Genomic DNA, 57,367 nt, shown 5'->3' on the forward strand with positions numbered 1-57,367 from the left:
CGGAGAGTGGTGGTCTTGCCGCAGCCGGACGAACCGACCAGGACGGTGATGCCGCCCTCCGGCATGGTGAGGCTGAGCTCATGAACTGCTGTCGTGCCGTTCGGGAAACGCTTGTTCACTGCGTCGAATTTGATCATCGGTCGTCCCTTGCCCCGGCTGCATATAGTCATGCAGAGTTCTCGTTGACTGAATAGGTTGTCAATGCCTCGGGGTAAAACACTGGTTACAGAAGCCCGATCGGCGAGATGCAGTGTCTGAATGAGGAGGGTTCGCGCATGATGTCGTCCCACATGATGGACTCCTCGCCCTTCGGCGGGTGGGCCGCGGACCAAGCCGTCTCCGTCGTCGAGCTCGACGGCCAGACCCTTCCCGTCGCCGACGTCGTCCGGATCGCCCGTGGTACCGCCCGGCCCGTGCCCGGCGTCGAGGCGATGAAGCGCGTCGACCGGTCCTGGTCCGCAGCCCGGGAGCTCGCCGCGACCGGGCGAGTTTACGGGCGCTCCACCGGGGTCGGCGCCAATCGCAACGAGGGTGTCCCCACCGAGGCCGCCGCCGATCACGGGCTGCGCCTGCTGCGCAGCCACGCCGGGGCCATCGGTGACCCGCTGCCCGCCCGCGAGGTCCGTGCCATGCTCGCCGTGCGCGCCAATCAGCTGCTTGCGGGCGGCGCCGGACTGCGGCCCGGCGTCGTCGTCGGTCTCTGTGAGGCGCTGGAGGCCGGCGCGCACCCGGTGGTCAACGAGTTCGGTTCGGTCGGTACCGGGGACATCGCCGCCCTCGCCCAGGTCGGCCTCGCGCTCGCCGGGGAGCACCCCTGGCAGGGGCCCGGCGCCGCGCCCGAGCCCCAGTCACTCGACAACAACGACGCCCTTGCCCTGATCAGCAGCAATGCCCTCACCCTCGGCCAGGCCGCTCTCGGGCTCGACGAGCTGCGCCGGCTCGTCACCGCCACCGAAGCGGTCGCCGCGCTCTCGCTGCTCGCGGTCGACGGTTCGTACGAGGCGTACGCCGAACCGGTCCACGCCGCCCGTCCGCACCCCGGCTCGTACCAGGTCGCGGCGCGGATGCGGCAGTTGCTCGGCGCCCCCGACCGTCCGGGGCCGCCGCTCGGCCGGATCCAGGACCCGTACGGCTTCCGCTGTCTGCCGCAGATCCACGGCCCGGCGCAGGACGCCGCCGACGCACTCGAGCGTGTCCTCGCCGTCGAGATCAACGCCGCCGCCGAGAACCCGCTGATCTGCCCGGACGCCGGTCTCAACGACAGCCCCGCCGCCTACCACCACGGCGGCTTCTACATGGCCCAACTCGCCCTGGCTCTTGACCACTTCAGGCTTGCGGTCACCCAGGTCGCCCGGCTCTCCACCTCCCGGCTCTCGGCTCTCAACGAGCCGTCCTTCACCCGGCTGCGGCCGTTCCTCGCGGACGGCGAGCCCGCCGCCTCGGGCGTGATGATCCTGGAGTACGCGGCCGGGGCCGCCCTCGGAGACCTGCGGGCGTTCTCCGCGCCCGCCTCGCTCGGGCATGCCGTGCTCTCCCGCGGCGTCGAGGAGCAGGCCAGCTTCGCCTCGCTGGCCGCCCGTCAGACACTGCGCGCCTGCAACGCCTACCGGCAGGTCGTCGCCTGCGAACTCGTTTCCGCCGTACGGGCGTTGCGCCTGCGTGACCTGCGGCCCGATCCTGATCTGCCGGTCGGGCGGGCGTTCGCGCTGGCCGATTCGTTGCTCGACGCCGAGCTCGCGGACCGGCCGCTCACCGATGATGTGAAGGCGGCGGCAGGGGAACTGCTCGACCGCTGCACGGATCTGTGGAACACCGGACTCACCGGAACGAGCCGGGACACCGGACTCGCCAGTACAAGGGGGACAGCATGAGCAGCCCGGCCGCGCGGTTGCAGCAGCTCTTCGAGGGGCACCGGCTCACGCCCACCCAGCGGCGCATCGCGCACTCCATGGTCCGGCGTGCCGCCGATGTGCCGTTCCTGTCCAGCGTGGAACTGGCCGAGCTGGCCGGGGTCAGCCAGCCGTCCGTCACCCGCTTCGCCGTCGCGCTCGGCTTCGACGGGTATCCGGCGTTGCGCAAGCACCTGCGGGAGGTCGCGCCCGGATCCGGTGAGGCGGCGGGCGCCGTCGACGACACGTACAACGAATACCAGCAGGCCGTCCACGCCGAGATCGAGAACCTGCAGCACCTCGCCGAGCTGCTCGCCGACCCCACTCCCGTCGAGCGGGCGGGACGACTGCTCGCCGCGTCACGGCCGCTGCCCGTGCTCGGGCTGCGCGCCGCCTCCTCGCAGGCGCGTGGCTTCGGCTACTTCGCAGCCAAGGTCCACCCGGATGTGCGGGTGCTCGACGAGGGCGGCAGCATGCTGCGCGACCGCATCGACGCCGCGCGGCGGGCGGGAGCGAGCGCGCTGGTCTGCTTCGCGCTGCCGCGCCACCCGAAGGAGGTCGTGGACGCGCTCGCGTACGCCCAGGAACAGGGGCTGACCGTGGTGTCGGTGGCCGACTCGGCGTTCGCCCCGGTGGCCAAGCACAGCGATCTGCTGATTCCGGCGGCCGTCGGCACCGGGCTCGCCTTCGACACGGCGTGTGCGCCGATGCTGCTGGGGCGGGTGTTGCTGGAGGCGATGTGCGACGACCTGCCCGACGCGCAGGCGCGGCTTGAGGAGTTCGACGCACAGGCGGCGGCGCGCGGTCTGTTCGCCGAGTGAGCGCGGGGCCGGGGCCACTGCCGGGGAGGAGAGTGGTCCTGCCGGGCGGGGACGGCATGGCGGACGCCCGGTACTGACGGACGCTCGGCCGGGAACCCAGGAATCACTGCGGATTTTCAGAAAATGCTCAGACACGACCACTAATCTGCGCCCACGGAAACAGCACCGATGGCTGTCGAGAGGGGTACGGACGTGGGGCGCGGAGCGCAGTCGCTGGCAAGGGTGGCCGTGATCGTACGGGCCGGAGCCGTACCGCTGTGGTGGCCGGGGCTGCTCGCCGCCGCTGTCGGCGCGCTCGTTCCGGGGCTCACCGGCCGGCGGATCGGACTGCTCGCCGGAGCCGCGCTCTTCCTGGTCACCGCAGTGGTGGTGGCGCTCGCCCGCGGAGGCAGGTACGCGGAACTGGCCCGGGCCGCCACCCGTGCCGGGCGGACCGACTTCCTCCAGGACCGGGCCGTGACCGTACGCAACTGGCGTCGCGGGCACCGGTGGTGGCTGCTGGGCGGGTTCCTCGTGGCGATCGCCAGTGGGTTCCTGCTGCCCGGCGCCGGTGGACTGGTGCTCGCGGGTGCCGGGGCCGGGCTCTGGCTCAAGGCGGTGCGGATCGGACAGCGGGAGCGCAGGGACGACGTCCTGTACTGGGTGCGGACCGACTGGGTGGAGAAGGGGCGGCCGACGGGCAAGCAGGTCGCGGCGTACCGGACGACCGGGCCGGTGGCGGGCGACGCCGCGCCCGGTGGGGCGCGGCGTCGCTGAGGGTGTGCTGCGGAGGTCAGACCTCCAGTTCGGCCTCGATCCGCTTCAGCTGGTGGCGGGCCATCGCCAGGTTGGCGCGGGAGGAGTCCAGCACCAGGTAGAGGAAGAGACCGTTGGTGCCGCGCGCCTTGAGCAGCCGGATCAGGTGGTACTGGACGCCGAGGGTGATCAGGATGTCCTCGATCTCGTCCTTGATGCCGAGGTGTTCCATCGTGCGGAGTTTGGCACGTACGACATCGGTGTTGCCCGCGGCCGCGACATCCAGGTTGAAGTCCTTGCCGCCGCCGAGGGTGCCCAGCGCCATGCCGCTGGTGTAGTCGACGAGTGCGACACCGAGGGTGCCCTCGATGGAGGTCATTGCTTCCTTGAGTGACGCTTCGGTGTTGGCCATGAGTGCTCGTTTCCTTTCCTTGCCGGCCGAGGTGACCGGCTCCGTCATCTGGCGTTGCTGGTGCGGATGTGACTGGTTACGTGCGGTGCGGGAGGGGACCGCCGGGGGGCGGGGTGCGTGGGCGCGGGGCGTGCGACGCGGGCGCGGGCTGTGCGGTGCGTTGCAGTGTGGCGTCGACCAGTTCGCCGATCCGGGTGCTCGCCCGGCGGCCTTCCAGGTGGAGCCGGCCGACGTTGATCCGGTCCTCGGCCAGGAGCGTGAGGACGGCGGAGGAGCCCGCCGCGTACGTGGCGATGTAGCCGGTCTCGCCTCGTACGAGCAGTTCGCGGAAGCCGCCCCGGCCGGTCGCCTCCGTCATCCGGAGCGCGACGCCGAGCGAGGCCGCGGTGAGTGCGGCGACGCCCTCCGCCTCCACTCCCGGGGTGTCCTGGGCCAGGACCAGTCCGTCGGTGCTGGCCGCCAGCGCGCCCGCGAGGAGCGGAACCCGGGCGCGCAGCCGCTGGAGTTCGGCCAGGACGTCCTGGACTTCGGCCTCGGGAACCATCAGTTGTCTCCTCCCGGCACGCTGTCTGAGCGCGCGTATCACAGGGCCTCCAATGCGTCTCTGAGCCGGCGCAGCAGGGCGACGTCGGGGTCGGCCGTGACCTCGGGAAGCGTGATCCGGCCGGGCGCGGAAGCGGACGGGGCCGCCGTCTGCCTGACCGCTTCGACCAGTCCGGCGGCCGTGAGCCGCCGCAGGTCGACGAGGATGTGGAACGCCGAGCGGCCCAGGTGCTGTGCGATGTCGGATGCCGTACGCACTCCGTCCACCAGGTCGAGTACGCGTCGCCGACGCGACGGGACGGGGGCGTCGACGGGATGGGCCGCACGGACGAGCGGGGCGGTGTCGGTCATCGCGTCGGGCCAGATCCGGTCGAGCAGCTCCCGGCGCCGGAGCGTCTCGCGCTGCACGGCATCGACGGGGACGGGGTGCACGGGACCGATCCAGTGCGAGACCCCGTAACGGAACCGGGCCGGGGTCCGGGTGGGGGCGAGGGCGAAGAAGGCGGCGTCGTACAACGCCCCTAAGTGGCAGAGCTCCAGTGCGCCGCCGGGTATCCGTCCGCTGTCCACCAGGTAGCGGCCGACGCGCTGCCCGGCGCCCGCCTGGGCGACCGCGTCCCACCAGCCGTCGCGGTGCAGGGTGCCGCTCGCGGTGAGCAGGATGTCGATGCCGGGTGTCGCGGGACTCTCGGCGTGCACCACCTGGCCGTCGGCGAGGTAGAGCGTGCCGCGGTCGCGCATCAGCGCGCCGGTGGCGCGTTCGGAGGCGAGGCGCTGGAGCATGGGGGAGAGGGCGGAGGCTGCTCTCACGGGGGAGGTTCTCTCGGGTGAGGTTCGCTCGGAGGCGGTGCTGTCCGAGGAGGTTCTGTCGGGGGGTGTTCTCTCGGGCGCGGTGGTTCTCATGCCAGGACCAGCCGCTCCGCCATCTCTCCCAGCCGTATCCGGGCGAGCGCCAGGTTGCCGTCGGAACGGTCGAGCCACAGATGCAGGAAGACGCTGCTGTCGAAGGCCGTCTCGACGAATCGGAGGATGTGGTAGCCGGCGCGGGTGGTGACGATGACGTCCTCCACCGGAGGCGCCGCGCCCGTCCCCGTGACGGTGTTCTCGTCCGGGCCCGGTGAGGGGTCCGGGACGGAGAGGGCGAACGCGGGCTGCTCCGCCGCCATGCGTGCCACCTCGGCCGTCTCGGCGGCGGTCGCCTCGTGATCGCCGTTGGGCGATTCGCCGATGGTGCCCAGGGCGAGACCGCTCGTCCAGTCGACCACCGCGGCGCCGCGGGCACCGGGCAGCCTCATGACTTCGAGCAGGCACTCGTCGATTCCGGGCACGCGGACTCCCTCCCCCGACCGGACACGCGTCTGTGACCCTGAGGCTACGCAACGTGCTCGCCCGGGGTGGGAGTTCTGGCATTTTCCATTGGTACATGCGAAAGACGGTCGGAAACGGTCGGACCCGTTGACGCCCCTGTCACGTTCTGTCCGTCTTCGGTGCCGCTCCCGGGCTTCCGGACAGGTCTTTCGGGCGCGGCCTGTTGACTACAAGTATTCAGAGCGACAGGATGTGAATAGAAGCATCACAGACGCGAGGAGGCATTGCCATGTCAGGACCCCGCCCCGTACGGGCACCGCGCGGTACGGAACTGAGCGCCCTGGGATGGCAGCAGGAAGCCGCCCTCCGCATGCTGCAGAACAACCTCGACCCCGAGGTCGCCGAGCACCCCGACAAGCTCGTCGTCTACGGCGGCACGGGCAAGGCGGCCCGCGACTGGCGCTCGTTCGACGCGATGGTGCGCACGCTGCAGACGCTCAAGCAGGACGAGACGATGCTCGTCCAGTCCGGGCGGCCGGTCGGCGTCATGCAGACCCACGAGTGGGCGCCGCGTGTCCTGATCGCCAACTCCAACCTGGTCGGCGACTGGGCGAACTGGGAGGAGTTCCGCCGCCTGGAGGCGCTCGGGCTCACCATGTACGGCCAGATGACCGCCGGGTCGTGGATCTACATCGGCACGCAGGGCATCCTGCAGGGCACGTACGAGACGTTCGCCGCCGTCGCCGCGAAGAAGTTCAACGGGACGCTTGCCGGGACGATCACCCTGACCGCCGGACTCGGCGGCATGGGCGGCGCCCAGCCGCTCGCGGTCACCATGAACGACGGCGTCGCGATCTGTATCGACTGCGACCCGCGCGCCATCGAGCGCCGCATCGAGCACCGCTACCTGGATGTGCGCGCCGACTCCCTCGAGCACGCGCTCCAGCTCGCCGTCGAGGCGCGCGACGCGCGCAAGCCGCTCTCCATCGGGCTGCTCGGCAACGCGGCGGAGCTGCTGCCCCGGATGCTCGCCGAGGGCGCCCCGATCGACATCGTCACCGACCAGACCAGCGCGCACGACCCGCTCGCGTACCTCCCGATCGGCGTCGACTTCGACGACATGGCCTCGTACGCCGCAGAGAAGCCCGCCGACTTCACGCAGCGGGCCCGCGAGGCGATGGCCAAGCACGTCGAGGCGATGGTCGGCTTCATGGACGCCGGGGCCGAGGTCTTCGACTACGGCAACTCGATCCGCGGCGAGGCCCAGCTGGCGGGCTACGACCGGGCATTCGACTTCCCCGGGTTCGTCCCCGCGTACATCCGGCCGCTGTTCTGCGAGGGCAAGGGCCCGTTCCGCTGGGCCGCGCTGTCCGGCGAGGCGTCGGACATCCACAAGACCGACAAGGCGATGCTCGAACTCTTCCCCGAGAACGAGTCGCTGCACCGGTGGATCAAGATGGCCGGCGAACGCGTCCACTTCCAGGGGCTGCCCGCCCGGATCTGCTGGCTCGGCTACGGCGAGCGCGACCGTGCCGGCGAGCGGTTCAACGACATGGTGGCCAGCGGTGAGCTGGCCGCGCCGCTGGCGATCGGCCGCGACCACCTGGACTGCGGGTCGGTGGCGTCCCCGTACCGCGAGACCGAGGCGATGCTCGACGGGTCCGACGCGATTGCGGACTGGCCGCTGCTGAACGCCATGGTCAACGTGGCGTCCGGCGCCTCCTGGGTCTCCATCCACCACGGTGGCGGCGTCGGGATGGGGCGCTCCATCCACGCGGGGCAGGTGACCGTGGCCGACGGCACGAAGCTGGCGGGCGAGAAGATCCGCCGGGTGCTGACGAACGACCCGGGCATGGGCGTCATCCGGCACGTCGATGCCGGGTACGACATCGCGGAGTCCGTCGCCGCGGACAAGGGCGTGCGGGTGCCGATGACCGAGGGCGGGCAGTGACGGTGCCCGGCGCGGCCGGCTCGGTGGGGGGTTCGCTGTCGGGCGCGGGTTCACCTGCGCCCACCCTCCGCCGCGGCTCTGAAGGCGGGGGAGACGCTTCCCTCGCCCCGCGGAACGAAGGCCCGCAAGTCTCCTTCCAGAGCATGTGGAAGGAGCTCGCTCCCATCGGGCGGCATCCCGGGAGCGGCGGCTACCGCCGCTACGCCTGGACCGCCGCCGACGGTGACTGCCGTGCCTGGTTCCGGGCGCAGGCCGAAGCCCGTGGGCTCGTGCACGAGGTCGACCGGAACGGGAACCAGTGGGCCTGGCTCGGGGATCCGCTCGGTGACGACGCCGTCGTCACCGGGTCGCACCTCGACTCCGTGCCCGACGGCGGCGCCTTCGACGGGCCGCTCGGTGTGGTCTCCTCCTTCGCCGCGTTCGATGAACTCCGCCGCAGGGGAGCGGAGTTCACCCGTCCGTTCGCCATCACCAACTTCGGTGACGAGGAAGGGGCCCGGTTCGGGCTCGCGTGTGTCGGGTCCCGGCTCGCCGCCGGGCAGCTGACCGTCGAGAAGGCGCACCAGCTCCGCGACGGCGACGGCATCACACTGCCGCAGGCCATGGAGGCCGCCGGTTACGACCCCGAGGCCATCGGCCCGGACCCCGAACGGCTGGCCCGTATCGGTGCGTTCGTCGAGCTCCACGTCGAACAGGGGCGCTCCCTCGACCTCACCGGCGACCCGGTCGGTATCGCCTCCGCCATCTGGCCGCACGGCCGCTGGCGGTTCGACTTCCGGGGCGAGGCCAACCACGCGGGCACCACCCGGCTCGTGGACCGGCGCGACCCGATGCTCACCTACGCCGAGACCGTGCTGGCCGCCCGTCGCGAGGCGCAGCTCACCGGCGCCCTCGCCACTTTCGGCAAGATCGCCGTAGAGCCGAACGGGGTCAACGCCATCCCCTCCCTCGTCCGGGGCTGGCTCGACTCGCGAGCCGCCGACCAGGACACCCTCGACGCCGTCGTCACCGGCATCGAGCGGGCCGCCCGGGAACACGCCGAGCGCGCGGGCATCGATCTCGATGTCGTACGGGAGTCCTTCACGCCCGTCGTGGAGTTCCAGCACGCCCTGCGCGACGAACTCGGCAAGATCCTGACGGGCAGGGGCGCGGACGACGCGGGCCGCGCCGTACCCGTCCTCGGCACCGGCGCCGGGCACGATGCGGGTATTTTGTCCGCTTCGGTCCCTACCGCCATGCTGTTCGTACGGAACCCCACCGGGATCTCGCACTCGCCGGCCGAACACGCCGCCGAGGACGACTGCGCGGCCGGGGTGATCGCACTCGCCGATGTACTGGAAGGTCTCGCGTGCAGCTGACAACGACACCGACGGGAAAGCACGACACCGCGACGTTCTGGCTGTCCCACGCCTGGCTCGGCACCCATGTCGAGCCGGGCGTCACCCTGGACGTCGCCGACGGGCGGATCGCCGGGGTCCGTACCGGCGTCGACGCCCCGCCGCCGGGCGCCACCGTGCTGCGGGGGCTCACTCTTCCCGGTCTCGCCAACGCCCACTCGCACGCCTTCCACCGCGCCCTGCGCTCCACCGTCCAGGTCGGCTCCGGCACCTTCTGGACCTGGCGCGAGCTCATGTACCAGGTGTCGTCCCGGCTCACCCCCGAGACGTATTACGACCTCGCCCGCGCCGTGTACGCCGAGATGGCGCTGGCCGGCATCACCGCCGTCGGTGAGTTCCACTATCTGCACCACGCGCCGGGCGGAGTCCCGTACAACAACCCGAACGCGATGGGTGAGGCCCTGATCGCCGCCGCCGACGCGGCCGGTATCCGGATCACACTGCTGGACACCGCCTATCTCGCCGCCGGGTTCGGGCAGCGGGCCGGGCAGTACCAGCAGCCCAACCAGCACCAGCTGCGGTTCTCCGACACCACAGCCGAGGCCTGGGCCGAACGTGCTTCCCTCCTCAAGGACACCGACCACGCCCTGATCGGCGCGGCCGTCCACTCCGTGCGCGCCGTGCCCGCCGGGCAGCTCGCCACCGTGGCCGCATGGGCCGAGGGACGGCAGGCCCCCCTCCATGTCCACCTCTCCGAACAGGTTGCGGAGAACGAGGCCTGCCAGGCCGCCCACGGCTGTTCCCCCACCCGGCTCCTCGCCGACCACGGGGTCCTCGGGCCGCGCACCACCGGCATCCACAACACCCACCTCAGCGGCGAGGACATCACGCTGCTCGGCTCCTCGGCCACCGGCACCTGCATGTGCCCCACCACCGAACGCGACCTGGCCGACGGCATCGGCCCCGCCGTAGCGCTCCAGCGCGCGGGCTCGCCGCTCTCCCTGGGCAGCGACAGCCACGCCGTGATCGACCTCTTCGAAGAGGCACGCGCGATGGAGCTCAACGAGCGCCTGCGCACCCAGGCCCGCGGCCACTGGACCGCGGCCGCGCTGCTGCGCGCCGCCACCGCCGACGGACACGCCGCACTCGGCCGTCCCGACGCGGGCACCCTCGAACCGGGCTCCCTCGCCGACTTCACCACCGTGGCCCTGGACTCCGTCAGAACAGCGGGACCGGCGCCCCGACTGGCGGCCGAAGCAGCCGTATTCGCCGCCTCCGCCGCCGATGTGCGGCATACGGTCGTGGCAGGCCGGCACATCGTCCGCGACGGGCAGCACGCACTCGTCGAGGACGTACCCGCAGCACTCGCCTCGGCCATCGCCGTCCTGCACGGCTGACGCCGGACCCTCGCAAGGAGAGCAGCCCACCGATGACGACGACCGCCATCACCAACATCGCCAGTCTGGTCACCAACGACCCCTCCCTCGGTGACAATTCCCCCCTGGGCCTGATCCTGGACGCGGCCGTCGTCATCGAGGGCGACCGCGTCGTCTGGACCGGTGAGTCGAGCAAAGCACCCGCCACTGACAACGCCGTCGACGCGGGCGGCCGCGCGGTGATCCCGGGGTTCGTCGACTCCCACTCGCATCTCCTCTTCGCGGGCGACCGCACCCAGGAGTTCAACGCCCGGATGTCCGGCCGCCCTTACACCGCCGGCGGCATCAGGACCACCGTCGCCGCCACCCGTGCCGCCACCGACGACGAGCTCTCGGCCAACGTCGTCCGCTATCTGACAGAGGCACTCCGTCAGGGCACCACCACGTTCGAGACCAAGTCCGGCTACGGGCTCACCGTCGAGGACGAGGCCCGCGCCCTGCGTATCGCGGCCCGCCACACCGACGAGGTCACCTACCTCGGCGCCCACGTCGTGTCCCCCGACTACGCCGACGATCCTGCCGGGTACGTCGACCTGGTGACCGGACCGATGCTCGACGCCTGTGCCCCGTACGCCCGTTGGGTCGACGTCTTCTGCGAGAAGGGCGCGTTCGACGGCGACCAGGCCCGTGCGATCCTCACCGCCGGCATGGCCAAGGGCCTCCACCCCCGCGTCCACGCCAACCAGCTCAGCTACGGCCCCGGTGTCCAGCTCGCCGTCGAGCTCGACGCCGCGTCCGCCGACCACTGCACCCACCTGACCGACGCGGACGTCGACGCCCTCGCCCAGGGCAACACCGTTGCCACGCTCCTCCCCGGCGCCGAGTTCTCCACCCGCGCCGACTGGCCCGACGCCCGCCGCATCCTGGACGCGGGCGCCACCGTCGCGCTCTCCACGGACTGCAACCCGGGCTCGTCGTTCACTTCCTCCATGCCCTTCTGCGTCGCCCTCGCCGTGCGCGACATGGGCATGACTCCGGACGAGGCCCTCTGGTCCGCCACCGCGGGCGGCGCCGCGGCCCTGCGCCGCACGGACATCGGCCGCATCGCCCCCGGCGCCCGCGCCGACCTGGTCCTCCTCGACGCCCCCAGCCATGTCCACCTCGCCTACCGGCCGGGTGTCCCGCTGGTCCAGGCGGTCTGGCAGCGCGGCGAACGCACGCTCTGACCGCGTCGACGACGCGCCGACACCACGTCAGTCATGCGGAAGGACCTGCCCGTTGACGGGTCAGGTCCTTCCGCATGATGAGGTCGCGCAACGGCGCAGAACGTGCCGGGGAATCACTCCTCCAGCGTCAGGCCCTTCCTGAGCTTGACCAGCGTCCGGGAGAGCAGCCGCGAGACATGCATCTGGGAGATGCCGAGCTCCTCACCGATCTCCGACTGCGTCATATTGGCGACGAAGCGGAGCGAGAGGATCTTCCGGTCGCGGCCGGGCAGCGAGGCGATCAGCGGCTTCAGGGACTCGACGTACTCAACGCCTGCGAGTCCGTGGTCCTCGTAGCCGATCCGGTCGGCCAGCGCACCCTCGGTGTCGTCCTCCATGGGCTTGGCGTCGAGTGAGCTCGCGGTGTACGCGTTGCTCGCGGCCATGCCCTCGACGACCTCGTCGTCGCTGAGTCCGAGGCGGTCGGCGAGTTCGCCCACGGTGGGCGCCCGGTCCAGGCGCTGGGCGAGCTCGTCGCCCGCCTTGGCCAGGTCGATCCGCAACTCCTGCAGTCGTCGCGGGACGCGCACGGACCAACTGGTGTCGCGGAAGAAACGCTTGATCTCGCCGATGATGGTGGGCATCGCGAAGGTGGGGAACTCGACGCCCCGGCTGAGCTCGAACCGGTCGATCGCCTTGATCAGGCCGATGGTGCCGACCTGGACGATGTCCTCCATCGGTTCGCTGCGGGAGCGGAACCGGGAGGCGGCGAACTTGACCAGGGCCAGGTTGAGTTCGACGAGCGTGTTGCGTACGTACGCATGCTCGTGGGTGCCCTCTTCGAGGGATTCGAGCCGCGCGAAGAGCGTCTTCGAAAGCGCTCTGGCGTCCAGCGGACCCACTTCGGAGTACGGCGGGATCTCGGGAAGGTCTTCGAGACCGTCGCCGATGCTGCTGGTCGTGCTGGTGTTGCGGATACTGCTGGTGTTGCTGCTGCGCGGGCCGGGTACGGCAACCGTTGCAGGGGAGTCTGATTCGGTCAGTCCCTGAGGACATGCTGACGTTGCGTTGTGGGTACGCGTTCCGTCGAGCCGGGGCGACATGGTCTCCTCCATCGTTCTCGGCATATGGCTGCCGATGCCCTTACGTGTTCCTGCGGTGAAGCGGCGCCTCCAAAGCCGGTCGTGTTTTCGGTGTCCTCCTACCCTTACCCGGTCCGGACGGCGAGTTACAACTGCCAATTGATGCTAAATGTCCGGTTTGTTGGGTTCCTCGGCTACCGCGTGGCGCACGGAACGCGTACTGTTTTACGAAAGCCAGCGACAGCTGCACACGCAACCGCATGCACAGTGACAGTCGGTGACGCGTGAGCGGTGACGCAGGCAGTGACGTTGGCAATGACGAACGGCGAAGAGGGACGGGCATGGACGGCCAGACGGTCGGCAGTGCGAACCGGGGTCGACTTCAGGTCGAGGTCCGGACCGAGGGGCGCAGCGAGGTCGTGACGCCGGTGGGTGAGCTGGATCACCACACCGCCGACCTGCTCCGCGAACCCTTGGAGAGCGCGGTCGAGCAAGGGCGTGTGCGCCTGGTGGTCGACTGTTCGCGACTCGAATTCTGTGATTCCACCGGGCTCAACGTGCTGCTCGGTGCGCGCCTCAAGGCGGAGGCGGCCGGGGGAGGGGTCCATTTGGCCGGAATGCTGCCGGTGGTGGCGAGGGTCTTCGAGATCACTGGGGCCGAGGCGGTCTTCACCGTCCACGACTCCCTCGAAGAGGCTCTGGACACCTGATCGTGACGCGGTTCATGGCGTCGGGCGCCGGGAGTGTTGCCCGGGTCACGCGATCCGCGTGGGCGAAGTGGGTGTTGTCACGATTCGGCCGGGCAGGAGAGACCCCGCGAGCCCGGGGCGTCCTGCACACTCTGTAGCTGGTCGGTACCTGTACAGAACCTGTGCCGGTTTCCGAATCTGTATCTGTATCTGTTCGATGGCGACATGGTGAATCGGTGAGGTGAAGCGCTGATGAGCACCACCCGGCAGCATCAGCCGGGCGACCTCGGCCGCGAGCCGGAGGGCGCGGGCGACGGCGCCGGCACACCCTCCGCCGAGCCGGTCGAGCGACAGTGGCGCACGCTGCCGTTGCGGCAGGCCAGCGGCATCGTGCCGGCAGCCCGCGATTTCGCCCGCCAGGCCCTGCGTGACTGGGGCTGGCTCCCCGCGTCGAGCGCCGACCGCCGCGCGGCTGCCGAAGACGTCCTGCTGGTCGTCTCGGAGCTGGTCACCAACGCCTGTCTGCACGCGGAGGGGCCCGAGGAACTGCGCATCGGCTGCACCTCGAAGGTGCTGCGGGTGGAGGTTCTCGACGGCGGAGCGGGACAGCCCGCACCCCGCACCCCGCACCGTGCCGGCCGGCCCGGCGGGCACGGCATGTTCATCGTCCAGCGGCTCTGTCTGGACTGGGGGGTCCTGCGGGTGCCGGGTGAACCCGGCAAGACCGTCTGGGCGGAGCTGGCCGCCCCTGCGTAGTCACGGGCCCGCCCCCGACTCCGTACCCCTGACTTTGCATCCCCGAAGAGCGCGCCGGATCGGCGCGCTCTTTGTCTTCCCTCCATAAGGCCTCAGGCGTACCTTGAGCGCCCAATCTGATGTGTCGTCAGTAACTTGCGTCGATGTGATGCGGCGTGCGGCGACCACCGGCATGAGGGGAACTCGAGGTGTCGTACCCGAAGCGAACAGCTCTCGCCCTGGCGTCCGCGCTGGCCGGCTCGGTGGTGCTGCTGGCCGCGCCCGCCGCACACGCCACGGTCGTGGACGTCGACTACCAGTGCAAGACCCCGATCGGGGACAAGAGTGCCGTATCGCCCATCGACATCAAGGGCGTGAAGAGCGGCACCGGCTACACGCTCACGATGTCCTTCCAGAAGGGCGTCTCGTCCAGCCCCGTCGAACTGGGCAAGGGCGCCATGAAGCCCAGCGCGGTGATCCGGCTGGGCGGCGCCGAATCGGGCCAGGTGCAGGTCTCGGGACCGGCGAACGCCGCGGCGATCCCGGCCAACACCCCCATCAAGATCAGTGACTTGACGGGTACGTACACCCCGAAGAAGAGCGGCAAGGTCGGCTTCACCGCCGGGGTGCTCACCATCAAGGCTCTCGGTACGACCACGACCTGCACCCCGGGCAACAGCCCCAAGCCGTCGCTGGAGCTCGATGTGACGGCGGCGGGCGGCGCGCAGAACACGTCGGACAACGGCGGTCAGCTGCCGAAGACCGGTCCGCTGGACTCCGCGACGGCGCTCGGGACGCTCGGCGGCACGGTGCTGCTGACCGGTGCGGCCGGAGTGCTGTGGCTGACCCGGCGCGGGCAGCGGGCCATCGGCTGAGCCACGAACCGCGCCACCGCAACACCCCATGGCCGCTACAGCCACAGTCCCCGTCCGCGCACCGTACGCACACGCCAGCTCGGTACGCACCAGCTCTGTACGCACCAGGGAGCCCCGCCCATGCCGCCGTTGACCGGTCACGCCGCCCGAGCCGTTCTCGCCGTCCTGCTGTGCGCCTTCGCCATGACCCCGGCGGCGGCCGCCGACCGGGCGGACAGTGCCATGGACTGGACGGCTCGGCCCGCCACGAGCGGCCTCGGGACCCGGACCGGCGACGACGGCGGCAGACCGTACTTCTACCTGGAGGGCGTGCCCGGCACCGTGCTGCAGGACCGGCTCGCCGTCACCAACCCGGGCCGCACCCCGGTCACCGTGCGGCTGCGCGGAGCCGACGCGTACAACGCCGAGGACGGTGAATTCGCGGTACGCGGCTCGAAGGGCTCCACCGGGACCGGCGCCTGGCTGCGGTTCGCCGCGGACCGGGTGACCGTGCCCGCCCGTACCCGTGCCGAAGTGCCGTTCTCCGTCACCGTGCCGACGAGTGCGCCGCCGGGCGACCACCCGGGCGCGATCGTCGCCGAGAGCGGCGGCCGTTCGGTCGGGGTACGCGTCCATCTGCGGGTCGGCGGACCGACCCTGGCCGCGCTGACCGTCGAGGACGTCACCGTGTCCGGCCGGACCATTCACTACACCCTCGTCAACCGTGGCAATGCGGCCCTTGCCCCGCGCCTTGCCGTCGGTGCGGACGGGGTGTTCGGCACGCTGCTGCGGCGTGAGGCCCGGACCCTGCCGGTGGAACTGCTGCCCGGACAGCGGGTGAAGCTCACCGAACCGTGGCGGGACGCCCCCGCCCTCGACTCCGTCACCGTCCGGCTGCGGGTCACTGCCGCGGGCGGCGCGCACAGCGAGGCGACGGGCTCGGTGGTCCTCGTCCCCTGGGCGCCGGTGACCGTCGGCGTACTGCTGTTCCTGGCCGCGGCGGGCGCGGGCGCGTACCGGCTGCGGCGCGGACAGCGGCGGCCGCCGGACGGCGCCGGCCCGGTATCTCGACCCACGTCGGACGAAAGGCACTTGGTGAAGGCGGGAGCGGACAGGTGAGACGACAGACCGGACACAGGGGTCGACGGACCGGACCGGCATCCCCCCGGCGCGGCAGCCACCGATGGGCCACCGCGCTGCTCGTGGCCGTGGTGCCCGCCCTGCTCCTCCTGCCCGCACCAGGTGCCCGCGCGGCGGACGGACAGCCCGCGGTCACCCTCTCGAGACAGCAGGCCGGCAAGGGCGGTGAGATCACCGTCAAAGGCAGCGGCTGGCGGCCCGACACCTTGCTGATGATGCTGATCTGCGGGCAGTCCGCGCCCGGCAGGGGCGTCATCGGTGGCACCAACTCCTGCTCCAACGCCGACGGACGCGCCGTCACCACCGATGCCAAGGGCGCCTTCAGCAAGAAGATGCCCGTCGCCGAGCCGCCCGAGCCGTGCCCGTGCGTGGTGCATGTCGCGACGGTCACCGGGGAACAGGCCACCGCCGATGCCGTGTTCGTCGTCGCGGGCCACCCCGTCGCCCCATTGCCGAAGCAGACCGACGGCGGGAAGCTCGCCGTGCTCGCCACGACCCGGCTGGAGGGCGACAGCGGGATCCTCACCTGGTTCGGTGCCCCGCCCGCACGGAGGTTCGTCCTCACCGTCGGCAACCTCGGCACGGCACCCGTCAAGGACCCGGTCTTCCAGGTCGGTACGGCGCACGGCGTCTTCGCCCCGCAGTGGGAGGAACAGCAGTGGCGCGGCACCATCGCGCCCGGCCGCAAGGCGCAGATCAAACTCCCGGTCGAACTGACGGCGGGCGCGCACGGCGACTACCAGATCTCCCTGCGGTACGGGACGAAGGTGCTGGCCGAACAGCCGTGGGGGGTGGACCGACCGTGGGGTGTCACCCTCTTCTGGATCCTGCTCTGCGTCGTCGTACCGGCCGCCGTGTTCCGGATCGGCATGGCGATCGTCGACAAGGTCCGGCCCCGTACCCCGCATGCCTCGGTCCGAGCCGGACGTCACCGCCACCCACAGCTCACCGACGTGACCGCGAAGCTCCCGAAGCTGCGCCGGGCACCGGGCACCACCCCTGTGAACCCCGCGACAGAGGACCGGGCAGGGCGCACCGGGTCCGCTGCGGGCGCGGCCACCACGACCGCGCTGCCGTGGTTCACACCGGAATCCGCACCGTCAGAGAACAGACCCACGACGAAGGGACATTCGTGAGCACCCAACGGAGGATGAGCGCGGCCGGAGTCGCGCTGATGCTCGGCGGCGCGGGGATCCTGCTGGCCGCGAGCCCGGCCCAGGCCGCCGACGTCTCGTACAAGACGGAGTGCATTCCGCCGTCGATCTCCGGGCTGCCGCCCGTGCAGGGCACCACCAAGGTGCAGCTGACCGCGCCCGCCGAGGCGAAGGTCGGGGACACCGTCGAGGTGGTGTGGAAGACGGTCGCGGCCGCTTCCAGCAACCCCGACGTCCTCGACCTGGGGAAGGACACGGTCAAGCCGACCGGCACGATCAAGGTGGGCGGCGCGGCCGTCGGCGACCTGCCGATGGAGGGGCCCCGGCAGAACCCGCCGATCCCCAAGAACAGCCCCATGGTGCTGCCCGACATGAAGGGCACGCTGAAGCTGGAGAAGGCCGGTGAGATCACGCTGACGCCGGACGCGTACAACATCAACGTCTCCAAGCCGATCTCCACCGACACCAAGTGCTCCCCGAAGGAGACCGTGCAGCCGGGCGCGACGATCAAGGTCACAGCGGGCGGCGGTACGACAGCCGGCGGCACGACCACCGGCACGACGGCGGGTGGCACGACCACCGGTACGACGGCGGGTGGCACGATCTCCGGCACGACTACTGGCACGACCACTGGCACCACCACCGGTTCCACCACCGGTTCCACCACGGCGGGCGGCACGACGGCCGACGGCGGGACCACGGCGGGCACGACGGCCGGCGGTACGGACACCGGAGGCACGGACTCCGGCGGCACCACCGCCGGGTCGAGCGGTGGCGGCGGCGGCCGGACCGACTTCGAGGGCAAGGAGGTGTCCGTCGCGTACGCCTGCAAGACGCCGATCGGTGACAAGAACGCCACCTCCCCGGTGAAGATCAACGCGAAGAAGAACGGCGGCAGCTTCGACCTCACGGTGAAGTTCAGCAAGTCGGTCATGGACAGTCCCGCCGACATCCCGGCCGATTCGGTGAAGCCCTCCATGGAGGTCAAGCTCGGCGGGGCCGACAAGGGCACGGTCCATGTCGAGGGCCCCACCAACAAGGAGCCCATCAAGTCCGGCGATCCGATCGAGATCCCCGATCTCACGGGTACGTACAAGCCGGGCGCAAGCGGCAAGTCCACCCTCAGTCCGGGCGTACTGACCGTGATGGCGCTCGGCACGACGACGACCTGCACCCCGCCCGCCGACGTCGCGGTCTCCCTGGAGCTGGACACCTCGTCCCAGCCCGGCGGGGCTGCCGGCGGCTCGGACACGGGCGGCGCCACGAGCGGTGGCGGTACGGACTCCGGCGGCGGACTGGCCGCCACCGGCGCCGAGGACAACGGCACCCTGCGCGCGCTCGGCCTGGTCGCCGGTACGGCGATCCTGCTGGGCGGCGCCGTGTTCACGTTCACCCCCTGGCGCCGGCTGCGCGGCACCCGGTGAGCTGAGCTCCGTACCGGGGCAATGCGAAGGGCCGTCGCACCGGTCAACCGGTGCGACGGCCCTTCGTACGAGCGGTCAGCGCATCAACGCATCAGCGATCGGTGCGTCAGTGCACGTCGCCCATGAGCTTCTTGACCTTGCCGCGGTACATGAAGATCGCGGCACCCGCAGCCACCGCGAGGGCGGCCTGCAGAGCGACAATGCTGGTGCCGTTGAGGTCGACACCCGCGATGGAGAGCAGACCCGTGGTGCAGTCACCGGCGGTGACGGCCAGGAACCAGACACCCATCATCTGGCTGGCGTACTTGGCCGGAGCCATCTTCGTGGTGACGGACAGACCCACCGGGGACAGCGTCAGCTCGGCGACCGTCTGGACGAAGTAGATCGCGACCAGCCACATCGCGGCGGCCTTGTGTCCGTCCGTGGCGATCAGCAGCGGTGCCAGGAAGAGGAAGAACGACGCACCGACCAGCACCAGACCGGAGCTGAACTTCACGATGGTGCTCGGCTCCTTGCCACGGCGGTTCAGCGCCAGCCAGAAGGCGGCGAAGACCGGGGCCAGCGCCATGATCAGGACCGGGTTGACCGACTGGTACCAGGAGACCGGGAACTCCCAGCCGAAGACGGTGTTGTCGGCCGAGGAGTCGGCGAAGATCGCGAGCGTCGAACCACCCTGGTCGTAGATCATCCAGAAGATGGCGGCGGCGACGAAGAACCAGATGTAGCCGGACATCTTCGACTGCTCGGCGGCGCTGAGCTCCTTGTCGCGCTTGATGCGCGCCAGGACCACGATCGGAATGATCAGACCCGCGACGGTGATCGGGACGAGGATCCAGTTGAGCGTGTAGACGCCGGTGACGACCGTGATGATGTAGAAGACCGCGGCGACGGCCATCCAGATCATGCCCTTGCGCAGCGTGCTCGTGCGCTCGGCGGCGGACAGCGGCTTCGGGACGACGAGGCTGCGCTCGTTCAGGTGGCGGGTGCCCAGCAGGAACTGGACGAGACCCAGCGCCATGCCGGCCGCGGCGAGCGCGAAGCCCAGGTGCCAGTTCACGCTCTCACCGACGGTGCCGATGACCAGCGGCGCGGCGAAGGCACCGACGTTGATGCCCATGTAGAAGATCGTGAAGCCACCGTCACGGCGCGGGTCGTCCGGGCCGTCGTAGAGCTGGCCGACCATCGTCGAGATGTTGGACTTCAGCAGACCGGAGCCTATGGCCACCAGGCCGAGACCCACGAAGAACGTGCCCTGCGTCGGCAGCGCCAGCGCCAGGTGGCCGATCATGATGACCACGCCGGCGACGGCGACGGTCTTGCGGGGACCCCAGACGCGGTCACCGAACCAGCCACCGGGCATCGCGAGCAGGTACACCAGCGACACGTAGACCGAGTAGATCGCCGTGGCCGTGGCCGGGTTCATGTGAAGCCCGTTGGGGGCGATCAGGTAGAGGGGGAGCAGGGCCCTCATGCCGTAGTAGCTGAAGCGCTCCCACATCTCGGTCATGAAGAGAGTGGCCAGGCCGCGGGGGTGGCCGAAGAAGGTCTTCTCGGAGCCAGACGTGCTGGCTGAGTCCTTCGTCAGGCTGGACGCCATGGTCGATCCTTGCTTGCTCGGGACGCGACGCCTTGTGAGCGTTGAGCGCCCGGTGGGGGGAGGCCGGCACCGACGAGGCTGCGCCCACCCCTCACGCCTGAGAGGGGATTCGCTCCGGACCCCGTACCTGGGTACGGGGTCGATGTCGGAGTCGGGGACGGACCGCATCGGGATCCACGCCCGGAGTACTTCTGCGCTCCGGGCCCGGCCACAGGTCATTCACTGAACCAAAGGCTGGCGAATACCAGCCCGCATACAAAAGAGACCTTCGGCGCTTAAAGCTGCCCAAAGGTCCTTGAGTAGTGCAACAGGCGTCGAGCCACCATACGACACGACACTGCCGGATATGGAAGGACTTGAGAGATGGATCACAGGGATGAATGCAACCAGGCTCGCATATTCGAAGGTGTGCCTCGGTTCAGGCCGCGAACCCGCAGGCCTTGTCGATCACCTCACGACAGCCGCCCCATGCGGACTACCATCACCCCATGACCCGTGTACTGCTCGCCGAGGACGACGCATCCATCTCGGAGCCGCTGGCTCGCGCCCTGCGTCGGGAGGGTTACGAGGTCGAAGTCCGCGAAGACGGTCCGACCGCTCTCGACGCCGGCCTCCAGGGCGGCATCGACCTGGTCGTGCTCGACCTGGGCCTGCCCGGGATGGACGGCCTCGAAGTAGCCCGAAGGCTCCGCGCCGACGGCCACACCGTGCCGATTTTGGTGCTCACCGCCCGTGCCGACGAGGTGGACACCGTCGTCGGCCTGGACGCCGGAGCCGACGACTACGTCACCAAGCCGTTCCGCCTGGCCGAGCTCCTCGCCCGGGTCCGGGCGCTGCTCCGGCGCGGCGCCACGGAGCCCTCGCCGCAGCCCGCCACGCACGGCGTGCGGATCGACGTCGAGTCGCACCGGGCCTGGATGGGCGACGAGGAACTCCAGCTCACCGCGAAGGAGTTCGACCTGCTGCGGGTCCTGGTCCGGGACGCGGGCCGGGTCGTCACCCGCGACCAGTTGATGCGCGAGGTCTGGGACACCACCTGGTGGTCGTCGACGAAGACCCTCGACATGCACATCTCCTGGCTCCGCAAGAAGCTCGGCGACGATGCCGCCAACCCCCGTTACATCGCGACCGTCCGGGGCGTCGGCTTCCGCTTCGAGAAGAGCTGACGTACAGAAACAGTCATGCGCCGCCGACTGATCAACTCCACCCTCGCCGTTGTGCTCGTGGTGATCGCCGTCTTCGGCGTCTCCCTCGTCATCGTCGAGACCCGCACCATCAGCAACAGCGCCCAGGAGAGCGTCGACTCCGAGGCGCTGCGGCTGATCAGCGTCGTCGAGAGCCGACTTCTCGGGGCCGAGCGGATCAACCCCTCGGTGCTGGCCGAACAGGTCGACGAGAACCGGTACGCGCTCGTCAGGATCCCCGGCCGTGCCCCCCTCGAGGTGGGCACGCGCCCCACCGGCAGAGTGATCAGCAGTACGGCGTCGGGGGAGCAGGGCGAGAAGGTCACCGTCGAGGAGTCCAGCTCGGCCGTCACCCGCGAGGTCGGACGCACCTTGATGATCATCGGCGCGGTGGCGCTCCTCGCGATCGTCTCCGCGGTGCTCCTCGCGGTACGCCAGGCCAACAAACTGGCCTCGCCGCTCACCGACCTCGCCGAGACGGCGGAACGCCTGGGCTCCGGCGACCCGCGACCGCGCCACAAGCGGTACGGGGTGCCGGAACTGGACCGGGTCGCCGACGTCCTCGACTCCTCCGCCGAGCGGATCGCGCGGATGCTGACCGCGGAACGCCGGCTCGCCGCCGACGCCTCCCACCAGCTCCGCACCCCGCTGACCGCGCTCTCCATGCGGATCGAGGAGATCTCCGTCACCGACGACCCGGACACGGTGAAGGAAGAGGCGAACATCGCCCTCACCCAGGTCGAGCGCCTCACCAACGTGGTGGAACGGCTGCTGACCAACGCCCGCGACCCGCGTACCGGCTCCGCGGTCGTCTTCGACCTCGACGAGGTCGTCAAGCAGCAGATCGAGGAGTGGCGCCCGGCCTACCGCGGCGAGGGGCGCGCCATCGTCCGCTCCGGCAAGCAGGGCCTGCGGGCCGTCGGCACCCCGGGTGCGGTCGCCCAGGTGCTGGCCGCACTGATCGAGAACTCACTGATGCACGGTGGCGGCACGGTGGCGCTGCGCACCCGGGTCACCGGCAACCAGGCGGTCATCGAGGTGACGGACGAGGGCCCCGGGGTCCCGCCCGACCTGGGCGCCCGGATCTTCGAGCGGACGATCAGCGGCCGCAACTCCACGGGGATCGGCCTGGCGGTGGCCCGAGACCTGGCCGAGGCGGACGGCGGCCGCCTGGAACTGCTCCAGCAGCAGCCGGCGGTCTTCGCCCTGTTCCTGAGCCGGGTGCCCCTCCCCCGCCAGGAACCGGAGCGTCCGGTGCGCTGATTCGAGCGAGGTCCGGCCTGCACACACGCAGGACGGCATCAGCCGAAATCGAGCCCGTCGAGGGGGTCCCCCATGCCCTTGAGGCTCCGGGAGAGGTTGAGGACGATACGGCCACCGGGGCGACCCCGGTGCTTCAACGCCGTACCGCTTCCGCCGGGGCCGCCGGAGTCCGCCCCTGCGCCACCACGCCTACACCGTCTTTGGCAGGCAGCGCCTTGAACACCCAGCTCCGGTAGGACCAGAAGCGGAACAGCGTCGCGATCCCGATTCCGAGGATCTTGAACACGTTGCTCTGGACCGGGCTGTTCCAGCCGAATCCGTACGTCGCCGCGTACAGCACACCGTTCTCGATCACCGCGCCCACCGCGCTGAACAGCAGGAACAGCATCAGCTCCCGGGTGCGGCCGGTCTTGTCACGGTCCCGGTACGTCCAGTAGCGGAAGCCCACGTAGTTGAAGAGGATGGCGATGAACGTCGCCAGCAGACTGGCCCGCACCACCTGAAGGTCCGTGGTGTGCCGCAGCAGGTTGAAGACCGCGATATTGACCAGCAGACCCAGCGCGCCGACGGCGCCGAACTTGGCGACCTCCCGGGCCAGCCGATCCAGCCGGGTTCGCAGTGCGCCCCGTTCGCTCATGGTGATCGCTCAGCCCCGTCCGTGGATTCGGTCAACCCAGTCATGCTAACCAGCACCCCTGTGGGATGCCTGTGGGCCGAAGCAGAACCCGGCGACGTGGAATGTCACAGGACCGTCCGCCGGGGCATCGTCCGGTGGTTCCCGGGACGCCGGATACCCTGGAGGAGTGACGTTCCCGGTAGTCGGTATGGTCGGCGGCGGTCAGCTCGCCCGTATGACCCACGAGGCGGGTATCCCCCTCGGCATCAGATTCAAGCTCCTCAGTGACACCCCTCAGGACTCGGCGGCCCAGGTGGTGAGCGAGGTCGTCGTCGGCGACTATCGCGACCTGGACACGCTGCGTGCCTTCGCGCACGGCTGTGACGTGATCACCTTCGATCACGAGCATGTCCCGACCGAGCACCTGCGGGCCCTGGAGGCGGACGGCATCCCCGTGCGCCCCGGTCCCGACGCGCTGGTGCACGCCCAGGACAAGGGGGTGATGCGCGCGAAGCTCTCGGAGATCGGCGTGCCCTGTCCCCGCCACCGCATCGTGACGGACCCGGCCGACGCCGCGGCGTTCGCGGCCGAGGTCGGCGGCTTCCCCGTCATCCTGAAGACGGTCCGCGGCGGCTACGACGGCAAGGGTGTCTGGGTGGTCCGCTCCGAGGCGGACGCGGCCGAACCGTTCCGGGCCGGTGTCCCGGTCCTCGCCGAGGAGAAGGTCGACTTCGTACGGGAGTTGGCGGCCAACATCGTCCGCTCGCCGCACGGCCAGGCCGTCGCCTACCCGGTCGTCGAGTCGATCCAGGTCGACGGGGTCTGCGACACGGTCATCGCCCCGGCCCCCGAGCTGAGCGAGAAGCTCGCCGGCGAGGCCCAGCAGATGGCCCTGCGGATCGCCGCCGAGCTCGGCGTCGTCGGGCACCTCGCCGTCGAACTCTTCGAGACGAGCGACGGCCGCATCCTCGTCAACGAGCTCGCGATGCGCCCGCACAACTCCGGGCACTGGACCCAGGACGGCGCGATCACCTCGCAGTTCGCCAACCACGTGCGGGCCGTCCTCGACCTGCCGCTCGGCGACCCGCGCCCGCGTGCCACCTGGACGGTCATGTCCAACGTCCTCGGCGGCGACTATCCGGACATGTACCAGGCGTATCTGCACTGCATGGCCCGTGACCCGCAGCTCAAGATCCACATGTACGGCAAGGACGTGAAGCCCGGCCGCAAGGTCGGACACGTCAACACCTACGGCGACGACCTGGCGGACGTGCGGGAGCGCGCCCGGCACGCGGCCGACTACCTGCGAGGAACGATCACCGAATGACTTCCCCCGCCTCCGCCGCGCCCCTCGTCGGCATCGTCATGGGCTCGGACTCCGACTGGCCCGTCATGGAAGCAGCGGCCAAGGCCCTCGACGAGTTCGAGATCCCCTACGAGGTCGACGTCGTCTCCGCCCACCGGATGCCGCGCGAAATGATCGCGTACGGGGAGAACGCGGCGGACCGCGGCCTCAAGGCGATCATCGCGGGCGCCGGCGGCGCCGCCCATCTGCCCGGCATGCTCGCCTCCGTCACCCCGCTGCCCGTCATCGGCGTCCCGGTCCCGCTGAAGTACCTGGACGGCATGGACAGTCTGCTCTCCATCGTGCAGATGCCGGCCGGTGTCCCGGTCGCGACCGTCTCGGTCGGCGGCGCACGCAACGCGGGCCTGCTCGCCGCGCGCATCCTCGCCGCCCACGACAGCGAGCTGCTGGCCCGGATGCGGGAGTTCCAGCAGGAGCTGAACGACCAGGCGACGGAGAAGGGCAAGCGGCTGCGCAACAAGGTCGAGGGCAGCGACTCCTTCGGCTTCGGCAAGTAGCGGCAGAGGGGGAGGGCGACCATGGATCACAGCGCCGGCAACATCGCGGGCCACACCGCCGACCGCACCGCGGAGCGGCTCACCCGGGCCGGGGAACTCCTCGCCGAGTACCCCGTCGTCGACGGCCACAACGACCTGCCCTGGGCACTGCGTGAACAGGTCGGCTACGACCTGGACGCCCGGGACATCGCCACCGACCAGTCCGCCCACCTCCACACCGACATCCGACGGCTGCGCGCAGGCGGCGTCGGCGCCCAGTTCTGGTCCGTCTACGTACGGTCCGACATGGCCGGTGACGCCGCCGTCAGCGCCACCCTCGAACAGATCGACGTGGTCGCCGAGCTGCTGGACCGCCACCCCGCCGACCTGCGGCGTGCCCTGACCGCCGACGACATGGAGGCGGCCCGCACCGAGGGCCGTATCGCCTCCCTGATGGGCGCCGAGGGCGGCCACTCCATCAACAACTCGCTGGGCACCCTGCGCGCCCTGCACACCCTCGGCGTCCGCTACATGACGCTGACCCACAACGACAACATCGCGTGGGCGGACTCGGCGACCGACGAACCGGGCGTCGGCGGACTCTCCCCGTTCGGCCACGAGGTCGTACGGGAGATGAACCGCACCGGCATGCTCGTCGACCTCTCGCACGTGGCGGCCACCACGATGCGCGACGCGCTCGCCACCTCCACCGCGCCGGTGATGTTCTCGCACTCCTCGGCCCGGGCGGTCTGCGACCACCCGCGCAACGTCCCCGACGACGTCCTCGCGCAGCTCCCGGCCAACGGCGGCATCGCCATGGCGACCTTCGTGCCGAAGTTCGTCCTGCCGGCCGCCGTCGCCTGGACCCGGGCCGCGGACGAGAACATGCGGGCCCACGGCCTGCACCATCTCGACACCACCCCGCAGGCGATGAAGATCCACGCCGCGTTCGAGGCGGCCAACCCGCGCCCGATGGCCACGGTGGCGACGATCGCCGACCACCTCGACCACATGCGTGAGGTCGCCGGGATCGAGCACATCGGTATCGGCGGCGACTACGACGGAACCGCGTTCCTCCCCACCGGTCTGGAGGACGTCTCGGGCTACCCGAACCTGATCGCGGAACTCCTGGGCCGCGGCTGGTCCGCCACCGACCTCGCCAAGCTCACCTGGCGCAACGCGGTACGGGTGCTGCGCGACGCGGAGGACGTCGCCCGTGACCTGCGTACGCGGCGCGGCCCGTCCCACGCCACGATCGACGAACTCGACGCTCCCAAGGCCTGACGACGGCCCGAGAACGGCCCGAGCGCTCCGGAGGGGGCGGCTCGGGCCCTCAACGGCTTGCGGATCGGCCCCTCGGCGGCCGACCCATGAACCAGCGGCTCTCAGGCCCGGGGCCGGCCCATCGCCCGGTACGTCCAGCCCGCCTCGCGCCACACCGCACTGTCCAGCGCGTTACGGCCGTCCAGAATGATCCGGTGCGCCGCGGCCTCGCCCAGCGCCACCGCGTCCAGCTCACGGAACTCGTGCCACTCCGTCAGGTGCAGCACCACATCCGCGCCGCGCACGGCGTCCAGCGCAGACTCCGCGTACCCGAGCGTCGGGAAGAGCCGCCGGGCGTTGTCCATGCCCTTCGGGTCGTACACGGTGACCTGGCCGCCCTGGAGGTGGATCTGCCCGGCCACGTTCAGCGCCGGCGAGTCGCGTACGTCGTCCGAGTCCGGCTTGAACGTCGCACCCAGCACGCCGACCCGCTTGCCGAGGAACGAGTCGCCGCCCACGGCCTCCCGGGCCAGCTCCACCATGTGGCCGCGGCGCCGCATATTGATCGAGTCGACCTCGCGGAGGAACGTCAGCGCCTGGTCGGCGCCCAGCTCACCGGCGCGCGCCATGAACGCGCGGATGTCCTTGGGCAGACAGCCGCCGCCGAAGCCGATCCCGGCCCGCAGGAACTTGTTGCCGATCCGCTCGTCGTGGCCGATCGCCTCGGCGAGCTTCTTCACATCGCCGTCGGCTGCCTCGCAGACCTCCGCCATGGCGTTGATGAACGAGATCTTGGTCGCCAGGAACGAATTCGCGGCGGTCTTCACCAGCTCGGCGGTCGGGAAGTCCGTCACCACGAAGGGCGACCCCTCCGCGAGGGGAACCGCGTACACCTCGCGCAGCAGCTTCTCGGCCCGCTCGCTCTTCACACCGACGACGATCCGGTCGGGGTGCAGGGTGTCCTTCACGGCGAAGCCCTCGCGCAGGAACTCCGGGTTCCAGGCCAGCTCCGCGTCCCTGCCCACGGGTGCCAGCTCGGTCAGCCGCGCCGCGAGCCGGGCCGCGGAGCCCACCGGCACGGTCGACTTCCCGATGACCAGTGCTGGCCGGGTCAGCTGCGCCGCCAGCGACTCGAAGGCGCTGTCCACGTAGGACATGTCGCAGGCGTACTCGCCGTGCTTCTGCGGGGTGTTCACGCAGACGAAGTGCACATCGCCGAAGGCACCCACCTCTTCCCACGAGGTGGTGAACCGCAGCCGGCCGGTGGATCCCTCGATGCCGGCGACGTGCTTGCGGAGCAGCTCCTCCAGACCCGGCTCGTACATCGGGACCTTGCCGGCGCTCAGCATCTCGATCTTCTCGGGCACGACATCGAGCCCGAGCACTTCGAAGCCGAGCTCCGCCATGGCCGCAGCGTGGGTGGCGCCGAGGTAGCCGGTGCCGATCACAGTGATCCTGAGGGCCATGAAGTGCTCCTGGGAGATGCGGACGGACGTGCGGTGAACGAGCATAGTCGTGCCCCCTGACGCCCTGTTTTACCGGTCTTGCGGACCCCTGTCGCGTAGCTCACGTACGGCTCGCATAGGTCTTTGCGGGGCATGGCGCCTAAAATTGGGTTACTTAACGGTAGTTAGCATCCCTGGGGAGTGAGAGTCTTGGCGGGTTCCACCGATTTCGACCTGTACCGTCCGGCCGAGGAGCACGACATGCTCCGCGAGACGGTCCGTGCGCTCGCCGAGGCGAAGATCGCCCCGTTCGCGGCGGCGGTCGACGAGGAGGCCCGCTTCCCGCAGGAGGCGCTGGACGCCCTGGTCGCCTCCGACCTGCAGGCCGTGCACGTCCCCGAGGAGTACGGCGGCGCCGGTGCCGACGCCCTCGCCACCGTGATCGTGATCGAGGAGGTGGCCCGCGTCTGCGCCTCCTCCTCCCTGATCCCGGCCGTGAACAAGCTCGGCTCGCTCCCGGTGATCCTCTCCGGCTCCGAGGCACTGAAGAAGAAGTACCTGGGCCCGCTCGCCAAGGGCGACGCGATGTTCTCGTACTGCCTCTCCGAGCCCGACGCGGGCTCCGACGCCGCCGGCATGAAGACCAAGGCCGTTCGCGACGGCGACTTCTGGGTCCTCAACGGCGTGAAGCGCTGGATCACCAACGCGGGCGTCTCCGAGTACTACACGGTGATGGCCGTCACCGACCCGACCAAGCGCTCCAAGGGCATCTCGGCGTTCGTCGTCGAGAAGTCGGACGAGGGTGTCTCCTTCGGCGCCCCGGAGAAGAAGCTCGGCATCAAGGGCTCCCCGACCCGCGAGGTCTACTTCGACAACGTCCGGATCCCCGCCGACCGCATGATCGGCGAGGAGGGCACCGGCTTCGCCACGGCGATGAAGACCCTGGACCACACCCGCATCACGATCGCGGCCCAGGCCCTCGGCATCGCGCAAGGCGCCCTCGACTACGCCAAGGGCTACGTCCAGGAGCGCAAGCAGTTCGGCAAGCCGATCGGCGACTTCCAGGGCGTCCAGTTCATGCTCGCCGACATGGCGATGAAGCTGGAGGCGGCCCGCCAGCTCACCTACTCGGCCGCCGCCAAGTCCGAGCGCCTCGACGGCGACCTGACGTTCTTCGGCGCCGCGGCCAAGTGCTTCGCCTCCGACGTCGCGATGGAGATCACCACGGACGCGGTCCAGCTGCTCGGCGGCTACGGCTACACGCGGGACTACCCGGTGGAGCGGATGATGCGCGACGCCAAGATCACGCAGATCTACGAGGGCACCAACCAGGTCCAGCGCATAGTCATGGCGCGGAACCTGCCGTAACCCCGGCGGGTTTTCACGATTCGGCGTCCGTTCCGAACGGATTGCGACCATTGACCGGCCCCCGGCTTCCTGCCGGGGGCCGATCGCGTCTCCCCGGCACAGCGGGTTCGTGAACGCTGCGGGAGCGGTGGCTCGCGATGGCGTAACTTCCCTGTCCATGACCGACATCGACAAGCTCACCGGCCTGTTCGAAGCGCTGGGGGCCGACGACGCACCGGGCTGGGCCGACTCGGAGATCGAGGAGAACCTTCCGCAGCTCGCCCGCTACCGGTTCCTGCGCAAGGTCTGGCAGGACATCGACGCCTGGAGCTCGGCGGCGCCCGACTGGGTCGAGGCGTACCGCAAGGAGGGCCTCGCGGGCCACGCCGTCGAGCGGGCGGTGCGGCTCGGGCTGACGCCCGGTGAACTGGGCGAGATAGCCCGCGAGGTGGCGAAGGAGACCGCGTTCGGACTGCTCTACAGCCTGGCCGATCCGACGGACGGCGATCTTCCGCCCGAGGTCGAGGAACAACTGCCGGGCTGGTGCCTGGCGGAGCTGTCCCCGGAGGGGGAGCCCACGGGCCGGATTCTGGATGCGCTGTACGAGGACCTGGACGAGATCGAACCGCAGGGACCTGTGGAGGGTGTGCGGTGACCGCCTTCGATCTGAGTGAGCGGCGGATCTGGGACGGCCGCGCCGAGGCCTACGCGCGCACCTTCGCGGGCCTCTGCGCTCACCCCGTGCCCGCGCTGCTGGACGCGGCCGGGGTCGGTACCGGGACACGGGTGCTCGATGTGGGGTGCGGCAGTGGCAGCGTGACGGTGGCGGCCGTCGGGCGCGGTGCGGTCGTACGGGCCGTGGACGCCGAACCCGGAATGGTCGAGGCGACCCGCCGGGCCGCGCCCGGAGTCGGTGTCCGACTCGGCCGACTTCCCGAACTTCCTTACCAGGACGGCGAGTTCGATGCGGTCGTGGCGAACTTCGTGCTCAACCACGTGGGCCGTCCGGAGGCCGCCATCGAGGAACTGCGCCGGATCACCCGTCCCGGCGGCCTGGTCGCGGTCACCATCTGGCAGGTGCCCGGTGCCGCCGGGCAGGCACTGGTGGGACGGGCCGCGCAGGCAGCGGGGCTGACCCGCCCGCAGTGGCTGGCCACGGTCGACGCCGAGCACGACTTCCCGCGTACCCGGGAAGGGCTGGGTGCGCTGATGTCCGCGGCCGGCCTCGAAGACGTACGGACCGAGGCCCTTGCCTGGGATCACCACGTAGGCGCGGAGGACTGGTGGGCCGGCCCCGCCTCCGGGGTCGCCGCGATCGGGCAGCTGGTCAACAGCCGGGGGCCGGAGGGAGTGGCCGCGGCCAAGCGGGAGTACGACGTGCTGTGCGCCGAATTCGCCAGGAAGGAAGGCGAGTTGGCTCTGCCGCATGTGGCGCTGCTGGCTCGGGGGAGCGTGTAGCGGCGGCCGGGCCGCGGTCGCACGTGCGGTGACGACCGCGGTGTGCAGCAGGGCCCGGTCGGCGAACCGTCCGGGCCCTGCTCCTGTCTGCCGTCAGTTACTGGAGACGGTGACCTTCTCGTCGTCGTTGAGCTGCTGCACCAGCTGCTTGACCTTGGCCTTGTCCCAGACCAGGTTCCCGCCGGTGCTGCCCGAGATCGGCATGTTCATCGACTTGCCGTCACCGCCCGTGACGCCCTTCATCGCGAAGAACATGTTGCCCAGGTCCCACAGCGACATGTCCTTGTCGACGATGAGGGTGTCGAGGCCGGCGCCCATCGTCGGGTACAGCTTGAACGGGTTGAGGATCGTGGACGGCGTCGCGGTCTGGCTCGCCAGCGCCGCAAGGAACTTCTGCTGGTTCTTCGTCCGGTCCAGGTCGCTGCCCGCGAAGGCGTACCGGGTCCGCACGAAGGCGAGCGACTGCTCGCCGTTCAGCGTCTGCTTGCCGGCCTGGAAGTCGGCGCCGGAGTTCTTGTCCTTGAACGCCTTGGGGATGTCGAGTTCCACCCCGCCGATCGCGTCCACGATCTTGGCGAAGCCGCCGAAGCCGATCTCGACGTAGTGGTCGATGTGCAGTCCGGTGTTGAACTCGACGGTACGGACCAGCAGCTCGGGGCCGTCCTCCGCGTAGGCGGCGTTCAGCTTGGTGAAGCGGCCGCGGCCCGGGTAGAGCTTGCCCGAGTCGGAGCCCTTGTACGAGGGGATCTCCACGTTCGAGTCACGCGGCAGGGAGATCAGGGTCGGGCCGTTCGATCCGTCGTGCAGGATCATCATCGAGTCGGTCCGCTTGCCCTCGGCGGAGCCGGTGTGGAGCCTCTTCTTGTCCTCGGTCGACATGCCCGCGCGGCTGTCGGAACCGACGATCAGATAGTTGGTGCCGTCGCCCTCGCCGGGACGCTCGATCACCTTGGAGAGGTCGACCTCGCGCTTCAGCTTGGAGTCGGCCCAGAAGTACGTGCCGATGGAGACGGCCAGCACCACGACCACGAGGGTCAGCGCGCCTATCTTTATCCGACGGCGCCAGTCCGGTGCGGGCCGGCCCTGGACGTAACCGCCGTCACCGCCGCCGTAACCCCGGCCGCCGCCGTTGCCGCCGCCGTAGACCTGACCGGCACCGTGACCGTTGTCGTACCCAGCGTTGTCGTCATAGCCGTCGGAGTACCGCGGCGGCTCCGGACGGCGCTGTTGCGGCGGCGCCGGATACTGCCGCGGCGGCGCCGGGCGCTGCGGCGGCGGTGCGGGGTGCCGCTGGACGTGCGGCATCACACGGGCACCCTCGGGCTGGGCGCTGTCACTGCCCCGTCCGTAGCGGTCGTCGCGGTTGTCGTCGGTCCATCCACCGGGCCTGTCGCTCATGCGGACCAGTGTGCAGGCCGGACCTGTCGGTATTACAGGGGGTGTGAGATATCGGGCCTGGGCTGTTGCCAAGCTGATGCAATGTCCGCGGCGCAGGGCCCCCGCAATAAGGTGGACGGCATGACAGATCAGGCCCCGCGCCCGGAGGGCGATATTCCGGGCAAGCCGACCGCGGCGTCCCGGACCACCCTCAGCCACATCATGACCGGCAGTGACACCAACCTGCTGGGCACCGTGCACGGTGGCGTGATCATGAAACTCGTCGACGACGCGGCGGGCGCCGTGGCCGGCCGGCACTCCGGCGGCCCCGCGGTGACGGCCTCGATGGACGAGATGGTCTTCCTGGAGCCGGTCCGTGTCGGTGACCTTGTTCACGTCCGCGCGCAGGTGAACTGGACCGGCCGCTCCTCGATGGAGGTCGGCGTCCGGGTCATGGCCGAACGGTGGAACGAATCGACCCCCGCCCAGCAGGTCGGCAGCGCGTATCTGGTGTTCGCGGCGGTCGACGGCGACGGCAGGCCGCGCCCCGTACCTCCTGTGATCCCGGAGACGGAGCGCGACAAGCGGCGCTACCAGGAGGCGCAGATCCGGCGTACGCACCGTCTCGCGCGGCGCCGCGCGATCAAGGAACTGCGCGAGAAGCGCATCGCGGACGGCATCGACGTCGACTGACGGCAGGCCCCGGGTCCGGGGGGACGGGTACGGCGAGGACGGGCGCCCCGGCGGCCGCCGTCCCCGGAACATCGCCCCGTACGGCACCGCTCCCTACGGGCACACCACCTGGTCGCCCGTGATCGTGCCGAACTCGCCCCGGTGCCTCGCCTCGGCCTGCACCCGCTCCACCCTGCCGAAGTTCTCGCCCGCGGTCACCTTCATCGTCTTGCCCTGCCCCGTGACCGCCCGCAGCTCGGCCCCCGGCAGCGCTGCCGCCAGCGACTTCGCCGACCGGTCCCACCGCGGGTCGTACTCGACCAGCGTGTGCTTCAGGCTGCGCGGCTCAGCGTTGAGCGGGGCCCGTGTCGTAACGAAGCCGGTGGCGCGCAGTGCGTCGTCGACCTTCCTGCCGAGCCCGTCCTGCACGGTCCCGTTGTAGACCTGGACCCGGATCTCACCCGGTGCGACATCGACCGGCTTCGCCACCGGTGTCTTCGGCCGCTTCGAAGTCAGCGGCTTGTCGTCGCGCAGCGCCTCGAAGAGCCTCTTCGACTTCGTCGGGTCCCATTTGACCGTCGAGCCGATGCCCTTGACCGGGAAGGAGGGATCGCTGATCGGGACGGAGGCGAACTCGGACGACGCCGGGGTGAAGCCGCGCATCGCCTGGCCGAGGTCCAGCAGCTGGTCGGTTCCGAACCCCCGATCCGCCCGGACCGAACCGAGCATCGTCGACGCGACGTCCCGGAACTTCACCGGGTTCATCAGCACACCGCTGCTGGTCGCCCGCTTGATCAGCGACGCGAGGAACCTCTGCTGGCGCTGCATCCGGCCCAGGTCGGCGGCGGCGTCGATATGGCGTGAGCGCACGTACCGGAGCGCCTGCCCGCCGTCCAGCCAATGGGTGCCCGCGGCGAGATCGAGACCGGTGTACGAGTCCTTCATCGGCCGGGCCGTGCAGATCTGCACCCCGCCGAGGGTGTCCACCGTCTTCATGAAGCTGGCGAAGTCGACCTCCAGGTAGTGGTCGACCTTGACACCCGTCATGCGCTCGACCGTCCGTACGGTCAGACTCGGCCCGCCCTCCGCGTAGGCGGCGTTCAGCTTCACCGGATGGGCGGCGTGCTCGACGCCGGTGGCCGGGTCCCGGTGCTCGGGGAGCTCGGTGTAGCTGTCACGCGGCAGCGAGACGATGGTCGCGCGTTCCTTGTCCGCCGACAGGTGCACCAGCATGATCGTGTCGGTGCAGTGGCAGGGCGCACCGCCCAGCCGGTACTTCCGCTTCTCCTCCCGGCTGACCTTGTCGCGGCCGTCGGTGCCGACGAGCAGCAGGTTCATGCCGTTGCCGGCCCGCGGCCGGTTCTTCATGTCCTTGAACGGGTCGACGCGGTCGATCCCGGTCTCCAGGCTGGTCACGACCGCATGACCGATCCCGCCTGCCCCGAGCACCAGCACGGACAGACTGGTCGCCACCCGCATACCCCAGCGGGGCCGCTCGTCCTGTTTTCTCGACCTGCGCTGCGGGGGAGTGGCGTGGCGGCGCGGCGGACGGGGGGAGCTGTGCGGTGTGGGCACGGGGGGACCTCCGCGGTGCATGGGGGACCGTTCGCACAGTAGGTCCATACGATCACCACTCCGGGAAGCCACCCGGTGGCGCGCGCCCGTGTCCCTCATTCGCGGTAACGTGGCGGCCGAATAACGCCGCCTCCTGGGGTGCGAACCCCCGGCGCCCCCGAGGACCCCCCGAGGACCACATGTCTGCCGCGCAGTACCCCGCCGTCTCCGTGATCATGCCGGTGCTCAATGAGGAACGCCATCTCAGGAACTCCGTCCGGCACATCCTCGAGCAGGAGTACGCCGGTGAGATGGAGGTCGTGATCGCGCTCGGCCCGTCCACGGACCGTACGGACGAGATCGCCGCCGAGCTCGTACGCGAGGACTCCCGGGTGCACACGGTGCCGAACCCGACCGGCCGCACCCCGGCAGCGCTCAACGCCGCGATAAAGGCCTCCTCGCACCCCATCGTGGTGCGGGTCGACGGCCACGGCATGCTCTCGCCGAACTACATCGCGACCGCCGTCCGCCTCCTGGAGGAGACCGGCGCGCAGAACGTCGGCGGCATCATGCACGCCGAGGGCGAGAACGCCTGGGAGGACGCCGTCGCCGCGGCCATGACGTCGAGGATCGGCGTCGGCAACGCGGCCTTCCACACCGGCGGCCAGGCGGGCCCGGCCGAGACCGTCTACCTGGGGGTCTTCCGCCGCGAGGCACTGGAGAAGGCGGACGGCTACAACGTGGAGTTCATCCGCGCCCAGGACTGGGAGCTGAACTTCCGGATCCGCGAGGCGGGCGGGCTGATCTGGTTCTCGCCCGAGCTGAAGGTGCAGTACCGGCCGCGTCCCTCGGTGAAGGCCCTCGCCAAGCAGTACAAGGACTACGGCCGCTGGCGCCACGTCGTCGCCCGCTACCACGCCGGCTCGATCAACCTGCGTTACCTGGCCCCGCCGACCGCCGTCTGCGCGATCGCGGCGGGCATCGTCGTCGGCGCGGCCGTCACCCCGTGGGCCTTCGTCATACCGGCCGGTTACGCCGCGGCCATAGTCGCCGGGTCCCTCCCGGCGGGCAAGGGCCTGCCGCTGAAGGCACGGGCTCAGATCCCGGTGGCGCTGGCCACCATGCACATGTCCTGGGGCTACGGCTTCCTGACCAGCCCGCGCTCGCTGGCGAAGAAGGTCATGGCCGGCCGCCGTGCCCCGGTGCAGGTCTCCGGCCGGGCCTGAGCCGATACACACGTTCGCTGGGCGGAGCCCCGAGGCATTTGGTCAGGGCTCCACCCGAGTCCGGCCGAACCGTCGGGGCGCGGAACCTTCGCCCGTGCTGTACGAGGATCATCGATCCGCGGCACGGTGCCGAAGCCATCGTGGTGCTTGTCAGGCCTCAGCCGGATGCGTCGGGCAATGGTGTTTTGACGTGCATTCGGGGATGCGGTGGGTTGAAGTCGTGGGTGATCGGCAGGTGCAGCAGTTGAGGGCGACGGGCTGTTTCTCTCAGCAGACCGTGGAGGTCGATCCGCCGGTGCTGTTCAGGTAACCCGTGGCGTGCGTGCAGTAGGCAGCGGTGTTGGCGGGGGTTCCCCAGAGCTCGGATCGCGTCGTGTTGGTCAGCTGAGCCGCGCCGTAGTCGTTGCCGGAGTCGGACTCATTGACGATGCGGATGTACAGGTCCCAGTTCGTGTGCGTGTCCCGAAACTGCTGCCACACATAGATGTAGGCGTAGTTGTATCCGCAGCCGTAGTACTGCTTGACCGAGGCGGCGTCTTTTCCGCCGACCTGAATCACGCGGGTGCTCCCGATCTGGGACACGCTGCTGCAGCCGGAGGGGGTGCTGGCGGCGGCGGAGGGGGCGTTGACGAGAGAGAGGCCGGCTATCGCGGTGAGGGCGCCAAGAGTTGAGGCGACCTTCTTGCCAAGGTTCATGGGGGAGCTCCAAGTCGGCAGCAAATAAGGCTCGTTGAAGCTACATGCGGTGATCGGTACCGGCAATTGGCCGTCGAGTGAGGTGAGTCACGCGCGATGGTCGAGTAAGTCGCCCTCGTGCGGCAGGAGTTGGGGCACATGAGTGTCCTGTGGACGGGGATCCCGTGCGTGCCCGGGGGCGGTCTGCGGTGTTGGTGACCCGCTCACTTTCGATGCGCTTGGCGAGCCCGTCCTCGCCCAGCTGTCCCGGATTCCGGCACAGGCCCACGGAGGCGCCCGCGGTCAGCGGGGGCGCGTCCCCGGTCGTCGGGTTACGCCGCCAGGTCGCCCCGCACCGGTGAGAAGGTCATGGCCGGCCGCCGCCCGGCCGTCACCGTGCAGGTGTCGACACCGTGGGGGCCCTCCGACGTGCCGGAAGGCCCCCACAGTGCGTTGTGCCCGGTTCGGAGCTACCAGCCGAAGCCCGGCTGGACGTCCATGCAGGCCGTCTCGTCGTCGCCGTTCAGAGCCCGTGCGCTCTTCGGGGTCTTCTCCTCGGCGCTGGGGGCGGGATAGGGCCCGCTCTCGCGCCAGTCGGCCCCCACGGTCAGCGTGATGCCCGAGACGGCGGTCGACTTCTTCACCGCCGTCAGCGGGATGCCGAGCGCCTTGGCGACGGCCTGGGCGTTGCCCTCCACGTCCTCGCTCGGGAAGAGCACCCCGGTCCGTGCCGCCGCGTCCGTGTTCTGAACGTCGACCGTGGCCTGGGTGAAACCCTCCCCGGTCAGCAGCTTCTTGACCGCCGAGGCGCGGCCCTCGACCGGGTACTCGGTGTCGGTACGGGTCCCGTTGCGGATGCTGACCGGAATCTCGGCGACGGGGGCCGTGGGCTCCTTGGCGGCCGGAGCCTTGCGCTTGGACGCCTTGCCGTCGAGCGGGATGTCGTCGCGGACCATCTGGAACAACTGGGCGGCGTCGACGGGCTTGGGGAGCACGCGGCCGTTGTTCACACCCGTGCCGTAGACGTTCGGCATCGTCGTCATCGTGATGCGCTTGGTGGGGACCTTCTTGAGCTCGCCCGCCAGGTCGTACAGCTTCTTGACCGTGTCGATGCCCTTGTCGACGGTCAGCGCGGTGGTCGCCGCCTCGGCGAGGCCGGTCAGCTTGCTGGGGTCGGTGAGCTTGGTGCCCTTGCGCAGCTCACGGACCATCGAGTTCATGTACATGTGCTGGGCGTGCGTACGGCCGAGGTCGGTGCCGTCCTCGAAGCCGTAGCGAGTCCTCAGCCACTGGAGGGCCTGCTTGCCCTTGACCTTGGTGGTGCCCTCCTTCAGCTTCAGCCCGGAGCCCTTGCCGTCGCGCGTGTGGGAGTAGACGTTGCCCTTGACGCAGACCGGGACACCGCCGATCGCGTCGGCCATCGAGACCACACCGGAGAAGTCGATCATCATGAAGTGGTCGATGGTGATGCCGGTGAGCTCGTACCAGGTGGCCACGGTGCACCCGGGGCCGCCACGGCCGAGCGTCTCGTTGGTCATTGCCAGACCCGTGGTGGCCGGGTAGGTGTGCCCCGTCTTCGGATCGGTGCAGTTCGGGATCTTCAGCAGTGTGTCGCGCGGCATGCTGATCACCGACATGTTGCTTCGGTCGGCGGAGAGGTGGAGCAGCATCTGCACATCGGCGAGGGGCGCCGCCCCGAAGGTGTCCTTGGCCCCGCCGAGCTTCTGGTTCTCCTTGGAGTTCCGTGCGTCCGAGCCGATGAGCAGGATGTTCAGCGGGGTCTGACCGGCGGCGTTGGCCTTGTGCTCGGTCATCTTCTTGTCGCCGAGCGTCAGGTCCGCCTTCTTCAGGTTCGCGTTGAGGTGCTGGTAGTAGAGGTATCCGGCGCCGGCGCCGCCGAGTATGACCACAGCGAGAATCCACGCGACCCAGCGCAGTATGCGGCGCTTCCCGCGTCGGCCGTGCCGGTGCGACTGCCCGCGGCGGCGCCCGCCTCGGCCCGGGCGGCCCCGGTCCGCGGCGCCGCCGCTGTTCCGCCGGCCGTCCCGTCCGCTGTCGTGCCCGTCGTCGGAGCCCGCGGACGGGCCGTCGTCGTACAGGCCGTCGTCCCAGCCGAGTTGTCCGGCATGCCGGACGCGTGGTCGCGTTCCCTCCCCAGGTGTGCTGCTCCGTCCCACCAGGTCCCCCCTGCTGCTCAGACTCTTGGAATGGCGCAGTGACCCCGTGTCACTTGGCGCACTCTGCCTTGCCGGCGTTCGCCAGCGGTATGTCGTCCGGCACCTTTGCCGGTCCGGTGACGGGCACACCTGCGCCCTTGAAGTCCGCACCCAGGGTCAGGACCATCGCCTGGAGCCCCTCGGCGTCCGTGGTGCCCTTCTTCAGGGCCGAGCCGGGCAGCCCCATCATGGCGGCGAGGGCACGGGCCTGGTCGGCCTGGTTCGGTGCGTACTCGAGCGTCGTCTTGGAGATCTTCTCCGGGGCGTTGGCCTTGTTCGTCGACTTGAGAACGCCTTGCTCGTTCTGCAGCCAGGTGACCGTCTCCTGGGCGGCGCCCGCCCGGTCGCCGCCGTTGAGGACATCGACCCGTACGTCGGCGGCAGCGGCCTTGGTGCCCTTGAGCAGCGCGTCCTGCTTGCTCTTGGCGGCCTTCTTCTGCTTCTTCACCTCGGTCAGCGAGGTGTCGTCGCGCATCATCTGGAACAGCGGGTCGGACTTGGCCTTGTTGAGTACCACCGTCGCGTGGACCGTCTCGGCCGGGTTGTCTATCACCGGGGCCGTCACGAAGGTGATGTTCTTCGTGTCGATCTTGCCGAGCTCCTTGGCGAGCGAGGTCAGCTTCTTTATCGAGCCGATGCCTTTGTCGACCGTCAGCGCCTTGGTCGCCGCATCCGCCAGGCTGTACAGCTTCGTCGGACTGGTCAGCGTGTCGTCCGACTTCATCTGCCGGATCATCGAGCCGATGAACTGCTGCTGGACCTTGATCCGGTCCAGGTCGCTCTGATTGCCGAAGCTGTGCCGGGTCCGCACGAACGCCAGCGCGTCCTCGCCCTGGATCTTGCTCTCGCCCTGCGGGAGGTCGAGGTGCGACTTGGAGTCCTTGACCGGATGCGCCAGACAGACCTTGACGCCGCCGACCGCCGTGGTCAGCTCCTTCACCGCGTTGAAGTCGACCATCATGAAGTGGTCGACCTTCAGGCCGGTGATCTCCTTGACCGTCTCCATGGTGCAGCCCGGGTCCCGCCCCTCCTGGCCGAGGCTGACGTTGAAGCGGATGTTCCGCGTCCCCTGGATGACCTTCTCCGAACCGTCCGGCTGCTTGGTGGTGCAGTCCGGGATGTTGGTGATCAGGTCGCGCGGGATGCTCAGCGCCGTGGCGTTGGTCCGGTCCTTGGAGACATGGAACAGGATGTTGGTGTCGGCATGGCCGGTGCTGCCCTTGTCGCCGTAGCCCTCGTTGCCCTTGCCGGTGCGCTTGTCCGTACCGATGATCAATATGTTGAGGGGCGCGTTGGCGGTGATGACGTCCTTGTTGCCGGCGTCGCCGACGTCGACGGTGTTCAGATTGCCGTTGAAGTGCTGGTACAGCGCGTACCCGCCCACCGACAGGCCGACCAGTACGAAGGCCATCACGCCACCCGTCCAGAGCAGCGCCTTCTTGCGGCGGGCCTTCGGCTGCCTGCGCTTGCGCCGGCCCGCGGAGTCGGGACCGGAACCCTCCTGGCCGCGCGGGCCATTGGCACGGCGACCACGCTGCTCGGGCACCGGCCCCCGGCCCTCGCCGTTCCGTCCACCGCTTCTGCGCTCGCCGGCACCGTCGCGAACCGCGCTTCTGCGCTCGCCGTCGCCCTCGCGCGCCGTGCCTCTGCGCCCGGAACCACGCGGACCCGGCGCATTCGGCGTGCGGTATGAATCCCCTCCGGATTGGGGCAGTCGCAATTCGTAATCGCCGGTCTGCGGGTTGAGGACCCACTGGTCTGCGGGGTCGATTTCGTCCGCCCGCCCACGGCCTTGCGCATCCACGGTTGTTTGAGTCCTCCGTCGGTGCCACGCGAGGCGCCTTCCCCCCGAGAGGCGCTCGATCTTTCGCTCCAGCAGTGCGCGACCTGATGGTCGGAAGCACCGGATCGCGTCACACTATCCGCCCGGTTCGCTGTCAAGCGACGGGCGTGACACATTCCACGGCCCTTACAACCGGTCATACTGCTCATTACGCTCCGATTGCCGATGCCTACTTGGGAATTGCTTTACCGCTCGCACAGGTCGGTGGCCGCATTGCTGCCCGAATAGGTGGGTGTGGGTGTCGGACTGGTGGAGTCCGAGCTGTCCGAATTCCCGCGCTTTTTGCGTTTCAGTTCATCCGCCGGGACCACTGCGACAGGGGCGTCCTCGCGTAGCCGCTTGAAGAGCTTGTTGGCTTCTGGTTGGACAAGTTCGTCCCGGTTCGGATCTGCAGCGTAGGGTTGTCGCGGAACTGTCAGGAATTGCACCTTTTCTGTCGGTACGTTGCGCATGCCGCGCACCAGCTCGTACAGGTCCTTGAGGCTGTCCAGGCCCGGGTCGGTGGTCAGTGACTTGGTGGCCGCGTCCAGCACCGGATAGAGGCGGGTCGGGTTGAGCAGGACGCCGTTGCTCTGCATCTTGTTCACCAGTGCCCCGAGGAATCGCTGCTGGCGTTCCATCCGGTCGGTGTCGCTGCCGTTGCCGATGGACTTGCGGGCCCGTACGTACCCCAGCGCCTCCTCGCCGTCGAGCTTCTGGCGTCCCGCGCGGAGCTTCAGGTGCGCGTCCGAGTCGTCGATCGGCTCCTTGAGGCAGATCTCGACGCCGTGCACCGCGTCGACCATGTCCTTGAAGCCGTTGAAGTCCACGACCATGTGGTGGTCGATGCGAATGCCCGTCATCCGCTCGACCGTGCGGATCGTGCAGGCGGTGCCACCGAATTGGAAGGCCCAGTTGAATTGGGCGAATTGTTTCCTGGTGGGCTTTCCGTCCGCTTGGTGGCAGCTGGGGATTTCCGTCATCAGGTCGCGCGGGATGGACATGGCCGTGGCGCTCTTCCGGTCCGCGGCGAGGTGCAGCAGGATCGTCGTGTCGGAGCGCTGGCTGCTGCCGTAGGAGCGGCCGTACTTACGGTTGTCGCCGGTGCGGCTGTCGGAACCGATGAGCAGGATGTTCTCCGCGTCGTGCACGACGGACACGGGACGTTCTTTTTCGTACACCCGCAGTTCGGCGGCCGCGGACGTGTCGGTCGTGATGTTGGCGTCGAGCTTCCTGTACAGCCACCAGCCGCCGCCCGCGGCGACCAGGACGAAGAGTGACGCGGCGAGCGCCGCCCAACGCAGCCAGCGGTGCCTGCGCTCGGCCGGGACGTCCGAGCCGAGTGGTTCCTCGGGGCGGCCTTCGCCTTCCGGCCCGTCCTGAGAGCTGCCGTCGCCCCGAGTCCTGCCCTCGCCCTGAGACTCGTCCCTGCCCTGCGACTCGTCGTTGTGCCCGTCCTGGTCCGCGGCCGAGCGGTCGGGGTCGGCCGGCGTGCCGGCGCTTTCGGTCACGTCTGCGTCCATCCTTCACGTTCGGCGGCGCGCTGGGCCGCCGGTCGCAGGAGTAGACGGCTGAACCTCACGCTTGGTTGTGCCCAGGGATCCGTCTTGATCGGGCCGGGCTCGCGGGGCCCGGCCCGATCAAGACGGAAGACCCCAGGGCCTGAGTGGTCTGTACCGCCGATGATGTACCGGAGTTGATGCGCAGGCCCGAGGGCTCGGCCCGCTGTGGGCCGGACGAGTGGCCGTCAGGGGGCTTGTCACACCGCGGTGTTGGTGACCCGCTCACTCTCGACGCGCTTGGCGAGTCCGTCCTCGTCCAGCTGTCCCAGATGCCGGCACAGGACCACGGAGCCGCCGGCGGCCAGCGGGGCGAAGAGTCCGGCGCTGAGCCCGTCCCAGCTGTCGTACGTGCGCCCGGTCAGCAGCCGCGATCCGGGCGTCAGCCCCAGCTCCACGGCGTCCTCGCGGGCGCGTGCGACCAGTTGCGCAGCCGTCAGCCCGAGTCCACCGACGGTCAGCGCGGGCGCGTCCGGGTCCACCGGCGCGTACGGCGCGAACCGGTCGCCCTGGCTCGGCACCTCCACGGCATAGTCCGCGAAACCTTCGGGCGGCTGCGGGAACCGGCCGCCCAGCGGGCGCAGGGCCAGAGCGATCCGTTCGCCGCGGCAGGCGCGCGCGGCGTCCAGTGTGTCCGGACCGGTGACGACGAGGTCGGCGGCGGCGGGGTCCCCCTGCACATCGGCGACGACGCCGACCGAGGAGCAGGCGAGCAGCCAGACCGCGGACTGCCAGTGCGCGGGCAGCAGGAGGGCGAGCCGGTCGCCGGGTTCCGCGGCCAGGTCGCCCTGCAGCAGGTTGGCGGTCTTGGCCACCCAATTGGCGAAGGTGGCCACCGACAGTTCGACCCGTTCTCCGGTGGCGTCGTCGTAGAAAGTGACCATGGGGCGGGCCGGGTCCGCGGCGAGCGCGGAACGCAGCAGGTCGGCAGGGGTGCGGTCGCTGGCGTTCATCCGCGCAAGGGTACGCGGCGGCGCCGGGCGGGGCCGGACGCCGCAGGCATCGGGTACACCGGTTCGGCAGACGGCCCGTCAATTGTCCCGAGATACCCCGGTAGCCGTCGTTGTCGCACTGTGGTCAGTATCGTCCGTATGCGTGCCTTCATTACATCTGCCATTGGTGTCACCTGTTCGGCAGCCCTTGTGCTGCCGAACGCCGCGCCCGCGGGCGCCGCCCCCGACACCTCCGCCACCGCAGCGACCGAGGCCGCCGATCCCGCCGAAGTTCCCGGGTCGACGCAGTCCCTGCCGCTGTCGCCACTGCCCACCGCGTCCACGCGGGGGACCGACGCCCCCAGCGGGACCGCCGAGGCCAGCGCCGTACAAGGTCTGCCTCGACGCGACGTCCACCCCTTCTCACTGGTCGGTGTCGTCTGGGACGACGCCGACGTCGAACTCCACGGCGCCGTCGAGGTCCGCACCCGCGCCATCGGCTCCGGTCACTGGTCCGACTGGCAGGACCTGGAGACCCACAATGCCGAGCACGCCGCCGACCCCGGGAGCGCCGAGCGCGACTCCGGGACCGTCCGTGGCTCCACCGCCCCGCTCTGGGTCGGCAACTGCGACGGCGTCGAGGTCCGGGTCATCCCGGAGACGCCCGACGCCCATGACCGGGCCACCGCCCGCGTACCGCTGCCCGAAGGCCTGCGGCTCGAACTCGTCGACCCCGGCGAGGACCCGCGGCAGTCGCCGGTGGCCGGCACCGACGAAGGCGATTTCGAAGCCTCGGGTGCCGAGTTCGCGGGCCTCGCGTCCGGCAGCGGCGGCCGCCTGGCCACATCGCTCCGGACATCCCTTCAGGAATCCGTCCGGACTTCCCTCCAGGCGCCCGGCCAAGGCTCCGTCCTGCCCGCACTGAGCAAGGCGCGGACCGAGGCGGAGAGCGAGGCCGAGGCCGGTGTCGCGCCGGGCAGCAAGCCGTATATCGGACCCCGCCCGACCATCATCACCCGCAAGGGCTGGGGAGCCGACGAGAAGCTCCGCGAGAGCGCCTTCACGTACACGAAGAGCGTCAAGGCCGCTTTCATCCACCACAGCGCCACGGGCAACAAGTACACGTGCTCCCAGGCGCCGTCGGTCCTTCGCGGTATCTACCGCTACCACGTCAAGAGCAGTGGCTGGCGCGACATCGGCTACAACTTCGCCGTCGACAAGTGCGGAAACATCTACGAAGGACGTGCCGGGGGCGTGACGAAGGCGGTCCAGGGGGCGCACACTCTCGGTTTCAACACCGACAGCATGGGCATTGCCGTGCTCGGTACCTTCACCACGTCCGACCCGCCCGCCGCCGCGGTGAACGCCATCGCGAAGCTCACCGCCTGGAAACTCGGCCTGTTCGGTGCCGACCCGAGTTCCAGGACCACCCTCGTATCGGGCGGCGGAAACCGGTTCAAGAAGGGAACAAAGGTCAAACTCAACGTCATCTCCGGACATCGGGACGGCATCGTGACCGAATGTCCTGGAACCCGTCTCTACAAGAAGCTCGGCTCGGCCCGGACCAGCTCCGCCCACCTGCAAGGCCGCTGACGGCCCGTGCGGCTCCGGCGGGGGCACCGGACCGCCGGCCGGGCCGCCGACCGGGGGAGATCCGACCGGTCTGCTTACACTGGCCAGCCGAAACCAGGCCCGGCCCCAGCAGGAAGCAGAGACAGTGCTGTGACAGAGGCAAAAGAAGCGATTCTCCTGGTCGGTGGCAAAGGCACCCGACTGCGCCCGCTCACGGTGCACACTCCGAAGCCGATGGTTCCGGCGGCCGGCGTCCCGTTCCTGACGCACCAGCTGGCGCGGGCGAGGGCGGCCGGGGTCGAGCACATCGTCCTCGCCACGTCGTACCTGGCAGAGGTCTTCGAGCCGTACTTCGGCGACGGTTCGTCACTCGGCCTCCATATCGAGTACGTCACCGAACGCGAACCGCTCGGGACGGGCGGAGCCATCCGCAATGTGGCGTCCCGTCTGGTCTCCGGACCGGACGAACCCGTCCTCATCTTCAACGGCGACATCCTCACCGGCCTCGACATCCGGGCGCTGGTCACCTCGCACGCCAGGTCCGGAGCGGACGTCTCGCTCCACCTCACCCGGGTCGAGGACCCGCGTGCCTTCGGTCTCGTACCGACGGACGACACCGGCAGGGTCACCGCGTTCCTGGAGAAGCCGCAGACGCCCGAAGAGATCGTCACCGACCAGATCAACGCGGGGGCGTACATCTTCCGCCGGTCGGTCATCGACACCATCCCGGCCGACCGCCCGGTCTCCGTGGAGCGCGAGACCTTCCCCGGACTGCTCGCCTCCGGTGCGCATCTCCAGGGCATGGTCGACTCCACGTACTGGCTGGACCTCGGTACCCCGCAGGCGTTCGTGCGCGGCTCCGCCGACCTGGTCCTCGGCCGCGCCCCGTCCCCGGCCGTCCCCGGGCGGTGCGGCGACCGGCTCGTCCTGCCGACGGCCTCCGTCGCAGCCGACGCCAAACTCAGCGGCGGTACGGTCATCGGCGAAGGCGCCCTGATCGGCGCGGGCGCCCGGATCGACGGCTCCGCGGTGCTGGCCGGCGCGGTCGTCGAACCCGGCGCCGTGATCACGGACTCCCTGGTCGGAGCCGGTGCCAGGATAGGCAGCCGTACCGTGCTGGCGGGCGCGGTCGTCGGCGACGGCGCACAGGTCGGCGCCGACAACGAACTGCGCGACGGTGTCCGCATCTGGTGCGGGGCGACTCTGCCCGACGCGTCCGTGCGTTTCTCGTCGGACGAATGACGGGCCCCCGCGGCGCGTACGCTCGATAGGTATCCCCGACGACCGAGGACCTCACCCGTGGCAGGACGATTTGCCCCCCGCAGTGCCCCGAGCAGGTCCGTCCCGCGCCAGGCCGCAGCGGACGAGGCGCCGCAGGCACCGGAGGCACAGCAGGAACCCGGGGCACAGCAGGCACCCGAGGCACTGACCCGGGAGTGGACCCCATCCGGCCCGCTCGACCTGCGCCTCGTCCTCGCCCCGCTGCGCCGCGGCCCCGCCGATCCGACGTTCCGTATCGACCGGGACGGCTCGGTCTGGCGGGCCACCCGCACCCCGGCCGGCCCCGGCACGCTCCACCTCACCGACCGGGGCGGCCGGATCGGGGCGACGGCCTGGGGTCCCGGCGCCTCATGGCTCCTGGACCGGCTCCCGACCCTGCTCGGTGCGGAGGACGAACCGGAGGCGTTCCGTCCGCGCCACCGTCTGATCGCCGTGGCCCAGCACCGCCGCCCCGGACTGCGGCTGCTGCGCACCGGTCTGGTGCTGGAGTCGCTGATCCCGTCGATCCTGGAACAGAAGGTCACCACCGACGAGGCCTACCGCGCCTGGCGCCTTCTGGTCCGGAGCTACGGCACCCCGGCCCCCGGCCCTGCGGCCACCCTGTTCACCACGCACGGCCTGCATGTGATGCCGGACCCGCGCACCTGGTCGCTGATCCCGTCCTGGGAATGGCACCGAGCGGGCGTCGACGCCAAACGATCGGCAACGATCCTGCGCGCGGTACGCGTGGCCCGACGGCTGGAGGAAGCGGCCACGATGCCCCTCCCGGAGGCCACCGCCCGGCTCGAACTGATCCCCGGCATCGGCCCCTGGACCTCCGCCGAAACGCTCCAACGAGCCAACGGCGCCGCCGACGCGGTCACGGTGGGCGACCTCCACCTCCCCGGCATCATCGGCCACGCCCTGGCAGGCAACAGGAACGCCGACGACGAGGAAATGCTGCACCTGCTCGCCCCCTACGAGGGCCAACGCCATCGGGCCACCCGCCTGATCCTGCTCTCGGGTCACACCCCACCGCGCCGAGCCCCCCGTATGACACGGGGCGACATCGCACGCCTGTAGGCGGCCTCAAGCACAACCGGCAAAATCAAGCCCGTCCGGCGAATCAAGCCCGTCCGGCGATTGAGGACACAACGCGTCCGAAGGTCCCGAAACCGGGTCCCGGGGCCGCCCCTCCCGGTTTCGGGAAGGGGCGGGTCGGGGAGTAAGCCCACCCCGCGCCCCTCACCTCACCGCGACAAATGCCGCCACATCCCGCTCCCCGCGCTCCCGCGGCACCCCCGCAGCCCGCCCCACGGCGACCGCTCCCAACGGATCCCACTCCGCCGGCAGATCCAGCACCTCACGCACCACATCCCGGCAGAACATCGTCGACGAGACCCACGCCGACCCGAGCTGCTCACCGGCCAGCGCCACCAGGAAGTTCTGGACGCCCGCCCCCGCCGCGACCACGAACATCTCGCGCTCCGCGGCATCCCGCCGCGCGTCCCCGTACGTGTGGGAGCCGTCCATCACCATGCACGGCACCGCCAGATACGGCGCCCGGCGCAGCACGTCGCCCCGCCGCACCCGCTTGGCGATCGACTCCTCGCTCTTGCCGTCACGCCGCAGGTCCGCGATCCACGCATCCCGCATCGCGTCGAGCAGCCGCGTCCGCGACGCCTCGGACTCCAGGAGCACGAACCGCCACGGTGTCGTGTGATGCGGCGCCGGAGCCGTCACCGCCGCGGCCACGGCGCGGCGTACCGCCCCCGGGTCCACCGGCTCGTCCGTGAACTCCCGCACCGTACGCCGCAGGGTCACCGCTTCCCGTACCGCCTCGGACGTCCCGAGCCGGAACATGTCATCGGCCGCGACCCGCACCAGCGCCCGAGCCCCCGGCTCGACGCCACCGGCATCGGCACCGCGCCCGGACACCTCCGCCCCGGCCCCCATGTCCACGGCATGCGAAAGTCCGCGCACCACCGCGACCGGCAGCCCCTCGGCCTTGCCCTTGACCAGATCACCGGCCGAGGCCAGCTCATCGGCGGTGGCGACGACGGTCGCGCTCAGCGGGTTGCCGTACGCGTCCGTCCCGCCCCGCAGATCGTCGAGCACCCGCACCCCGGCCGCCCCGATCGCGACATCGGTCAGTCCGTTGCGCCACGGCCGCCCGAAGGTGTCCGTGACGACGACCCCGACCTCGACGCCGAGCGTGTCCCGCAGCCCGTCCCGGATCGTCCGGGCCGACGCGTCGGGGTCCTCGGGCAGCAGCAGCACCGTCCCGGCAGGGGTGTTCGAGGCATCGACCCCGGCAGCGGCCATGACGAGCCCCTGCCGGTTCTCGACGATCCGCAGCGTGCCGCGGCGCGCCACCACCCGTACCGTCTCGGCGTCGATCGCCGCCTCCCGGTCCGCTGCCTCGACGATCCGGCCCTCCGCCTTGGAGACGATCTTCGAGGTGACGAGGAGGATGTCGCCGTCGACCAGCCCCGGTTCGGTGGCGGCGATCAGCTTCGCGAGGTTGTCCCCGGGCCGCACCTCCGGCATCCCGGGCAGCGCCCACACCCGGTACGAGGGCGCCTCGCCGGCGGTCGCGCCGCCGCTCACGCCCGTACCTCCTCGGCCAGCGTCAGCGCCTGACGTGCCATCTCGGCGGTGACGTCCACATCCGTCATCATCAGCGGCACGGCGCGGCAGCGGATGCCCGCGGCTTCCACGTCCTCGACCGAGCCGGCGTCCACCGTGTCGACGAGCCAGCCGTCGAGCAGCCCGGAGCCGTAGTGCTGGGCGACGGCCGAGGCCGTCGACTCGACGCCCACCGCGGCGAGCACCTTGTCCGCCATGCCCCGCACCGGCGCGTCCCCGACGATGGGGGAGAGGCCGACGACCGGCACCCCGGCCTCGGCGATGGCTTCCCGGATCCCGGGCACGGCGAGGATGGTCCCCACCGACACGACAGGGTTGGACGGCGGGAAGAGGATGACGTCGGCCTCGGCGATGGCTTCCAGCACACCGGGCGCAGGCTTGGCCTGCTCCGCGCCGACCGGCACGATCGCACGGGCCTCCACGGAGGCACGCAGCTTCACCCAGTACTCCTGGAAGTGGATTGCCCGGTTCTCGCCGTCCACCTCGATCGCGACATGCGTCTCGACCCGGTCGTCGGACATCGGCAGCAGCCGGACTCCCGGCTTCCAGCGTGCGCAGAGTGCCTCGGTGACGGCGCTGAGCGGATAGCCCGCGCCCAGCATCTGCGTACGGACGATGTGTGTCGCGAAGTCACGGTCGCCGAGCCCGAACCACTCGGGTCCCACGCCGTATGCCGCGAGTTCCTCCTTGACCTGGAAGCTCTCGTCGGTACGCCCCCAGCCCTGCTCCTCGTTGATGCCACCGCCGAGCGTGTACATCACGGTGTCGAGGTCGGGGCAGACCTTCAGCCCGAACAGATGGATGTCGTCACCGGTATTGCCGATCACCGTGATGTCCGCGTCGGGCGCGGCCTGCTTGAGGCCACGCAGAAAACGAGCACCACCGATACCACCGGCCAGAACCACAATGCGCATGCACAACAGTCTGTCAGGCGAAGCCTGATCGTTGGTGGGGTGGTGGTGGGTGACGGGTGGGCTGTCAGGCGAAGCCTGATCGTTGGTGGGGTGGTGGTGGGTGACGGGTGGGCTGTCAGGCGGATACGACGTCGGTGGCCGTCGGGGCGCACTGCGCCGCGTGCATCGGCATCTCGGTCAGACCCGGGTAGTAGATGTGCAGGCTGACGGCCGGTTCGAGGGAGTCGTTGACCACTTCGTGGACGTATCCGGGCGCGAAGACGCGCTGCGCGCCGGAGTCCAGCGACCGGCTGCCGCGCTCCGTGCGCTCGGTCAACTCGCCTTCCAGGACGGTCAGTACGCCGGAGGACAGCCCGTGGTCGTGCATCCCGCTGCCCTGGCCGGGGACCCAGCTCAGCAGCCACACCTCGTAGCCGAGTGGGGTCTCCCCTGCTCGAGCGGAGCCGAGGGCTTGGGGGACGGTGTGGAGCCGGTGGTACCAGCGGGTGGTCGCGTCGTACTGGACGAGCGGCGCCCACTGCTCGCGGTCGGCGGCGATGGTACGGGCGAGCCCGACGAACTCGGCCACCGTGGAGGGGTGCTTGCGCGCGGGCTGGAGGAGGTGCTGAACCTCGAGGATGTCGCCGGCGATCTGAAGGTCGCTGTCGCTGTTCATGGGTGCGGTGGTTCCTCGGCAAGGGAGTGCGGGGCAGAAGTGCGGACGCAGATGCGGGGGTGTCGCGTGGACCGGAGGCCGTGGGGACCGGGCGTGCCGCCGGGCCGGAGAAGGGGCTTGGCGGAGCGAGCGGAACCGGAGAGGCCGGGGTCCGGGGGTGGCCGTGACTAGCTGGAGCGCGAGGGCTTCGACAGCGGGGACGGCATCAACAGCTGAGACAGCTGGAACAGCAACAGCGAGCCTGGACAGCGGTGCGGAACCCACGGACGTGGGTGGTGCGCATCGCTGAGTTTGCTGGCATGGCATCAAGGAGAACCGAGCAAAGGTCTCACTGTCAACCCAATGCCCGATTTGGCGGCAATGTTTCACCTCATCCGGTTACTCCGGCCGGAGAAAGGTTTGTGCAGTCGTTGTAACGGAGATGTGGCGCAACAACCGCGCCCGTAAACGTCACAGCGGCCTCGTGACCCGACTGTGATCTTGATCGCTTCGGTGATCAAATCGAAACACGACCGTCCTCCTGGGCGTCTCACCCTGTGGCGAGCAGGGGCGTGGTGGAGCCTGTGGCATATGTCAGGTTTTTGGCTATTTGCACACTTTCTGCATAGGCTTGGTTCCGCAGAGTGAATACCGGGCCCAATAGCAGATCTCCGCTTGACTGGCCCGGATCCACACACTTGTAATTTCACTCGTGTCGTTCGGCCGATTCGATAACGGCTGCATCACGGGGACGCAAGAGACAGACGAGGGGCGCACATGACCGAGCTGTTCCAGCAACTGCTGGTCGAGGACGCGGATGAGGAACTCGGCTGGCAGGAGCGCGCACTGTGCGCCCAGACCGATCCCGAGTCCTTCTTCCCCGAGAAGGGCGGATCGACCCGCGAGGCAAAGAAGGTATGCCTCGCCTGTGAAGTCCGGTCCGAATGCCTTGAGTACGCCCTTTCAAATGATGAACGTTTCGGTATCTGGGGCGGTCTTTCCGAGCGGGAACGACGACGGCTGAAGAAGGCCGCGGTCTGACCGCGAAGCGCACAGCACCGCGAAGCCGACGAAACCGCTGAGCCCGCGAAACCGCTGAGCCCGCGAAGCCGTGACGTCGACGAAGCCGCGAAGTCAGCGAAGCCACGACGTCCACGAAGCCCACAGTGCAACCGGCCGCCGGACCGGATCCGCCGGAGCCTCCCGGCCACCGCAGCGCCACCGACCACGCTCCGGACCACGCCCTCCACACCGCTGCGCACAACGCCGCGGCCCCGACCGCCATGGCCCGTCGCCTGCACCCTGCCCGCAGGCGGCGGGCCATCGCCATGTCCGCGGACCGGTCGCACGGCCGGTCCGCCGCCGTCCTCGTTCAACCGCTCCGCGCCACCCCGGTTATCCGTACCGTTAGTGTGGGGCTCCGTCCGAGACGCGCCAACGCCCCGACGGAGCGCGCGTGTACACCGATGCAGCCCCCGGGGGGACACCCCCCGGACCCGGCCGGAGGGCCCGTACCTCGATGTCCGTGCACAGCCAATCGACGGCGCCGTACGCGGCCGCCGCCGCCCCAGAGTTCCCCCGGCATGTCGTCACCGCCGTGCTCGTCTCCCATGACGGCGCACGCTGGCTGCCCGACGTGCTCGCCGGGCTGCTCGGGCAGGAACGCCCCGTACAGCACGTCGTCGCCGCCGACACCGGCAGCGCCGACGACTCCGCGCGGCTGGTCACCGACGCGCTCGGTGCCGAGCGCGTCCTGCACCTCGCACGCCGTACGAGCTTCGGCACGGCCGTCGACGAGGCGGTCCGCACGGCCGGTGAACTCACCCCCGACGACCTGCCGTATCTGAAGCGCCCCAGCGGCTGGGACCCGGTCACCAGAAGCTGGCGCGACGACGCGTACGACCTGCCCGATCTGCCGCACGGCGAACCGGTGCAGTGGCTGTGGCTGCTCCACGACGACTGTGCACCCGAGCCCGATGCGCTCGCCGAGCTGCTCCGCGTCGTCGACACCGACCCGCACGCCGCGATCGTCGGCCCCAAGCTCCGCGGCTGGTACGACCGCAAGCAGCTCCTCGAAGTCGGCGTCTCCATCGCCAACAGCGGGCGCCGCTGGACCGGACTCGACCGGCGCGAACAGGACCAGGGTCAGCACGACCAGGTCCGTACCGTGCTGTCCGTTTCCTCCGCCGGCATGCTGATCCGCCGTGACCTCTGGGAGGAGCTCGGCGGGTTCGACCGCAGACTCCCGCTGATGCGTGACGACGTCGACCTCTGCTGGCGCGCGCACGCCGCCGGGCACCGGGTGCTCGTCGCCCCCGATGCCATCCTGCGGCATGCCGAGGCCTCCGCCAGGGAACGCCGGCCCATCGACTGCGCGGGACGCTTCGTCGCCTCCCCGCACCGCGTCGACAAGGCCGGTGCCGTCTACGCGATGCTCGTCAACGCCCGCGGCAAGATGCTGCCGTGGGTGCTGCTCAGGCTCGTCCTCGGCACCCTGGTGCGTACCCTCGCCTATCTCGTCGGCAAGGTCCCCGGCCAGGCACTCGACGAGGTCGCCGGACTCTTCGGCACCCTGCTGCGACCCGGCAGGATCTTCGCGGCCCGGCGCAGACGCGGCAAGGGAGTGGTGGACGCGGCCGAACTGCGGGGGCTGTTCCCGCCGCCCGGCGCGACCGTCCGCGCCACCTTCGAACAGGTCGCCGGAAACTTCGGCAGCGGGTCCGACGCCGACTCGGGCGGCTCACGGCACGGCGCCGTCGAGTCCGGACCGGGCGGTGACGACGCCGACTTCCTGGAGATCGAGCAGTTCGCACGGCTCAAGCGGATCGGCCGCAGGCCCGGCCCGGTGCTCTTCGCCGTCCTGCTCCTCGTCTCGCTCGTCGCCTGCCGCGGCCTCCTCGGCGGCGGGGCACTGGCGGGCGGCGCGCTGCTGCCCGCGCCCGCGGACGTCTCCGACCTGTGGGGGCGGTACGCGGACGGCTGGCACCCGGTCGGCACCGGCGGCACCCAGACCGCACCGCCCTACCTCGCCGTGATCTCCGCCCTGTCCGCGCTGTTCCTCGGCTCGACCGGCTTCGCGCTCACTCTGCTGCTGGTCTGCTCGGTCCCGCTCGCCGGACTCACCGCGTACTTCGTCTCCCGCCCGCTGCTCGAATCGCGGCTGCTGCGGGCCTGGGCGAGCATCGCGTACGCCTTCCTGCCTGCCGCGACCGGCGCCCTCGCGACCGGCCGCCTCGGCACCGCCGTACTGGCGATCCTGCTGCCGCTCATCGCCCGCACCGCCGTCTCCGCGTACGGGATGCGCAGCAACGGGGACACCCGCGGCAGCTGGCGCGCCACCTGGGCGTACACCCTGCTCCTCACCCTTGCGATGGCCTTCACGCCCGTCGTCTGGCCGCTGGCCGTGGTCCTCGGTATCGGTGTCCTCGCGCTGCGCCGTCACGACGTCGCCGCGTACGGACTCCGCTTCCTCGCCACGATCGGCACCCCGCTCCTCGTCCTCGCACCGTGGTCGCTGTCGCTGCTGGGCGACCCCTCGTCGTTCCTGAAGGAAGCGGGCCTGGAGTTCGGTACGGGCTCGGCCTCCGCACTCGATCTGCTCGGGATCAGCCCCGGTGGCCCGAATGCCACGGGTGGCGTGCTGCTGCTCGGCATCGTGCTCGCGGCACTGGCCGCGCTGCTGCGCGGGGAGCGGCAGTTCGCGGTCCGTGCCGCCTGGGCCGTCGCGCTCGTCGCCCTGGTCTTCGCCGGACTCACCAACGGCTCCGGCTGGGCCGGACCCGCCACCCTCGTCTACGGCATCGCGCTGATCGCTGCCGCGCTCGTCGGTGCGGACGGCGCACGGGTGCGCGTCGCGGAGCTGAGCTTCGGCTGGCGCCAGCCCGTCGCCGCGCTGATCGCCGTCGCCGCGGTGCTGGCCCCCGCGCTGGCCGCCGTCGGCTGGATGATCGGCGGCGCCGCGGGTCCGCTGGAGCGCCGGGACCCGGTGCAGGTGCCCGCGTTCGTCGCGGAGGAGAGCAGTACCCGTGACCAGCCGCGCACCCTGGTGCTCGGCGGAAGTTCGCCGGCCTCCGTCTCGTACACCCTGGTCCGCGGCTCCGGCGCGCGGCTGGGCGACGCCGAGCTGGCCGTGTCGGGCGGCGGCAACAGCCACCTCGACAAGGTCGTCGCCAACCTGGTCGCGGGCTCCGGCGCCGACCAGGGCAGTCAGCTCAGTGGGTTCGCGATCCGTTACGTACTCGTACGGGACGGCGCACCGCGCGAGATGAGCCGGGTCCTCGACGCGACCCCGGGGCTGAGCCGGCTGAGCCAGCTGGACGGCAGCGCGCTGTGGCGCGTCGACCGCCAGATCGCCCGGATCATGATCGTTCCGTCCGGTGCCGACGGCGAACAACTGCCCGTCGGTTCCCAGCCCGTCGAGGCACACTCCAAGATCCCGGCGGGCGGCTCCGGCCGGGTGCTGCGGATCGCGGACGCGGCGGACCCCGGCTGGCACGCCACGCTCAATGGCCGGGCGCTGACCGGCAGGACCGTCGACGGCTGGGCGCAGGGCTTCGAGCTCCCCGCCGAGGGCGGCAGGCTGGACCTCACGTACGAGACGCCGCTCACCCACACCGCATGGATCTGGGCCCAGGCCGCGCTCGGCGTGGTCCTGCTGGTCCTGGCCCTGCCGGGCCGCCGCCGGGAGATCGACGACGACCTGCCCGAGGAGTCCGCGACGGTTCCGGCCGAGCCGGTCGCGGGCGAGGGACGCCGGGCCCGCAGGCTGCGCGCGGCCGCGCAGGCGGAGGTGGCGGCCGAGGACGGCGACTACGAGGGCGATGACTACGGCGACGGCGTGGAGCGGCCGGCGGAAGCGGCGGGGGAATACATCCCCGCACAGCAGGCGACCGACCCGTACGCCCAGCAGCCGGAAGCGGACGACGCCTACGGCCACGTGCACCAGGCCCAGGATCCGTACGACCCGCAGGCCGACGGCCGGTACGCGCCGCAGGGCGAGGACGGCCAGTACGCGTCCGTACCGCAGCAGCACCAGTACGGCGAGTGGGACGCGCAGCAGTACCAGGGCGGCGACTACGCGCAGTACCAGGGCGAGCAGCAGCAGCCCGAGGCCGATCCGTACCAGCAGGGCACGGCGCAGGCGTACGACCCGTACGGCTACCCGCAGCAGCAGTACGACCAGGGCCAGTACGACCAGAACCAGGGCGGCCAGTACGACCAGGGTCAGTACGGCCAGTACGAGCAGGGCCCGTACGACCCGCAGGCCCCGTACAGCCGACAGGCCCCGTACGACCCGCAGCACCCCGACGAGAACCCCGCCCCGGCCCAGAACCCGTGGCCGACCGGTAACGCATCGCGAGGCGAGTCCGAGTGAAGTCGACCAACCTGTCCCTCATCGCGGGCACCGTAGCCCTCGCCGCCGTCACCGGCTTCGCCGCGCTCTCCGCGCCCGGTGACGCGGACGCCACGGGGGCGAAGGCCGCCGCGCGGCTGCCCGTGGAGCGGTCCAGCCTGCTCTGCCCGGCACCCGGCCTCTCGGAGCTCGCGGAGACGACGTACACGACCTTCACCCCGGCGTCCGGTGCCGGCGGCGAGGCGGGCACCGCGGAACTGAAGCCGTCGGTGCCCACCACGGCGGACGCGGGCGACGGGACCACCGCCAAGAAGGACACGAAGAAGAAGGCCGCGGACTCCGACAAGCCGGTCGTCTCCCTCAAGGAGCCCGGCAAGCCGGCCACCGCCGACGCGTCCGGCTCCGACGCCCCCGCCCTGGTCGGCACCGCCACCGGCAAGCTGGCCCCCGGCTGGACCACCCAGCAGACCACCACGGTCAGCACGGGCGCCTCCCGCGGCCTGCTCGGGGTCAGCTGCACCGGACCCGACACGGACTTCTGGTTCCCGGCCGCCAGTACCGCGAAGTCCAGCGAGGACTACGTCCATCTCACCAACCCGGACGACACCGCCGCCGTCGCCGACATCGAGCTGTACGGGCCGGACGGCTCGCTCAAGTCCGATGTGGGCGAGGGCATCACGGTCCCCGCCAGATCCAGCGTTCCGGTCCTGATCTCCACCCTGACCAGCGAGGTCGCCGACGATGTGACGATCCACGTCACCACCCGTACCGGACGCGTCGGAGCCGTCGTCAGGGCGGCGGACGGTGCGGGCAGCGACTGGCTCACCGCCTCCGTCGACCCGACGGGCACTCTGGTCCTCCCCGGCATCCCGGCGGACGCCACCTCCGTACGGCTGGTGGCCTTCGCTCCGGGCGAGGAGGATGCCGACCTGAAGCTGAAACTGCTGGGCAAGACCGGCGCGATCTCGCCCGCCGGGCACGAGGATCTCCACGTCAAGTCCAACATGACCGCGGGCGTCGACCTGAAGGACATCACCAGGGGTGAAGCGGGTTCCCTGCTGCTGACCCCGGCACAGAGCGGACAGGCCACCCCGGTGGTGGCCGCGCTGCGTGTGGTCCGCGGCACCGGTGACAAGCAGGAGGTCGCGTACATCCCGGCGACCGGACCGGTGGGCGCGCAGGCCACGGTGGCCGGCAACCGGGCGAAGGGGTCGATCCTCTCCCTCACCGCGCCGGGCGCCACCGGCACGGTGAAGGTCACGGCGTCCGCCGGCAGCGGAGGCGGCGAACGGACCGTCAAGACGTACACGGTGAAGGGCGGTACGACGCTCGCGGTCACCCCGCAGGTGCCGGCCGGGCTGAAGGGAAGCTACGCGCTGACCGTCGAGACGGAGTCGGGCGGCCCGGTGCACGCCGCCCGCACGCTCACTCTCCCGGAGGACGGCATCCCGATGTTCACGGTGCAGACGCTGCCCGACGACGGCGGAACGGTCGAGGTGCCGGCGGCAGAGCAGGACCTCTCGGTCCTGGACGACTGAGCAATCGGTACGGGGCGGCGCCGAACACAGCGCCGCCCCGTACCGCACTCACACCCCCGGGGAGTGCCCCGGCGGATCCATGGCCGGGGCCGCGCCTGATCCGTCGGGCACCGCTGGTCCTGCCCGTACCGCTAGTCCTGCCCGTACCGCGGATCCACCGACTCCGGCGACAGCCCGAGCAGCTCCGCGACCTGCTCCACCACGACCTCGTGCACCAGCAGCGCACGCTCGTCGCGGCTCTTGGTCCGGATCTCGACGGGGCGCCGGTAGACGACGATCTGCGCGGGCCGGTCCTTCGCCGCGGACACCGCACGCCCCAGCGGCACGGTCTCCTCGTGCGTCCCCGGTACATCGAGGACCATGAAGTCGACATCGGCCAGCTGCGGCCAGCGCCGCTCCAGCCGTTCCACCGAATCCTGCACGAGATCACGGAAGGTCTCCGCCCTGCTGACCGAGAGCGGCACCTGGGGCGGAGCCACGGGGCCGCGCATGCCGCGGCCGTGGCGGTCGCGACGGCGCGGACGCGGTTCGGATCGCGGCTCGGACGGGTGGGGCGGCGGTACAGGACTGTCCATCACCGACGCAGCGTAACTCCCGGCGGGGCAGTGGGATCGCCGCTCACCGGCAGGGCAGCGGCATGTCCACTGTTGAACATTCCGGCCATCGTTGAGCCCGTTTCAGGCCCTGTCCGCGATCGCTGATCTCATACCTAATGACAGCTTTTGTATCGAGTGATAACCGGAA

At 70.4% G+C, this 57,367-nt stretch carries 49 protein-coding genes and 1 pseudogene (1 of these 50 cut by a window edge); 29 read left to right on the forward strand and 21 right to left on the reverse strand.

Annotation, left to right across the window (positions count from 1 at the left end; all coding sequences use genetic code 11):
* Nucleotides 1-137: the 5' portion of an ABC transporter ATP-binding protein gene (locus OHA88_RS27740; RefSeq protein ID WP_326814515.1), read on the reverse strand. It extends 994 nt beyond the left edge of the window; the window shows 137 of its 1,131 coding nt (coding positions 1-137); the start codon lies at nt 135-137; the stop codon falls past the left edge of the window.
* 141 nt (nt 138-278) lie between these two features.
* On the opposite strand from OHA88_RS27740, the gene OHA88_RS27745 reads away from it, so the two are divergent.
* The 3 genes from OHA88_RS27745 (at nt 279) to OHA88_RS27755 (ending at nt 3,466) form a co-directional block, all read left to right on the forward strand.
* Entirely contained in the window at nt 279-1,871 is a 1,593-nt protein-coding gene (locus OHA88_RS27745; RefSeq protein WP_443044382.1) for an aromatic amino acid ammonia-lyase, read from the forward strand.
* Nucleotides 1,868-2,710, forward strand: coding sequence for a MurR/RpiR family transcriptional regulator (locus OHA88_RS27750; protein ID WP_328627495.1), 843 nt, complete (start codon nt 1,868-1,870; stop codon nt 2,708-2,710). The genes OHA88_RS27745 and OHA88_RS27750 overlap by 4 nt, the downstream gene beginning before the upstream one ends.
* Before the next feature lie 168 nt (nt 2,711-2,878).
* Nucleotides 2,879-3,466, forward strand: a complete 588-nt coding sequence (locus tag OHA88_RS27755) for a hypothetical protein (RefSeq protein ID WP_328627496.1) — start codon at nt 2,879-2,881, stop codon at nt 3,464-3,466.
* A gap of 16 nt (nt 3,467-3,482) precedes the next feature.
* Here OHA88_RS27755 and OHA88_RS27760 read toward each other — a convergent pair whose 3' ends face one another.
* From OHA88_RS27760 to OHA88_RS27775, 4 genes are all read right to left on the reverse strand, one after another.
* A complete protein-coding gene (locus OHA88_RS27760) occupies nt 3,483-3,857 on the reverse strand; it encodes a hypothetical protein (protein ID WP_328627497.1) in 375 nt (124 codons plus the stop codon).
* Nucleotides 3,858-3,933: 76 nt separating this feature from the next.
* On the reverse strand, nt 3,934-4,401 hold the full coding sequence (locus OHA88_RS27765; protein WP_328627498.1) for a roadblock/LC7 domain-containing protein: 468 nt from the start codon (nt 4,399-4,401) through the stop codon (nt 3,934-3,936).
* 38 nt (nt 4,402-4,439) lie between these two features.
* Nucleotides 4,440-5,183, reverse strand: a complete 744-nt coding sequence (locus tag OHA88_RS27770; protein ID WP_267008081.1) for a helix-turn-helix domain-containing protein — start codon at nt 5,181-5,183, stop codon at nt 4,440-4,442.
* Between the two features lie 116 nt (nt 5,184-5,299).
* A complete protein-coding gene (locus OHA88_RS27775; RefSeq protein WP_328627499.1) occupies nt 5,300-5,728 on the reverse strand; it encodes a hypothetical protein in 429 nt (142 codons plus the stop codon).
* A gap of 269 nt (nt 5,729-5,997) precedes the next feature.
* On the opposite strand from OHA88_RS27775, the gene hutU reads away from it, so the two are divergent.
* The 4 genes from hutU (at nt 5,998) to hutI (ending at nt 11,598) form a co-directional block, all read left to right on the forward strand.
* A complete protein-coding gene (gene hutU / locus OHA88_RS27780; RefSeq protein ID WP_093776571.1) occupies nt 5,998-7,659 on the forward strand; it encodes a urocanate hydratase in 1,662 nt (553 codons plus the stop codon).
* 143 nt (nt 7,660-7,802) lie between these two features.
* A complete protein-coding gene (locus OHA88_RS27785; RefSeq protein WP_328627500.1) occupies nt 7,803-9,017 on the forward strand; it encodes an allantoate amidohydrolase in 1,215 nt (404 codons plus the stop codon).
* Complete coding sequence (locus tag OHA88_RS27790; RefSeq protein WP_328627501.1) at nt 9,008-10,393, forward strand: formimidoylglutamate deiminase; 1,386 nt, start codon at nt 9,008-9,010, stop codon at nt 10,391-10,393. Before OHA88_RS27785 ends, OHA88_RS27790 begins: the two co-directional genes overlap by 10 nt.
* 32 nt (nt 10,394-10,425) lie before the next feature.
* Nucleotides 10,426-11,598, forward strand: a complete 1,173-nt coding sequence (hutI, locus tag OHA88_RS27795) for an imidazolonepropionase (RefSeq protein WP_328627502.1) — start codon at nt 10,426-10,428, stop codon at nt 11,596-11,598.
* 113 nt (nt 11,599-11,711) lie between these two features.
* Here hutI and OHA88_RS27800 read toward each other — a convergent pair whose 3' ends face one another.
* Nucleotides 11,712-12,680 (reverse strand): RNA polymerase sigma factor SigF, encoded by a 969-nt coding sequence (locus OHA88_RS27800; protein WP_328629812.1) that lies wholly within the window; start codon nt 12,678-12,680, stop codon nt 11,712-11,714.
* Between the two features lie 320 nt (nt 12,681-13,000).
* On the opposite strand from OHA88_RS27800, the gene OHA88_RS27805 reads away from it, so the two are divergent.
* From OHA88_RS27805 to OHA88_RS27830, 6 genes are all read left to right on the forward strand, one after another.
* Nucleotides 13,001-13,369, forward strand: a complete 369-nt coding sequence (locus OHA88_RS27805) for an STAS domain-containing protein (protein WP_328627503.1) — start codon at nt 13,001-13,003, stop codon at nt 13,367-13,369.
* 231 nt (nt 13,370-13,600) lie between these two features.
* Nucleotides 13,601-14,104, forward strand: coding sequence for an ATP-binding protein (locus OHA88_RS27810; RefSeq protein WP_326604074.1), 504 nt, complete (start codon nt 13,601-13,603; stop codon nt 14,102-14,104).
* Nucleotides 14,105-14,292: 188 nt separating this feature from the next.
* On the forward strand, nt 14,293-14,958 hold the full coding sequence (locus tag OHA88_RS27815; protein WP_328627504.1) for a peptidase: 666 nt from the start codon (nt 14,293-14,295) through the stop codon (nt 14,956-14,958).
* Between the two features lie 120 nt (nt 14,959-15,078).
* The gene (locus tag OHA88_RS27820) at nt 15,079-16,056 is read left to right on the forward strand and encodes a COG1470 family protein (RefSeq protein ID WP_328627505.1); all 978 of its coding nucleotides are present in this window, start codon (nt 15,079-15,081) and stop codon (nt 16,054-16,056) included.
* Complete coding sequence (locus OHA88_RS27825) at nt 16,053-17,213, forward strand: hypothetical protein (protein WP_443044299.1); 1,161 nt, start codon at nt 16,053-16,055, stop codon at nt 17,211-17,213. The genes OHA88_RS27820 and OHA88_RS27825 overlap by 4 nt, the downstream gene beginning before the upstream one ends.
* Nucleotides 17,214-17,227: 14 nt before the next feature.
* On the forward strand, nt 17,228-18,655 hold the full coding sequence (locus OHA88_RS27830) for a hypothetical protein (protein ID WP_328627506.1): 1,428 nt from the start codon (nt 17,228-17,230) through the stop codon (nt 18,653-18,655).
* A gap of 106 nt (nt 18,656-18,761) precedes the next feature.
* On the opposite strand, the gene OHA88_RS27835 is transcribed toward OHA88_RS27830, so the two are convergent.
* Entirely contained in the window at nt 18,762-20,252 is a 1,491-nt protein-coding gene (locus OHA88_RS27835) for an oligopeptide:H+ symporter (RefSeq protein WP_328627507.1), read from the reverse strand.
* Nucleotides 20,253-20,740: 488 nt separating this feature from the next.
* On the opposite strand from OHA88_RS27835, the gene OHA88_RS27840 reads away from it, so the two are divergent.
* Complete coding sequence (locus tag OHA88_RS27840) at nt 20,741-21,418, forward strand: response regulator transcription factor (protein WP_030926954.1); 678 nt, start codon at nt 20,741-20,743, stop codon at nt 21,416-21,418.
* Nucleotides 21,419-21,433: 15 nt separating this feature from the next.
* A complete protein-coding gene (locus OHA88_RS27845) occupies nt 21,434-22,699 on the forward strand; it encodes an ATP-binding protein (RefSeq protein WP_328627508.1) in 1,266 nt (421 codons plus the stop codon).
* Nucleotides 22,700-22,832: 133 nt separating this feature from the next.
* On the opposite strand, the gene OHA88_RS27850 is transcribed toward OHA88_RS27845, so the two are convergent.
* Nucleotides 22,833-23,336: a GtrA family protein gene (locus OHA88_RS27850; protein ID WP_267004826.1), complete on the reverse strand. Its 504-nt coding sequence runs from the start codon at nt 23,334-23,336 to the stop codon at nt 22,833-22,835.
* 166 nt (nt 23,337-23,502) lie between these two features.
* Between OHA88_RS27850 and OHA88_RS27855 the strand changes: the two genes are divergently transcribed.
* Genes OHA88_RS27855 through OHA88_RS27865 form a run of 3 tightly spaced genes read left to right on the forward strand, consistent with a single transcriptional unit; the run spans nt 23,503 to nt 26,441 of the window.
* Nucleotides 23,503-24,642, forward strand: a complete 1,140-nt coding sequence (locus tag OHA88_RS27855) for a 5-(carboxyamino)imidazole ribonucleotide synthase (protein ID WP_328627509.1) — start codon at nt 23,503-23,505, stop codon at nt 24,640-24,642.
* The gene (gene purE, locus OHA88_RS27860; protein ID WP_326604068.1) at nt 24,639-25,178 is read left to right on the forward strand and encodes a 5-(carboxyamino)imidazole ribonucleotide mutase; all 540 of its coding nucleotides are present in this window, start codon (nt 24,639-24,641) and stop codon (nt 25,176-25,178) included. Before OHA88_RS27855 ends, purE begins: the two co-directional genes overlap by 4 nt.
* Before the next feature lie 21 nt (nt 25,179-25,199).
* Nucleotides 25,200-26,441 (forward strand): dipeptidase, encoded by a 1,242-nt coding sequence (locus OHA88_RS27865; protein ID WP_328627510.1) that lies wholly within the window; start codon nt 25,200-25,202, stop codon nt 26,439-26,441.
* 101 nt (nt 26,442-26,542) lie between these two features.
* On the opposite strand, the gene OHA88_RS27870 is transcribed toward OHA88_RS27865, so the two are convergent.
* Entirely contained in the window at nt 26,543-27,886 is a 1,344-nt protein-coding gene (locus tag OHA88_RS27870; RefSeq protein ID WP_328627511.1) for a UDP-glucose dehydrogenase family protein, read from the reverse strand.
* A 189-nt stretch (nt 27,887-28,075) separates the two neighbouring features.
* On the opposite strand from OHA88_RS27870, the gene OHA88_RS27875 reads away from it, so the two are divergent.
* From OHA88_RS27875 to OHA88_RS27885, 3 genes are all read left to right on the forward strand, one after another.
* On the forward strand, nt 28,076-29,233 hold the full coding sequence (locus OHA88_RS27875; protein WP_093776593.1) for an acyl-CoA dehydrogenase: 1,158 nt from the start codon (nt 28,076-28,078) through the stop codon (nt 29,231-29,233).
* A 157-nt stretch (nt 29,234-29,390) separates the two neighbouring features.
* Nucleotides 29,391-29,867: a hypothetical protein gene (locus OHA88_RS27880; RefSeq protein ID WP_328627512.1), complete on the forward strand. Its 477-nt coding sequence runs from the start codon at nt 29,391-29,393 to the stop codon at nt 29,865-29,867.
* On the forward strand, nt 29,864-30,670 hold the full coding sequence (locus OHA88_RS27885; RefSeq protein ID WP_328627513.1) for a class I SAM-dependent methyltransferase: 807 nt from the start codon (nt 29,864-29,866) through the stop codon (nt 30,668-30,670). The genes OHA88_RS27880 and OHA88_RS27885 overlap by 4 nt, the downstream gene beginning before the upstream one ends.
* Nucleotides 30,671-30,763: 93 nt before the next feature.
* On the opposite strand, the gene OHA88_RS27890 is transcribed toward OHA88_RS27885, so the two are convergent.
* Nucleotides 30,764-32,068: an LCP family protein gene (locus OHA88_RS27890; protein WP_328627514.1), complete on the reverse strand. Its 1,305-nt coding sequence runs from the start codon at nt 32,066-32,068 to the stop codon at nt 30,764-30,766.
* A gap of 120 nt (nt 32,069-32,188) precedes the next feature.
* Between OHA88_RS27890 and OHA88_RS27895 the strand changes: the two genes are divergently transcribed.
* On the forward strand, nt 32,189-32,740 hold the full coding sequence (locus tag OHA88_RS27895) for an acyl-CoA thioesterase (RefSeq protein WP_267004834.1): 552 nt from the start codon (nt 32,189-32,191) through the stop codon (nt 32,738-32,740).
* Nucleotides 32,741-32,833: 93 nt separating this feature from the next.
* On the opposite strand, the gene OHA88_RS27900 is transcribed toward OHA88_RS27895, so the two are convergent.
* A complete protein-coding gene (locus tag OHA88_RS27900; protein WP_443044300.1) occupies nt 32,834-34,315 on the reverse strand; it encodes an LCP family protein in 1,482 nt (493 codons plus the stop codon).
* Nucleotides 34,316-34,473: 158 nt separating this feature from the next.
* On the opposite strand from OHA88_RS27900, the gene OHA88_RS27905 reads away from it, so the two are divergent.
* Nucleotides 34,474-35,499 carry a glycosyltransferase family 2 protein gene (locus OHA88_RS27905; RefSeq protein ID WP_328627515.1) on the forward strand — a complete coding sequence of 342 codons (1,026 nt, stop codon included), beginning with the start codon at nt 34,474-34,476 and terminating at the stop codon, nt 35,497-35,499.
* 267 nt (nt 35,500-35,766) lie between these two features.
* Here the strand turns inward: OHA88_RS27905 and OHA88_RS27910 are convergent, their stop codons facing one another.
* From OHA88_RS27910 to OHA88_RS27935, 6 genes and pseudogenes are all read right to left on the reverse strand, one after another.
* The gene (locus tag OHA88_RS27910) at nt 35,767-36,195 is read right to left on the reverse strand and encodes a hypothetical protein (protein ID WP_328627516.1); all 429 of its coding nucleotides are present in this window, start codon (nt 36,193-36,195) and stop codon (nt 35,767-35,769) included.
* Between the two features lie 184 nt (nt 36,196-36,379).
* Nucleotides 36,380-36,490, reverse strand: a pseudogene (locus OHA88_RS27915) (TIGR03089 family protein); the annotation flags it as partial.
* A 154-nt stretch (nt 36,491-36,644) separates the two neighbouring features.
* Nucleotides 36,645-38,351, reverse strand: coding sequence for an LCP family protein (locus OHA88_RS27920; protein ID WP_328627517.1), 1,707 nt, complete (start codon nt 38,349-38,351; stop codon nt 36,645-36,647).
* 49 nt (nt 38,352-38,400) lie between these two features.
* Nucleotides 38,401-40,194 carry an LCP family protein gene (locus tag OHA88_RS27925; protein WP_328627518.1) on the reverse strand — a complete coding sequence of 598 codons (1,794 nt, stop codon included), beginning with the start codon at nt 40,192-40,194 and terminating at the stop codon, nt 38,401-38,403.
* A 224-nt stretch (nt 40,195-40,418) separates the two neighbouring features.
* Nucleotides 40,419-41,735, reverse strand: a complete 1,317-nt coding sequence (locus OHA88_RS27930) for an LCP family protein (protein ID WP_328627519.1) — start codon at nt 41,733-41,735, stop codon at nt 40,419-40,421.
* Between the two features lie 236 nt (nt 41,736-41,971).
* Complete coding sequence (locus OHA88_RS27935) at nt 41,972-42,724, reverse strand: TIGR03089 family protein (RefSeq protein ID WP_267004841.1); 753 nt, start codon at nt 42,722-42,724, stop codon at nt 41,972-41,974.
* Between the two features lie 138 nt (nt 42,725-42,862).
* On the opposite strand from OHA88_RS27935, the gene OHA88_RS27940 reads away from it, so the two are divergent.
* The 3 genes from OHA88_RS27940 to OHA88_RS27950 all read left to right on the forward strand — a co-directional run bounded on the left by OHA88_RS27940 (nt 42,863) and on the right by OHA88_RS27950 (nt 46,618).
* Complete coding sequence (locus OHA88_RS27940) at nt 42,863-44,296, forward strand: peptidoglycan recognition protein family protein (RefSeq protein WP_328627520.1); 1,434 nt, start codon at nt 42,863-42,865, stop codon at nt 44,294-44,296.
* 129 nt (nt 44,297-44,425) lie between these two features.
* A complete protein-coding gene (locus tag OHA88_RS27945) occupies nt 44,426-45,517 on the forward strand; it encodes an NDP-sugar synthase (RefSeq protein WP_328627521.1) in 1,092 nt (363 codons plus the stop codon).
* Nucleotides 45,518-45,574: 57 nt separating this feature from the next.
* Complete coding sequence (locus tag OHA88_RS27950) at nt 45,575-46,618, forward strand: DNA-3-methyladenine glycosylase family protein (RefSeq protein ID WP_328627522.1); 1,044 nt, start codon at nt 45,575-45,577, stop codon at nt 46,616-46,618.
* Between the two features lie 162 nt (nt 46,619-46,780).
* Here OHA88_RS27950 and OHA88_RS27955 read toward each other — a convergent pair whose 3' ends face one another.
* From OHA88_RS27955 to OHA88_RS27965, 3 genes are all read right to left on the reverse strand, one after another.
* Nucleotides 46,781-48,145 (reverse strand): coenzyme F420-0:L-glutamate ligase, encoded by a 1,365-nt coding sequence (locus OHA88_RS27955; RefSeq protein WP_328627523.1) that lies wholly within the window; start codon nt 48,143-48,145, stop codon nt 46,781-46,783.
* Nucleotides 48,142-49,098 carry a 2-phospho-L-lactate transferase gene (gene cofD, locus OHA88_RS27960; protein WP_328627524.1) on the reverse strand — a complete coding sequence of 319 codons (957 nt, stop codon included), beginning with the start codon at nt 49,096-49,098 and terminating at the stop codon, nt 48,142-48,144. Before cofD ends, OHA88_RS27955 begins: the two co-directional genes overlap by 4 nt.
* Before the next feature lie 115 nt (nt 49,099-49,213).
* A complete protein-coding gene (locus OHA88_RS27965; protein ID WP_328627525.1) occupies nt 49,214-49,753 on the reverse strand; it encodes a cysteine dioxygenase in 540 nt (179 codons plus the stop codon).
* A gap of 756 nt (nt 49,754-50,509) precedes the next feature.
* Here OHA88_RS27965 and OHA88_RS27970 point away from each other — a divergent pair.
* From OHA88_RS27970 to OHA88_RS27980, 3 genes are all read left to right on the forward strand, one after another.
* On the forward strand, nt 50,510-50,773 hold the full coding sequence (locus OHA88_RS27970; RefSeq protein WP_030927001.1) for a WhiB family transcriptional regulator: 264 nt from the start codon (nt 50,510-50,512) through the stop codon (nt 50,771-50,773).
* Between the two features lie 478 nt (nt 50,774-51,251).
* The gene (locus OHA88_RS27975; RefSeq protein WP_328627526.1) at nt 51,252-55,106 is read left to right on the forward strand and encodes a glycosyltransferase; all 3,855 of its coding nucleotides are present in this window, start codon (nt 51,252-51,254) and stop codon (nt 55,104-55,106) included.
* Nucleotides 55,103-56,623, forward strand: coding sequence for a DUF5719 family protein (locus OHA88_RS27980; RefSeq protein WP_328627527.1), 1,521 nt, complete (start codon nt 55,103-55,105; stop codon nt 56,621-56,623). The genes OHA88_RS27975 and OHA88_RS27980 overlap by 4 nt, the downstream gene beginning before the upstream one ends.
* A gap of 131 nt (nt 56,624-56,754) precedes the next feature.
* On the opposite strand, the gene OHA88_RS27985 is transcribed toward OHA88_RS27980, so the two are convergent.
* Entirely contained in the window at nt 56,755-57,198 is a 444-nt protein-coding gene (locus OHA88_RS27985; RefSeq protein WP_267004850.1) for a metallopeptidase family protein, read from the reverse strand.
* Nucleotides 57,199-57,367 lie beyond the last annotated feature (169 nt).

The sequence above is a fragment of the Streptomyces sp. NBC_00353 genome (assembly GCF_036108815.1).
GTDB lineage: Bacteria > Actinomycetota > Actinomycetes > Streptomycetales > Streptomycetaceae > Streptomyces.

What these genes read in the sequence shown, in the direction of transcription:
- OHA88_RS27745 (WP_443044382.1), top strand. Translation starts at nt 279, where the DNA reads ATGTCGTCCCACATGATGGACTCCTCGCCCTTCGGCGGGTGGGCCGCG.
- OHA88_RS27750 (WP_328627495.1), top strand. Translation starts at nt 1,868, where the DNA reads ATGAGCAGCCCGGCCGCGCGGTTGCAGCAGCTCTTCGAGGGGCACCGG.
- OHA88_RS27755 (WP_328627496.1), top strand. Translation starts at nt 2,879, where the DNA reads ATGGCTGTCGAGAGGGGTACGGACGTGGGGCGCGGAGCGCAGTCGCTG.
- OHA88_RS27760 (WP_328627497.1), bottom strand. Translation starts at nt 3,857, where the DNA reads ATGGCCAACACCGAAGCGTCACTCAAGGAAGCAATGACCTCCATCGAG.
- OHA88_RS27765 (WP_328627498.1), bottom strand. Translation starts at nt 4,401, where the DNA reads ATGGTTCCCGAGGCCGAAGTCCAGGACGTCCTGGCCGAACTCCAGCGG.
- OHA88_RS27770 (WP_267008081.1), bottom strand. Translation starts at nt 5,183, where the DNA reads ATGCTCCAGCGCCTCGCCTCCGAACGCGCCACCGGCGCGCTGATGCGC.
- hutU (WP_093776571.1), top strand. Translation starts at nt 5,998, where the DNA reads ATGTCAGGACCCCGCCCCGTACGGGCACCGCGCGGTACGGAACTGAGC.
- OHA88_RS27785 (WP_328627500.1), top strand. Translation starts at nt 7,803, where the DNA reads ATGTGGAAGGAGCTCGCTCCCATCGGGCGGCATCCCGGGAGCGGCGGC.
- hutI (WP_328627502.1), top strand. Translation starts at nt 10,426, where the DNA reads ATGACGACGACCGCCATCACCAACATCGCCAGTCTGGTCACCAACGAC.
- OHA88_RS27800 (WP_328629812.1), bottom strand. Translation starts at nt 12,680, where the DNA reads ATGTCGCCCCGGCTCGACGGAACGCGTACCCACAACGCAACGTCAGCA.
- OHA88_RS27805 (WP_328627503.1), top strand. Translation starts at nt 13,001, where the DNA reads ATGGACGGCCAGACGGTCGGCAGTGCGAACCGGGGTCGACTTCAGGTC.
- OHA88_RS27810 (WP_326604074.1), top strand. Translation starts at nt 13,601, where the DNA reads ATGAGCACCACCCGGCAGCATCAGCCGGGCGACCTCGGCCGCGAGCCG.
- OHA88_RS27820 (WP_328627505.1), top strand. Translation starts at nt 15,079, where the DNA reads ATGCCGCCGTTGACCGGTCACGCCGCCCGAGCCGTTCTCGCCGTCCTG.
- OHA88_RS27830 (WP_328627506.1), top strand. Translation starts at nt 17,228, where the DNA reads ATGAGCGCGGCCGGAGTCGCGCTGATGCTCGGCGGCGCGGGGATCCTG.
- OHA88_RS27835 (WP_328627507.1), bottom strand. Translation starts at nt 20,252, where the DNA reads ATGGCGTCCAGCCTGACGAAGGACTCAGCCAGCACGTCTGGCTCCGAG.
- OHA88_RS27840 (WP_030926954.1), top strand. Translation starts at nt 20,741, where the DNA reads ATGACCCGTGTACTGCTCGCCGAGGACGACGCATCCATCTCGGAGCCG.
- OHA88_RS27845 (WP_328627508.1), top strand. Translation starts at nt 21,434, where the DNA reads ATGCGCCGCCGACTGATCAACTCCACCCTCGCCGTTGTGCTCGTGGTG.
- OHA88_RS27850 (WP_267004826.1), bottom strand. Translation starts at nt 23,336, where the DNA reads ATGAGCGAACGGGGCGCACTGCGAACCCGGCTGGATCGGCTGGCCCGG.
- purE (WP_326604068.1), top strand. Translation starts at nt 24,639, where the DNA reads ATGACTTCCCCCGCCTCCGCCGCGCCCCTCGTCGGCATCGTCATGGGC.
- OHA88_RS27865 (WP_328627510.1), top strand. Translation starts at nt 25,200, where the DNA reads ATGGATCACAGCGCCGGCAACATCGCGGGCCACACCGCCGACCGCACC.
- OHA88_RS27870 (WP_328627511.1), bottom strand. Translation starts at nt 27,886, where the DNA reads ATGGCCCTCAGGATCACTGTGATCGGCACCGGCTACCTCGGCGCCACC.
- OHA88_RS27880 (WP_328627512.1), top strand. Translation starts at nt 29,391, where the DNA reads ATGACCGACATCGACAAGCTCACCGGCCTGTTCGAAGCGCTGGGGGCC.
- OHA88_RS27890 (WP_328627514.1), bottom strand. Translation starts at nt 32,068, where the DNA reads ATGAGCGACAGGCCCGGTGGATGGACCGACGACAACCGCGACGACCGC.
- OHA88_RS27895 (WP_267004834.1), top strand. Translation starts at nt 32,189, where the DNA reads ATGACAGATCAGGCCCCGCGCCCGGAGGGCGATATTCCGGGCAAGCCG.
- OHA88_RS27900 (WP_443044300.1), bottom strand. Translation starts at nt 34,315, where the DNA reads ATGCACCGCGGAGGTCCCCCCGTGCCCACACCGCACAGCTCCCCCCGT.
- OHA88_RS27905 (WP_328627515.1), top strand. Translation starts at nt 34,474, where the DNA reads ATGTCTGCCGCGCAGTACCCCGCCGTCTCCGTGATCATGCCGGTGCTC.
- OHA88_RS27910 (WP_328627516.1), bottom strand. Translation starts at nt 36,195, where the DNA reads ATGAACCTTGGCAAGAAGGTCGCCTCAACTCTTGGCGCCCTCACCGCG.
- OHA88_RS27930 (WP_328627519.1), bottom strand. Translation starts at nt 41,735, where the DNA reads ATGGACGCAGACGTGACCGAAAGCGCCGGCACGCCGGCCGACCCCGAC.
- OHA88_RS27935 (WP_267004841.1), bottom strand. Translation starts at nt 42,724, where the DNA reads ATGAACGCCAGCGACCGCACCCCTGCCGACCTGCTGCGTTCCGCGCTC.
- OHA88_RS27940 (WP_328627520.1), top strand. Translation starts at nt 42,863, where the DNA reads ATGCGTGCCTTCATTACATCTGCCATTGGTGTCACCTGTTCGGCAGCC.
- cofD (WP_328627524.1), bottom strand. Translation starts at nt 49,098, where the DNA reads ATGCGCATTGTGGTTCTGGCCGGTGGTATCGGTGGTGCTCGTTTTCTG.
- OHA88_RS27965 (WP_328627525.1), bottom strand. Translation starts at nt 49,753, where the DNA reads ATGAACAGCGACAGCGACCTTCAGATCGCCGGCGACATCCTCGAGGTT.
- OHA88_RS27970 (WP_030927001.1), top strand. Translation starts at nt 50,510, where the DNA reads ATGACCGAGCTGTTCCAGCAACTGCTGGTCGAGGACGCGGATGAGGAA.
- OHA88_RS27975 (WP_328627526.1), top strand. Translation starts at nt 51,252, where the DNA reads ATGTCCGTGCACAGCCAATCGACGGCGCCGTACGCGGCCGCCGCCGCC.
- OHA88_RS27985 (WP_267004850.1), bottom strand. Translation starts at nt 57,198, where the DNA reads ATGGACAGTCCTGTACCGCCGCCCCACCCGTCCGAGCCGCGATCCGAA.